Annotated in this window: 48 protein-coding genes, 2 tRNA genes and 2 pseudogenes (1 of these 52 cut by a window edge); 31 read left to right on the forward strand and 21 right to left on the reverse strand. The window is 35.2% G+C overall.

Annotated features, from left to right (window positions below):
- Positions 1-1,052: DNA replication/repair protein RecF (gene recF / locus DEF52_RS01535; protein ID WP_151807708.1), on the forward strand; the 1,052-nt coding region annotated here is incomplete at its 5' end.
- Between the two features lie 669 nt (positions 1,053-1,721).
- On the opposite strand, the gene DEF52_RS01545 is transcribed toward recF, so the two are convergent.
- Entirely contained in the window at positions 1,722-2,045 is a 324-nt protein-coding gene (locus DEF52_RS01545) for a TrbC/VirB2 family protein (RefSeq protein ID WP_151807662.1), read from the reverse strand.
- 136 nt (positions 2,046-2,181) lie between these two features.
- Here DEF52_RS01545 and DEF52_RS01550 point away from each other — a divergent pair, with 136 nt between their 5' ends.
- Positions 2,182-2,997 (forward strand): YihY/virulence factor BrkB family protein, encoded by an 816-nt coding sequence (locus tag DEF52_RS01550; protein WP_151807663.1) that lies wholly within the window; start codon positions 2,182-2,184, stop codon positions 2,995-2,997.
- Complete coding sequence (locus DEF52_RS01555; protein WP_151807664.1) at positions 2,984-3,739, forward strand: SDR family oxidoreductase; 756 nt, start codon at positions 2,984-2,986, stop codon at positions 3,737-3,739. The genes DEF52_RS01550 and DEF52_RS01555 overlap by 14 nt, the downstream gene beginning before the upstream one ends.
- 470 nt (positions 3,740-4,209) lie before the next feature.
- On the opposite strand, the gene DEF52_RS01560 is transcribed toward DEF52_RS01555, so the two are convergent.
- The gene (locus DEF52_RS01560; protein WP_237357319.1) at positions 4,210-4,380 is read right to left on the reverse strand and encodes a hypothetical protein; all 171 of its coding nucleotides are present in this window, start codon (positions 4,378-4,380) and stop codon (positions 4,210-4,212) included.
- A 138-nt stretch (positions 4,381-4,518) separates the two neighbouring features.
- Between DEF52_RS01560 and carB the strand changes: the two genes are divergently transcribed.
- From carB to DEF52_RS06970, 3 genes and pseudogenes are all read left to right on the forward strand, one after another.
- Positions 4,519-7,893, forward strand: a complete 3,375-nt coding sequence (gene carB / locus DEF52_RS01565) for a carbamoyl-phosphate synthase large subunit (RefSeq protein ID WP_151807666.1) — start codon at positions 4,519-4,521, stop codon at positions 7,891-7,893.
- A gap of 164 nt (positions 7,894-8,057) precedes the next feature.
- Positions 8,058-8,273, forward strand: coding sequence for a hypothetical protein (locus tag DEF52_RS01570; protein ID WP_080717592.1), 216 nt, complete (start codon positions 8,058-8,060; stop codon positions 8,271-8,273).
- A pseudogene (locus DEF52_RS06970) lies at positions 8,270-8,858 on the forward strand (IS110 family transposase); the annotation flags it as partial. The gene DEF52_RS01570 and the pseudogene DEF52_RS06970, both read left to right, overlap by 4 nt.
- A gap of 181 nt (positions 8,859-9,039) precedes the next feature.
- Here the strand turns inward: DEF52_RS06970 and DEF52_RS01580 are convergent.
- The 9 genes from DEF52_RS01580 to DEF52_RS01620 form a co-directional block, all read right to left on the reverse strand.
- On the reverse strand, positions 9,040-10,020 hold the full coding sequence (locus DEF52_RS01580; protein ID WP_010082050.1) for an SGNH/GDSL hydrolase family protein: 981 nt from the start codon (positions 10,018-10,020) through the stop codon (positions 9,040-9,042).
- A 140-nt stretch (positions 10,021-10,160) separates the two neighbouring features.
- Positions 10,161-12,113, reverse strand: a complete 1,953-nt coding sequence (gene rpoD, locus DEF52_RS01585; RefSeq protein WP_151807667.1) for an RNA polymerase sigma factor RpoD — start codon at positions 12,111-12,113, stop codon at positions 10,161-10,163.
- A 138-nt stretch (positions 12,114-12,251) separates the two neighbouring features.
- Positions 12,252-12,563: a cation:proton antiporter subunit C gene (locus tag DEF52_RS01590; RefSeq protein ID WP_006279706.1), complete on the reverse strand. Its 312-nt coding sequence runs from the start codon at positions 12,561-12,563 to the stop codon at positions 12,252-12,254.
- Positions 12,560-12,979 (reverse strand): Na(+)/H(+) antiporter subunit B, encoded by a 420-nt coding sequence (locus DEF52_RS01595; RefSeq protein WP_006279705.1) that lies wholly within the window; start codon positions 12,977-12,979, stop codon positions 12,560-12,562. The genes DEF52_RS01590 and DEF52_RS01595 overlap by 4 nt, the downstream gene beginning before the upstream one ends.
- Positions 12,972-13,499: a DUF4040 domain-containing protein gene (locus DEF52_RS01600; RefSeq protein ID WP_151807668.1), complete on the reverse strand. Its 528-nt coding sequence runs from the start codon at positions 13,497-13,499 to the stop codon at positions 12,972-12,974. Before DEF52_RS01600 ends, DEF52_RS01595 begins: the two co-directional genes overlap by 8 nt.
- A gap of 1 nt (position 13,500) precedes the next feature.
- A complete protein-coding gene (gene mnhG / locus DEF52_RS01605; protein ID WP_006279703.1) occupies positions 13,501-13,788 on the reverse strand; it encodes a monovalent cation/H(+) antiporter subunit G in 288 nt (95 codons plus the stop codon).
- Between the two features lie 6 nt (positions 13,789-13,794).
- Complete coding sequence (locus DEF52_RS01610) at positions 13,795-14,040, reverse strand: monovalent cation/H+ antiporter complex subunit F (RefSeq protein WP_007548527.1); 246 nt, start codon at positions 14,038-14,040, stop codon at positions 13,795-13,797.
- A gap of 28 nt (positions 14,041-14,068) precedes the next feature.
- Positions 14,069-14,464 carry a DNA-directed RNA polymerase subunit omega gene (gene rpoZ / locus DEF52_RS01615; RefSeq protein ID WP_151807669.1) on the reverse strand — a complete coding sequence of 132 codons (396 nt, stop codon included), beginning with the start codon at positions 14,462-14,464 and terminating at the stop codon, positions 14,069-14,071.
- A gap of 60 nt (positions 14,465-14,524) precedes the next feature.
- Positions 14,525-14,821: a helix-turn-helix domain-containing protein gene (locus DEF52_RS01620; RefSeq protein WP_010081926.1), complete on the reverse strand. Its 297-nt coding sequence runs from the start codon at positions 14,819-14,821 to the stop codon at positions 14,525-14,527.
- Positions 14,822-15,257: 436 nt separating this feature from the next.
- Between DEF52_RS01620 and purE the strand changes: the two genes are divergently transcribed.
- The 4 genes from purE (at position 15,258) to DEF52_RS01640 (ending at position 22,144) form a co-directional block, all read left to right on the forward strand.
- Positions 15,258-15,749, forward strand: coding sequence for a 5-(carboxyamino)imidazole ribonucleotide mutase (purE, locus tag DEF52_RS01625; protein ID WP_006280351.1), 492 nt, complete (start codon positions 15,258-15,260; stop codon positions 15,747-15,749).
- 7 nt (positions 15,750-15,756) lie between these two features.
- Complete coding sequence (gene mutL, locus DEF52_RS01630; protein WP_151807670.1) at positions 15,757-17,574, forward strand: DNA mismatch repair endonuclease MutL; 1,818 nt, start codon at positions 15,757-15,759, stop codon at positions 17,572-17,574.
- Between the two features lie 881 nt (positions 17,575-18,455).
- Positions 18,456-21,110 carry a 2-oxoglutarate dehydrogenase E1 component gene (locus tag DEF52_RS01635; protein ID WP_151807671.1) on the forward strand — a complete coding sequence of 885 codons (2,655 nt, stop codon included), beginning with the start codon at positions 18,456-18,458 and terminating at the stop codon, positions 21,108-21,110.
- A 245-nt stretch (positions 21,111-21,355) separates the two neighbouring features.
- Positions 21,356-22,144 (forward strand): GTPase Era family protein, encoded by a 789-nt coding sequence (locus DEF52_RS01640; protein ID WP_151807672.1) that lies wholly within the window; start codon positions 21,356-21,358, stop codon positions 22,142-22,144.
- Between the two features lie 130 nt (positions 22,145-22,274).
- Here DEF52_RS01640 and DEF52_RS01645 read toward each other — a convergent pair whose 3' ends face one another.
- Both DEF52_RS01645 and DEF52_RS01650 read right to left on the reverse strand, forming a co-directional pair.
- Positions 22,275-22,871 (reverse strand): TIGR02217 family protein, encoded by a 597-nt coding sequence (locus DEF52_RS01645; protein ID WP_151807673.1) that lies wholly within the window; start codon positions 22,869-22,871, stop codon positions 22,275-22,277.
- A gap of 191 nt (positions 22,872-23,062) precedes the next feature.
- Positions 23,063-23,821 (reverse strand): DsbA family protein, encoded by a 759-nt coding sequence (locus DEF52_RS01650; RefSeq protein WP_151807674.1) that lies wholly within the window; start codon positions 23,819-23,821, stop codon positions 23,063-23,065.
- Positions 23,822-24,245: 424 nt separating this feature from the next.
- Between DEF52_RS01650 and DEF52_RS01655 the strand changes: the two genes are divergently transcribed.
- Entirely contained in the window at positions 24,246-26,126 is a 1,881-nt protein-coding gene (locus tag DEF52_RS01655) for a DUF3857 domain-containing protein (RefSeq protein WP_151807675.1), read from the forward strand.
- A gap of 47 nt (positions 26,127-26,173) precedes the next feature.
- A complete protein-coding gene (locus DEF52_RS01660) occupies positions 26,174-27,652 on the forward strand; it encodes a UbiD family decarboxylase (RefSeq protein ID WP_151807676.1) in 1,479 nt (492 codons plus the stop codon).
- A gap of 1,001 nt (positions 27,653-28,653) precedes the next feature.
- On the opposite strand, the gene ubiA is transcribed toward DEF52_RS01660, so the two are convergent.
- The 5 genes and pseudogenes from ubiA to DEF52_RS06800 all read right to left on the reverse strand — a co-directional run bounded on the left by ubiA (position 28,654) and on the right by DEF52_RS06800 (position 36,981).
- Positions 28,654-29,511 carry a 4-hydroxybenzoate octaprenyltransferase gene (ubiA, locus tag DEF52_RS01670; RefSeq protein WP_151807677.1) on the reverse strand — a complete coding sequence of 286 codons (858 nt, stop codon included), beginning with the start codon at positions 29,509-29,511 and terminating at the stop codon, positions 28,654-28,656.
- Between the two features lie 3 nt (positions 29,512-29,514).
- Positions 29,515-29,913 carry a ribosome-binding factor A gene (locus DEF52_RS01675; RefSeq protein WP_015589509.1) on the reverse strand — a complete coding sequence of 133 codons (399 nt, stop codon included), beginning with the start codon at positions 29,911-29,913 and terminating at the stop codon, positions 29,515-29,517.
- 9 nt (positions 29,914-29,922) lie between these two features.
- Complete coding sequence (gene infB, locus DEF52_RS01680) at positions 29,923-32,247, reverse strand: translation initiation factor IF-2 (RefSeq protein ID WP_151807678.1); 2,325 nt, start codon at positions 32,245-32,247, stop codon at positions 29,923-29,925.
- A 9-nt stretch (positions 32,248-32,256) separates the two neighbouring features.
- A complete protein-coding gene (gene nusA / locus DEF52_RS01685; RefSeq protein ID WP_151807679.1) occupies positions 32,257-33,819 on the reverse strand; it encodes a transcription termination factor NusA in 1,563 nt (520 codons plus the stop codon).
- Positions 33,820-33,907: 88 nt separating this feature from the next.
- Positions 33,908-36,981: pseudogene (locus DEF52_RS06800) on the reverse strand (efflux RND transporter permease subunit).
- Positions 36,982-37,156: 175 nt separating this feature from the next.
- Between DEF52_RS06800 and DEF52_RS01695 the strand changes: the two are divergent.
- Entirely contained in the window at positions 37,157-37,897 is a 741-nt protein-coding gene (locus tag DEF52_RS01695; protein ID WP_151807680.1) for a hypothetical protein, read from the forward strand.
- Positions 37,898-37,900: 3 nt separating this feature from the next.
- Here the strand turns inward: DEF52_RS01695 and DEF52_RS01700 are convergent, their stop codons facing one another.
- Positions 37,901-38,638, reverse strand: a complete 738-nt coding sequence (locus tag DEF52_RS01700) for a type I glutamate--ammonia ligase (protein WP_151807681.1) — start codon at positions 38,636-38,638, stop codon at positions 37,901-37,903.
- A 326-nt stretch (positions 38,639-38,964) separates the two neighbouring features.
- Between DEF52_RS01700 and dnaA the strand changes: the two genes are divergently transcribed.
- A complete protein-coding gene (gene dnaA / locus DEF52_RS01705; RefSeq protein ID WP_010962298.1) occupies positions 38,965-40,347 on the forward strand; it encodes a chromosomal replication initiator protein DnaA in 1,383 nt (460 codons plus the stop codon).
- A gap of 27 nt (positions 40,348-40,374) precedes the next feature.
- On the opposite strand, the gene DEF52_RS01710 is transcribed toward dnaA, so the two are convergent.
- Complete coding sequence (locus DEF52_RS01710) at positions 40,375-41,649, reverse strand: metallophosphoesterase (RefSeq protein WP_151807682.1); 1,275 nt, start codon at positions 41,647-41,649, stop codon at positions 40,375-40,377.
- A 190-nt stretch (positions 41,650-41,839) separates the two neighbouring features.
- On the opposite strand from DEF52_RS01710, the gene DEF52_RS01715 reads away from it, so the two are divergent.
- The 8 genes from DEF52_RS01715 (at position 41,840) to DEF52_RS01750 (ending at position 50,045) form a co-directional block, all read left to right on the forward strand.
- Positions 41,840-41,927 (forward strand) — tRNA-Leu (locus DEF52_RS01715).
- Between the two features lie 29 nt (positions 41,928-41,956).
- Positions 41,957-43,039, forward strand: coding sequence for a GTP cyclohydrolase II (locus DEF52_RS01720; RefSeq protein ID WP_010082649.1), 1,083 nt, complete (start codon positions 41,957-41,959; stop codon positions 43,037-43,039).
- A gap of 72 nt (positions 43,040-43,111) precedes the next feature.
- Positions 43,112-43,792 (forward strand): VirB8 family type IV secretion system protein, encoded by a 681-nt coding sequence (locus DEF52_RS01725; RefSeq protein ID WP_151807683.1) that lies wholly within the window; start codon positions 43,112-43,114, stop codon positions 43,790-43,792.
- Entirely contained in the window at positions 43,779-44,579 is an 801-nt protein-coding gene (gene virB9 / locus DEF52_RS01730; RefSeq protein WP_179951357.1) for a P-type conjugative transfer protein VirB9, read from the forward strand. Before DEF52_RS01725 ends, virB9 begins: the two co-directional genes overlap by 14 nt.
- A gap of 16 nt (positions 44,580-44,595) precedes the next feature.
- Entirely contained in the window at positions 44,596-46,056 is a 1,461-nt protein-coding gene (locus tag DEF52_RS01735) for a TraB/TrbI/VirB10 family type IV secretion system protein (RefSeq protein WP_151807685.1), read from the forward strand.
- Position 46,057: 1 nt separating this feature from the next.
- Positions 46,058-47,050, forward strand: a complete 993-nt coding sequence (gene virB11, locus DEF52_RS01740; RefSeq protein WP_065094644.1) for a P-type DNA transfer ATPase VirB11 — start codon at positions 46,058-46,060, stop codon at positions 47,048-47,050.
- A 30-nt stretch (positions 47,051-47,080) separates the two neighbouring features.
- The gene (locus DEF52_RS01745) at positions 47,081-49,084 is read left to right on the forward strand and encodes a type IV secretory system conjugative DNA transfer family protein (RefSeq protein ID WP_151807686.1); all 2,004 of its coding nucleotides are present in this window, start codon (positions 47,081-47,083) and stop codon (positions 49,082-49,084) included.
- A 121-nt stretch (positions 49,085-49,205) separates the two neighbouring features.
- Positions 49,206-50,045 (forward strand): P44/Msp2 family outer membrane protein, encoded by an 840-nt coding sequence (locus DEF52_RS01750; RefSeq protein WP_151807687.1) that lies wholly within the window; start codon positions 49,206-49,208, stop codon positions 50,043-50,045.
- Between the two features lie 164 nt (positions 50,046-50,209).
- On the opposite strand, the gene prmC is transcribed toward DEF52_RS01750, so the two are convergent.
- A complete protein-coding gene (gene prmC / locus DEF52_RS01755; protein WP_151807688.1) occupies positions 50,210-51,049 on the reverse strand; it encodes a peptide chain release factor N(5)-glutamine methyltransferase in 840 nt (279 codons plus the stop codon).
- 434 nt (positions 51,050-51,483) lie between these two features.
- Here prmC and DEF52_RS06230 point away from each other — a divergent pair, with 434 nt between their 5' ends.
- The 9 genes from DEF52_RS06230 to DEF52_RS01795 form a co-directional block, all read left to right on the forward strand.
- Complete coding sequence (locus tag DEF52_RS06230) at positions 51,484-51,636, forward strand: hypothetical protein (protein WP_007549315.1); 153 nt, start codon at positions 51,484-51,486, stop codon at positions 51,634-51,636.
- Between the two features lie 526 nt (positions 51,637-52,162).
- A complete protein-coding gene (gene rpsL / locus DEF52_RS01760; protein ID WP_007549314.1) occupies positions 52,163-52,537 on the forward strand; it encodes a 30S ribosomal protein S12 in 375 nt (124 codons plus the stop codon).
- A gap of 5 nt (positions 52,538-52,542) precedes the next feature.
- On the forward strand, positions 52,543-53,022 hold the full coding sequence (rpsG, locus tag DEF52_RS01765; RefSeq protein ID WP_007549313.1) for a 30S ribosomal protein S7: 480 nt from the start codon (positions 52,543-52,545) through the stop codon (positions 53,020-53,022).
- A gap of 21 nt (positions 53,023-53,043) precedes the next feature.
- Positions 53,044-55,119: an elongation factor G gene (fusA, locus tag DEF52_RS01770; RefSeq protein WP_151807689.1), complete on the forward strand. Its 2,076-nt coding sequence runs from the start codon at positions 53,044-53,046 to the stop codon at positions 55,117-55,119.
- Positions 55,120-55,130: 11 nt separating this feature from the next.
- Positions 55,131-56,303, forward strand: coding sequence for an elongation factor Tu (tuf, locus tag DEF52_RS01775; RefSeq protein WP_151807690.1), 1,173 nt, complete (start codon positions 55,131-55,133; stop codon positions 56,301-56,303).
- 13 nt (positions 56,304-56,316) lie between these two features.
- Positions 56,317-56,389: transfer RNA gene (locus DEF52_RS01780), tRNA-Trp, on the forward strand.
- 19 nt (positions 56,390-56,408) lie between these two features.
- Positions 56,409-56,609 (forward strand): preprotein translocase subunit SecE, encoded by a 201-nt coding sequence (secE, locus tag DEF52_RS01785; RefSeq protein ID WP_237357322.1) that lies wholly within the window; start codon positions 56,409-56,411, stop codon positions 56,607-56,609.
- A complete protein-coding gene (gene nusG / locus DEF52_RS01790; RefSeq protein ID WP_015588764.1) occupies positions 56,599-57,435 on the forward strand; it encodes a transcription termination/antitermination protein NusG in 837 nt (278 codons plus the stop codon). Before secE ends, nusG begins: the two co-directional genes overlap by 11 nt.
- A gap of 2 nt (positions 57,436-57,437) precedes the next feature.
- Positions 57,438-57,671 carry the 5' portion of a 50S ribosomal protein L11 gene (locus DEF52_RS01795; protein ID WP_015588765.1) on the forward strand. It continues 207 nt past the right edge of the window, so 234 of the gene's 441 nt are visible here — the first part of the coding sequence; the start codon lies at positions 57,438-57,440; its stop codon lies off the right edge, out of view.

A 57,671-nucleotide genomic window follows, 5' to 3' on the forward strand; every position in this document is an offset into this window, starting at 1 on the left:
GTAGCCACTCAAACTTTGAACTGGATTCAGATGATAGCTCAGTTGTAATAACTGGCAAAAACGGTATTGGTAAAACTAATATACTTGAAGCAATCTCGTTGCTTGCTAAAAGCAATGGAATGAAAAAAGCAAAAGCCAGTGAGATACAAAATAGATTCAGTAATGAAGATTGGGTAGTGCACTATGATTTTTTTAATGGAATGGATTTTAATTCAATTGGTATCGCAAAGAGTTTTGATAAGAAACTAATACAAATTGATGGAAAAACGCAATCGAGTTATTCATCTTTGTATAAGATATCCAATGTAATATGGCTGATTCCACAAATGGACTATGTTCTTCTTAATTCTCCAAGTGACAGATTAAAATTTTTAGACCGTATAGTTTCACTGTTTGAGGAAAATTACACTTGCTGCTACATGAAACACAGAAAAGCTAAACGTGAGCGAAGTAAACTGTTGAGAGAGAACACCTTGGACGAAAATTGGCTCTCTAGTCTTGAAAACATAATGGCCGTTAATGCAGTTAGTATTTTACGTATGCGATCGTCTGTTTTAAAGACACTACAAGACACAATTGATAACCATTCCAGTGAGTTTTTTCCGAAGGCAAGTTTGAAATTCAGCAGCCAGCTAACTTTGGACGATACTGCAGAATATTTTCAGAATCGTCTAAAGGAAAACAGAGAAAAAGATTCATTGACTGGTAGAGTAACCTTTGGTGTGCATAACGATAATTTTCGGGTTTTTTGTCAAAAAAGAAACGTACCAATAAATCTGTGCTCCACTGGAGAACAAAAGTTATTACTGCTTTCTATTATTTTATCCAGTGTAAAAGCAAGGTGTATTCATTACAATAAGGCACCACTTCTTCTACTTGATGATATAATGTCTCATCTGGATAAACATTACAGAAAGGCGTTAATGGAGGAAGTGTTAAGTATTCAATGTCAAACTTGGATAACTGATGTAAATCAAGATAATTTCAATAGCTATCTTTATTCTTTCAAGTTTTTTGAATTATCAAATGAATTAAATGCAAAACTTCCTTGACAAACCTCGCCAGCCCCCTTATCATGATACTGAAGGTATTCAGTTATCTTCATCTGTGCAGATTAAACAGCAAGAAAACAACGTAGTTGGCGTCTTATTTTTAATTTTTTACACTATGTGCACCTTATGTCTTCACAACATTTCTGGGTTTTTACCTATATAAGCTGAAACGCGCTTATAAGTCGTTTAAGACAGTATAGTACGCCAATTTTGCAGGATTAGAGAGTGACAACTAGCTAACACGGGGTTTCTTTTGCCTTTTTTTCTGCTTAGTAAATTTCTTAAACATTCAAACTAAGGTGAGTTGCATTCAAAAGCAGCTAAATTGCAGTGTTTAAGACTTAAAAAACGCCAATACTGAAAATAGACAATGACCAGGGCTTCTTTTGCCTTTTTTTTCATTTGGTAAATTTCTTAATATTCATAGCTAAACGACAACCGTTATTCCGCTGCTTGTTAGCGGCTGAGATACCGCGAATGAATCGCGGTATGACGGTATGCGGCGGCATGACGATAAGCCTTGTCATTCCAGCGCGTGACGCTGGAATCTAAACTTTAACTGATATGATTACAGAAAGAGAATTTATTAGGTATTCATAGACACTGAAAGTGGTCAGCTTGACCACTTTCAAGTAAAGAAAACTACGTTTGTGCCTCCAATAATTTCTATTACTTATCCGCTACTGCACCGTCTTTACAAATCACACCTCCTGGTGTTATTTTTGAAACGACTACAGGAGCGCCAAAAAACACAGCAGTGAATGCACCGAGTGCAAAAAGCGCTGGCCACGGCATTCTACCGAATATTGCAAGCAACGCTGCACCAATGATCACTATTGTGATCATTGGTCCACCTATGCCATGAGTATAGCCTATTATCTTGCATATCACCGATGATGTTGTATCATTTGTATCAACAAAAGTAGTAGGAGGAGCATTTGCATCAAATGCAAAGGAGAGAATTAATGCCACAAGTAGAAGAAAATTTTTCATTATGCCTCCGATAATTTCTATTTAATGCTGGATTATCTACCATTTTGATTAAATTTAAGTAAATGGTGAGGATTTTTTTGCTTAAAAGTATCCTTTATTTCATTTAGAATACTTTTCTTGGTTCGTTTATATTACAGTGCTACAGAAATTTTACAGCATCGTTTATTGTCTTTATCGTGCTTTGATTGACACAATTTATAATGATGGAGTGGAGCATGCAGGGTATTTATCATTTTTAATTCTGTTATCAATATTTCCTTTTCTCATCGTTTTAATGGCTGTGGCGTCAACATTCGCAAATTTTTTAGACCAGTACAACATTGGCTGGGTATTTATCATTGATAACATGCCACAGGATATTTTATCATCTTTGATGCCGCGTATTAGGGAGATAATATCAGGCCCGCCGCAAAGCTTACTAACTTTAGCAATTGTAGGTGCTGTTTGGACCGCTTCATCGACAATTGAAGGGCTTAGAACAATACTCAATAAGGCCTATAAAGTTCCGGTTTCGCCGCCTTATATATTAAGAAGAGTACTAAGTATATTACAATTTTTAGTAATCACGCTTATTATAACTCTAACTATAGTGTTTTCTACACTAGTACCAATGCTAATTGATTTTTCCTATCAGGGGCTAAATTATACTAGGTATTTACTTATTGAATTTGTACTTTTCACAGTAGTCTCTTGGCTATATTTTATGTTACCAAACATAAAACAAAATTTATCAGACGTATTTCCTGGATCTTGTGTAGCTGTTATTCTTTGGACGATTTCTGCTTCAGCTTTTAAGCAATACTTAAAAGCTTCCTTTGACCAACTGGATTTGATATATGGAAGTTTAGGTGGTGTGGTAGTGTCATTACTATTTTTTTATATGCTAAGTTTGATTTTTATATATGGAGCAAAATTCAATTTTCAGCTAAAATATTTCAATGGATCTCGCTAAGGAGAAAGAAATGGGTAAGTTAGAAGGTAAAGTAGCTTTAATCACCGGAGCTTCAGGTGGAGTAGGCTCTGCTGTTGCAAAAAGGTTTATAAGAGAAGGTGCATGTGTGATTCTGATTTCAAGATCTCTTGATAATCTCAAGCCACTATATAATGAAATTGAAGAGCTTGAAGAATTTAAAGAAGGCTCTGTGAAACTAATTCAGCTTGATCTTTTAGACTTTGAGAATGTAAAGATACTGACAAACATGATAGAAAGCCTGAAATTATCAGAATCTGGAGCACTTGATATATTAGTTGCGTGTGCTGGAATTTTAGGCAAACTGAACCCCATTCATGACTGTGAGATTGAAGAGCTACAGAACGTAATGAATACAAATTTTACTGCCAATTGGTGCTTACTAAAAAACTTAGATCCAATGCTAAAAAAGTCTAATGCTGGAAGAGCGATATTCATGACCTCAGAAGTGACACTTTCTCCTTCCTCTTATCCATATTGGATGCCGTATGCTGCAAGTAAAGTTGCACTAGAAATAATGGTGCAGATATATGCATCTGAGACAAAACATACAAAATTATGTGTAAATGCTGTATACACGGAAGGACCTGTGGGTAGTGAGCAGGCATTTCCTGGATCTGAATTGGTGTCACCTGATAAACTAACAGATAAATTTGTGGAATTAGCTTCTGAAGACTGCAGCATATCAGGAAAAATCTTACCGCTCAGCAAATCTCCCGAATAAATTACCATAGTATCTGCAAAGATACCGTTAAGCCCACAACTGTATGAACATTGTGATTTGAGAGTAATCTCCACTAGGAAGGATGTCATCCCAGTGCCTCTATGGTGTCATTCCAGTGCTTGACACTGGAATCTAGTCTTTATTATGCAGCCACTTATTTAAAGTTAAGTTTTCTGGATCCCAGATGGCTTTGTTGCATCGCTAGCTATGATGGATTAAAGATAAAAAAGGTGGAGAATATCAGTAGCTTATTATTCTGGTATTTATAACAAGAACGGTCAGTGAATACCTAAATTTGAGTAAAAGAAATTTCACTACCACTCACTAATCCGGCTAAAATTCAAGAATTTCAATGCTTTAGCTATTTTCAATAGAATTAAATTTATTAATATAAATAACAAGTTACTATTCTTAAATTTGATCAGATTGATTGCAAAAAAAACAAGATTTTCAATAAGTTGCTTATAATCCTAATTATAGTTAGCTTTCATAAGTAGCGATGCAACAAAGCCATCCCAGACTGGGATGACACCTCTGGGCACTGCCGTCATAAAGGAACCAGTGTCAGCTACTTGAATGACATCATTTGCTGTGCAATTTACCTTCAAAAATGAATGTTTGTACAGCTGTGTGTCAAGCACTGGAATCTGCCACGCAAATTGCAATGTTCGTACAGTTATGCGTCAAGCCTAAAAGTAATTAGCTAATAGGTTTAATAAAAATTCACATATACAGGAAAGATTGGTAACATTACTTGAATAGAGACCGTTATTGTAATTATGCCGAAACGCACAGATATAGAATCTATATTAGTAATAGGAGCAGGCCCAATAGTTATAGGTCAGGCATGCGAGTTTGATTATTCCGGAACGCAAAGCTGTAAAGTATTAAAAAGCGAAGGTTATAAAGTCATTTTGGTTAACTCCAACCCCGCAACTATAATGACAGATCCTGAGTTTTCTGATGCGACGTATATTGAGCCGGTACTGCCTGAAATCATAGAGAAAATTATAATTAAGGAGAGGCCAGACGCAATATTGCCAACAATGGGCGGGCAAACAGCGCTCAATTGTGCAATAAAACTTGCAGATGATGGAGTGTTAGACAAATACAACGTAGAATTAATAGGGGTAAATAGAGAAGCAATAAAAAAAGCAGAGGATAGAGAGTTATTCCGCCAATCCATGGATAAAATAGGACTGAAATACCCCAAAAGTATCATTATAAAAAATCAAGAACGAATAAAAGAGGCTTTGGATTACGTTGGATTACCAGCAATTATCCGCTCGTCATTCACTCTTGGTGGCGCAGGTAGTGGCATAGCATATAATAAAGAGGAGTTTTTCAATATCGCAGAAAGTGCTCTCAAAATTTCGCCAATAAATGAAGTTCAGATAGATGAATCAATTATCGGCTGGAAAGAATATGAAATGGAAGTTATCCGCGATTGTAAAGATAACTGCATAATAGTCTGTTCGATAGAAAATGTTGATCCGATGGGAGTGCACACTGGGGATAGCATAACTGTTGCTCCTGCTTTGACTCTGCGTGACGTAGAATACCAACAGATGAGAAATGCATCTATAGCAGTGCTGAGAGAAATTGATGTTAGTGCCGGCGGTGCAAATGTTCAGTTTGCAGTGAATCCTAAAGAAGATGGAAGCCTCGTTGTAATTGAAATGAATCCAAGGGTTTCTCGCTCTTCTGCACTTGCTTCGAAAGCAACAGGCTATCCTATTGCAAAAGTTGTAACTAAACTTGCTATTGGCTATTCGCTCGATGAAATACGTAACGACTGCGCTCCAATAATACCAGCAGCATTCGAACCAGTGATTGATTATATCGTCACTAAAATTCCTCGATTTGAGTTTGAGAAATTTAAGGGGACGAATTGTGAATTATCAACCTCCATGAAATCAGTGGGAGAAGTGATGTCTATAGGCCGCACTTTTAATGAGTCACTGCAGAAAGCTTTTCGTTCACTTGAAACTGATCTTACAGGACTTGATGAAGTATTTCCTGAGAACATTGATATTGATCACATAAAATCTCAATTAGCAAAATTGCTACCAAACAGATTACTGATTGCTGCTGACGCAATGCGCCACGGAATTAGCATAGAAGAAATAAATTCGATTACAGGATATGACTTATGGTTTCTGCAAAATATACAGCAAATCATCTTGGCTGAACAAAAAATCAAGGAAAATGGCCTTCCTGGAACTGCATATGAAATGTTAGAGATGAAAAAAATGGGATTTTCAGATGCAAGATTGGCAAAATTAAGCAATAAGAAAGTAGAGCAAATCGAAGAAATAAGGAAAAAATTTGGCATTCATCCAGTTTATAAACGTGTAGACACCTGTGCGGCTGAATTTGAATCGAGCACTGCTTATATGTATGGCTGCTATGAGGGAGACATTACAAATAGGACAGAATGCGAAGCGGACATTTCTGACCGAGAAAAGGTTATCATCTTAGGAAGTGGTCCAAACCGCATTGGTCAAGGTATTGAGTTTGATTATGCATGCGTACATGCAGCTTCTGCCGCCAAAGAAATGGGGTATGAAACAATAATGATCAACTGTAATCCAGAAACTGTTTCAACTGACTACGATACCGCTGATCGTTTATATTTTGCCCCACTGATTGCAGAGGATGTGCTTGAAATACTAAGTAAAGAGCAAGAAAATGGCACACTGGTTGGTGTAATAGTTCAAATAGGTGGTCAAACGCCCTTAAAGTTAGCCAAAGTGCTTAACGAGAGAGGTTTCAAAATTCTGGGAACTTCGTTTGATTCTATTGACCTTGCAGAAGATCGCATGAGATTTAAAAATCTTGCTTTGCAACTTAATTTAAAACAACCTGAAAATTCTATCTGCCATTCAGTAGAAGAAGCGTTAACCAACGCAGAAAAGGTGGGGTTTCCACTAGTAGTCAGGCCATCATATGTCCTCGGCGGTCAGTCTATGTCGATTAGACACGATACTCAGAGCTTTAAAGAGTACGTCTTGGATCAAACTAAAATCTTTGAGCATGGCTCGCTGCTTCTTGATAAATTTTTAGTCAATGCAGTTGAGGTTGACGTTGATGCTGTATGTGATGGGGAAAAAGTTTTCATTGCAGCGGTCATGGAGCACATTGAAGAAGCTGGTATCCACTCTGGCGATTCAACATGCTCAATACCGACAAATACATTGAGCGACGAAGTAATAAAAGAGATCAAGCTCCAAACTGAGAGAATAGCATTAGCATTAAAAGTGAAAGGTCTGATAAACATTCAGTTTGCTGTTCAAGAGAATAGACCTCTTGCAGAACCTGTTTGTGATGAGAAATTTTTAGGAAAAGTGCAGATGAGCACCACAGAATACTCGAATGTATTTGAGGAGCGCAGACAAGCTTTGACGACAAAATTGCCTTCAGAAATCGAGTTATGCAAGAGGTCTAGTGATGTATACATACTTGAAGTGAATTTAAGGGCTAGTCGAACCGTTCCTTTTATTTCCAAGGTAATCAATATTCCTATTGCAAAGCTTGCCACTCAAGTTATTTTGGGTAAAAAATTGAATCAGGAAAACAAGCCTTTCAATCATTTTGCAGTTAAAGCTGCTGTTTTTCCATTTACCCGCTTTGCAGGAGTGGATACTTTACTTGGTCCTGAAATGAAATCAACAGGAGAAGTGATGGGAATCGACTCATCTTTCGAAGCTGCACTTGCAAAAGTGCACATGGCTGCAGGATACAAGTTACCAACAGAAGGAGCAGCTCTGGTTTCAGTAAAAGATGATGATAAAGAGTATATATTGCCTGTTGTACGAATGTTGAAAGAACTGAGTTTTGAAATATATGCAACCAAAGGTACGGCTTTGTATCTGAACAATAACGGCATTGCTGCAAAAGCTGTAAATAAAGTGAGAGAAGGCAGACCCCACATAGTTGATATGCTCAAAGATGGAAAAATAAATCTAGTGATCAATACCTCAAAAGGTGTGAAATCAGTCTCAGACAGCAAAGATATTCGCAGAACTGCTATTTTGCAAAATATAGCTTACAGCACCACAGCTTCTGGGAGTAAAGCGTTAGTGCTTGCAATTCAATATGTAAAGAATAGCAAATTGGAAGTGAAATCATTACAGCAGATACAAAACGTTTAAATATCAAAACTAGAATAATTCACTCTCAAAATGCTAAAGAGAACATAATAAAAAGATGGAAATTTTGAAGGAAATAGTATACCTAAAGAATCAACTAGCGTAATTGAACAGCCAAATGCTGCAACGAATGCTCCACAATCTCACCTAGAGGACACTTCCCTTATATGTTAAGAACAAGTCTTTATAAATATCAAAGTAGTGAGATTAAAGACACACAGAGAAGAGGAATCGTCACGCCCCTTGATTATAAGAATCGTTGTTCAGCAAGGTTCTCTTCTCTGGTTTATTATACTGAAAGTTCCGAACAACTGATTGAGCTTTTAGGCTCGTATATAAGGCTGGAAAATGCAGTATATGTTATTATTACGGAGGAATTATGAATTCATCAAACATTATTGCTGGCATTGATGTTAGCAAAAGTAAATTAGATCTCCACATTCACCCACTTGAGCATTATAAAATATTTGAAAACAATGTACAATCCATTGATGAAATGCTGGACTTTTTACGTTTGCATAATGTAACCAAAATTGGTCTTGAGGCAACTGGTGGATACGAAAAATTATGTGCCTATACTTTACTAAGCAATGGTTTTGAGGTGTACGTCATTCAACCAAGGTGGGAGAGACTATGCTAAAAGCCTTGGTATTACTACAAAAACTGATAAAATAGACTGCAGTATCATCTCACGTTATATTAATAATACAGATATGCGTGTTACTCCTTTAACAGTTAGTAATGGTAATATTGATTGCTTGAAACAAAAATTATCTCGTAGAAACCAACTTGTAGAAATAGCAAAAATACAAAAAACCCAAATCCAACAGGTAACTGATACATCTATAATCAAACAAATAGAGGAACTTCTTGCAATTTTACGTAATCAAATTAAAACTTTAGAAGATGAAATGATTACATTTATCGATCAAAACCAAGAGCTTAAAAGAAAATATATATCAATAACTATATAGTAGCGGGATGACGGTTTTTCAAATTGTCGGTAAATCTAAGTTAGTTTAGCTATAGGCAGCAATTTTCTGTATTTATTTTAAATTGAAGAAAGCTCAAATGAAAGATCGTGTTTTGCTAAAAATCACAGAATGCAGTCTGGTTACTATTTAAAAGGATATGTTCAAAAAAACTGTGTCAAATCAACTCATACACTTCATTACCAACTTCATGATGAAGTTCCGCAGTTGGATGGAAATAATCAAAAAAGAAATAATCCTTTAGTGTTTCTTTGCTACACCCAGGGTTATAGTGAACGTCAAGTTCCCCTTTAAATATCAACTTTAAGAGTATTTTTATATTTTCTTTAAATCTCCCAACTTGGTCTGCAATGTTCGATGTGCATGCATCTTGACAATTTAAACCTTTGCTCTTGTATTCGCTAAACATACTTCTCATTTTAGAGTTAAGATCAAATGCTTTTATTTCAAGATTTGTACTTTTCTTCATATAATCTAAGCCTTTAGCCAGTTTTGCATTGAAACTCTCCGTGAGCTTTGTAGCTAGTTCCCTTGCTTCTTCATCTCTATTAAAAGCTGGTATTGAGCCAACTTCAGGTGCATTTGCAACAACTACATGCTTAACACCATGTTCATTTAGAACCTTAAGTGCATTACATATTTCACTCACTGCTTGTTCCAACACTTCTTCCGCTTTAGTATCGTCATAAGCAGTGGCAACCATAACATCATTTCCGCCGATTATGATGCAAAATAAATCTTCTTTACCTATATCTGGATGATGTTTAATTACCGCATCTAGCTGGTTAGCTAAACGAAATTTATTGAAGAAATAAGAAAAAATAGGGTCAAAAATTTCAGATGCTGTTGCATATGAAACTGCGTAATTCTGACCTTGCTGTTCGTGGCATCTCCCAAAAAATGAATAACTCCACCCAGGTTTAAATTCATCTAAATCTAAATATTTTGCTATATATTCAACAGCAGTAGGGCCATTGCTAAAAGATCTTCCTTGATAAAAAGGATCATCAAATTTTACGCTTTTTGCAAAGGATAAATTATTTAAAATTCCAATGATTGCGCCATTATCGGATAAGCTATCACCCAGAACATAAAAATTTCTATACTTTGAATTAGAATTGTCATTTTTGTTTGTCATAATATTTACTGTAGATTAGCATGTTGTTTCATTAGATTCATAGAAAAAGAAAAATAGCGGTGAAATTATACAACTTTGGCCTAACTTGCTCTCCACTTTTTCCGGGCAAAATCAGCTTCTTCTTAACTTGACACGTATACTTAAAAGAACCCTCTAAGTTTTCTAGCACGGCTTGGATGTTTCAACTTGCGCAGTGCTTTTGCCTCTATTTGCCTAATTCTCTCACGTGTTACATTAAAAATTTTTCCTACTTCTTCTAAGGTATGTTCCTTCCCATCTTTACCAAGGCCAAAACGCATTCTTAAAATTCTTTCTTCCTTTGGTGTTAAAGTTGCAAGAACATTGGTTGTAATGCCACGCAAGTCAGCAAGTATTGCAGCATCCTCTGGCCTGGAGACTCGCTTGTCTTCTATACAATCACCAAAGGTACTACTATCATCTTTTCCTGTTGGAGCTTCAAGACTTACTGGATCCCTTGCTATTTTCATAACTTTGCGTATTCTTTCCAGTGGCATTGTCAGTTCTACACTCAATTCCTCTAACGTCGGCTCTCTTCCCATCTCATGAGTCATCTTTCTTAATGCTCTGTTGATTTTACTGATAATTTCCACCATATGAACTGGTATTCTAACTACTTTAGACTGCTCAGGTATTGCTCTAGTGATTGATTGTCTTACCCACCAAGTGCCATAAGTTGAAAATTTATATCCACGTTTGTAATCAAACTTATCCACGGCCTTCATAAGACCAATATTGCCTTCTTGTATCAAATCAAGCAGATCAAGGCCTCTTTTTGAATACTTCTTAGCAATGGAAACTACTAGCCTTAAGTTAGCCTTAATCATTTCTTGCTTTGCTTCAGAGACTTCTCGTTCGTGTTTTTGTATTCTCTTGATTAGCTCCTTAAATTCTTGTACGTTATCTTCCTGTATATGCTGCTTAACACCGTTCAAGGTACTAGCTATATGTTCAGAGTTATCGTCTATAAACCTTAAAAATTTGTTTTTTAATTCACCTGTAAAAGAGGACTGATTTTCATTGATCTTTAAAAGACTTATCTTTTTCAATTCGTGCTTTAAAAGCACGTCATCATAAACTTTATAGAAACTTTCTCTATCGATATCGTGTTTTCTAGCCTCAGCAATAAGATTAGCCTCTTCAAGCGTAATGGATCTATTTATCTTATAAAGTTCTTGTGTAATTCTGGCAACAGCAGCATCACTTAACTTAATTTGTAATGCTATAGACCATATTTGATTATACAAATTTTCTAGCTCATTAGAGAAATTTTTAGAATTTTTTCTTAATATCAACGCTTCATTTGTTAAAGTAATTATCTCATCCAATGCAACTATGACCTTTGGCAATAAGTCACTTTCCATTTCAAGAATAGAAACATTTAAATTGACTGAATTTATATCTTCATTATTACCGTCTTTCTCATCATCACTTTTTTTACTATCTTTCTCATCATCACTACAGTACTCAGCATCTTCAGAAACATCCTCAGAATCCTCAACATCTTCAGCACTTTCTTCACTCTCTTCACTTTCTTCTTTGGGTACCACATTAAAATCAGAGTTATAAATTGCATCCAGATCTATAATTTCTCTCAGTAAGAGAGCTCCATTACTTAAATCATCACGCCATACTTTTATCACCTTTAATGTTACTGATGTTTCAATTATTGCACGTAACATGTTATGCTTTTCAGATTCAATTTTTTTTGCTATCTCGATTTCATCTGCCCTTGATAAAAGCTTTACGGAGCTCATGTCTTGTAAATAAATCCTCACTGGATCATCATTTTGTACTAAAGTTGCAGTAACATTTGGCGATGTGTCATCATCATCAAGTTTACTATCATCACTGTTGGAAGGAATATCTTCTTCATCTTCGCTACTTTCAAGCACATTAATTCCGGAATCCTGCAATAAAGATATAGCATCATCTATAAAGTCAGACGAAAAATTTTCATCTGATAATTTATCATTTATATCATCAAAGGTGATAAAACCACCCTTTTTTATACTCTTAGTTACCAGATCTTTGATAATTTTTTTCTTATCTTCTGCATCATTAATAGTTGACATCATTACCTTTATAGTTTATAATTTTATTTCTTATTAACAAACAAACTTACAACGAGCAAGTCTATAATTTTACTTTTAACTTGTGGCTATTTGTTACTTCATATAGTTTAAGATACTGTTAATTTATGTACACTTGTCTTAATCAATTGTTCCATACTTTTCTTCCATTTTTACTGCTATGGATAATCCAACTGAAAATGTTGCAATTCCAACCACTATAGCAGTAAGCATTAAAACATGGGGTATAGGATTGCTATATGAATAAAAATTTGAAACCAATATAGGAGGCAAGGAACTTTTTATATATCCTAGAGATATGTAAAATAACAAAACAGATGCTTGGAAGACGCTTACCCCTATCATTTTCTTGATTAAATTTTTATCGTTTATAATAATATATAAACCTAGCACCATTAATACAATAATAATCGTATAATTATATAAAGTCATTGTTTTTTCCTACGAGCAAAATTTATATATATAATTAACATAGAGGAGCAGACAGTAAATGCTACACCTAATTCCACCAAAAAAATACCTAATTTTTGACCGGTTCTATTATTGGTTAACAAGATATCATAAGATAAAAAATTTTGGCCAAGTAAAGTTGTTGCAACGCCCGTTCCTCCATAAATTAAAATACCTAACACGTTAGTCAATCTAATCACAGAATAAGGTATTGCTTTTAGAGTTGTAGATACACCAAATAGCATTGAATATAATATTATCCCGGAGGCAATAATTATTCCTGCTTGAAAACCTCCACCCGGAGTGTAATCACCGTGAAATTGTATGTATAAACCAAATAAAATGATAAAAGGTATCATCAAAAATGTTACTGCATTTAATATCGGATCTTTAATCATTTTCTTTTTCTTCTTTTAATATCAACGTTATACAAAGCGCAGCAGTAAAAACTACTATAGTTTCTCCAAACGTGTCATAACCACGAAAGCTTGCCAAAATAGCTGTCACTATATTAGGAATACCGGTAGCTTTTTCGGTATTTTCCATATAATAAGGAGCAACATGCAAGTGGATCGGAGCATTGTGGCTGCCAAAATCTGGCAATTGAATCATAAAATATGACAAACATACAGCCAGAAATAACATAAAAAAAAGCGTTATAGGGTTATGAGATAGATTTACTTTATGATTCTTTATCAAGGAGAGTGCTGCAAACGTAAAAACTGTACTGAGCCCCGCACCAACAGAAGCTTCAGTAATTGCAACATCAGGTGCATTCATAATTAAGTATATAAGCGCAATAAGTGAACTAAATACACACATTAGAACAGCACTTACGACTAAATGTCGCGAGAAAACTATAAAAACCGTAACTGTTAGTAACAACAAAAGTAACACTACATTTAATATTTCTAACACCTTAGCCTTCTTTAACAGTTTTTTTCTTAACTTTATAATGAGTGCGCGCTAAAATATAGCTATTAGTTGAGTTAGCTACCCATATTATAAAAATTAATAATACTATTTTAACAGTATTGATTGAAAATCCATTCTGCAAAGCAAAACCAATTAACAATAACGTTGCACCGCTAGAATCTGTAATACCTGCTGCATGTAACCTAGTATAGAAATCAGGAAATCTGATCACCCCTATATTTGAAATAATTATCAAACAAATACCTAAAAATATGAAAATGGATCCTATCATAAATTATCAAAACAACATTAATCTCATTAGTGCTATAGTTGATATAAAGCTAACGCTAGCATACAACAATGCTATATCAATTAAAAAAAAATTATTCAGAATGATTGATATTGCTGTTATAAGTACAACTACTTGCGTTGAGAAATTATTGAACGCTAAAACCTTATTGTACACATCATTTGACTTAGACACTATGCAACACAACATTACACTCATACAGAACAACAGTGTATAGATAGCAATGCAAATCATTTAAAGACTATGTGACTTCAGTAGATTTCTAAACGGATACTTCTTCATCGCCATCTTGATCATTTATTTCATCATCCACTTCATAATCTTGGCTTTCTTGACTTGCATCAAGATCTGTGTTATCAGAAAAATTTAATAAATTCGCTAGCTTACTTGTATTACTGCTGTAAACATTATTCATATTTCCTTTCATGTATTCCTTGCATCTACCTACCAAAAGGCTAAACAGCTCATGAGTATCCACCTGTTTTCCTGCTATTTCATGTAAGGAAACTATGGTATTTTTATGACCTTTAAACTTAGCTGCTTGAATTGGATTACTTGCCCCTGTATTTAAATCATGTGTTCTTTGACTTGCCAACAGAACCAATTTGAAACGGTTACTTACCCGTTCTATACACTTTTCTACAATAGACTCAGCCATAAGATACTACCTTAATAAGTTTTATACTATATCACAAAAAACAAGTTGTCAACTTTGTATCTATTGCGATTCAACTTCATGTTTTACTTTTTCTGCCTCAGATTTTATTTCTTGGCTTTCTGTCATCGTGATTGTTATCTCATGATCAAGTTTTTTTAGAAATCCTAACAATCGCTCTAAAGAAAAACCATCTATTTTACCATTTTTAATTTGCGATACCTTTGGCTGATCAATACCAAGTTTCTCAGCTGCAAAAGCCTGAGTCCAAGCATTTTTTTCTATAATTTTATTTATTATATAAAGCAACTTTGTTTTTATTCCTGCACTGTCTAAGTTATTTAACGATATTATTTCCATAATTCTTACACTCACATATCAATTAACTTTATTAAATATTATAACATAATATTTAATATACCAAGATATTAATATCATGTAACTTGTCAATCATTATATGATATCAATATTTAAAACTTTAAGTTGATTATATATTAATATTTTTATCAAATTTCTAGTAATTTTAAATTACCATTTTACCATCAGTCTATCTGAAAAAACCATTTATAGAAAGAACAAGCTAAGATTACAAAGCTTGAAATACAAAAATAATTATTTTATAAATTTATCTTACATAAGAAGTTTATATCTCTATATCTTAATATAAATATTTATTTAAATTTTTAAAATTTCTATTTTAACGAGAATTCTATATATTATATTTATAATATAATTTAAATATTTGTTGCTTTTTAGCTGGAACATTATTTAGTTAGTAAGTAAAATTGTGTTGAATATGACAAAAATAAAAAAAGATGTTGCTGTTATTATGGGAAGTGAGTCAGATTACACCACTATGGTCCATACTGTTGATATGTTAAAAGCATTAGAAGTTTCACATGATATATTCATAATATCTGCACATAGAACACCAGAAAGGCTCTTCAATTTTGCTAAATCTGCACAAGAAGAAGGTTTTAAGGTTATTATAGCTGGTGCAGGAGGTGCAGCTCATTTACCTGGTATGGTTGCGTCACTAACTTGTTTACCAGTTATCGGCGTTCCTGTGCATAGTAAACAATTAAATGGGCTGGACAGTCTACTCTCTATAGTTCAAATGCCAAAGGGTGTTCCAGTTGCAACCATGTCTATAGGAGAAAATGGAGCATATAATGCTGCCATTACCGCCGTATCTATATTGTCAATTTCTAACAGTGAAATTGCAGGTAGGTTAAAAAAGTGGAGAGAGAAGCAGACCAAAGAAGTAAAAGAAAAACCAGTTTCATAATAAATCTATGGCAATAATTCTTTTAGACACAAAAACCATAAACCGTATAGCAGCGGGGGAGGTAATAGAAAGGCCAGCAAGTGTAGTAAAGGAATTAGTGGAAAATGCAATAGATGCTGGAAGTTTAGAAATAGAGATCAAAATAGAAAGTGGTGGGCGTAACCTTATTATTGTGACAGATGATGGTAACGGAGTAGAAAAAAACGATTTAGAACTTGCGTTTATGCGCCATGCTACTTCAAAATTGAGCGACAATGAGTTGATAGAAATCAAGCATCTTGGCTTTAGAGGAGAAGCTCTGCCTTCAATAGCAGCAGTAAGTAGGATAAAATTATCGTCTAAGGCAAGAGAAGCAAATGAAGCATGGTCTATAAGTTATGAGGGTGGAGAGAAAATAGGGGAGCAAACTCCTTACTCTTTATCACAAGGGACACATATTGAAGTACGAGATTTATTTTTTGCCACTCCAAATAGACTAAAATTTCTAAAAACCGAAAGAGCAGAAACTCAAAGCATTGTTGATATTGTAAATAACCTAGCAATGATTAACTATCATATAGGGTTTACTCTCACTTCAGGTAATAAAAAGCTCTTAAAATACGCTAAGCAGACTTCGTTATTTCATAGATTGTGTGAAGTAGAAGAAGAATTTCAGGGCAATTCTTTGGAGATCAATGAAGAAGAAGACGACATTAAACTTACGGGACACATCTGTAAGCCGACCGTCAATCGTGGTAAGTCCACTCAGATCTATACGTTTGTTAATGGAAGGCCAATTAAAGATAATTTACTTATTGGCGCAGTTAGGTATGCATATCATGATTTTATTCCAAGCGATAGGTATCCTTTTGCAGCGTTACATTTAGAGATACCTTATGATCAAGTAGATGTAAATGTGCATCCAAATAAGTCAGAAGTAAGGTTTCAGAATAAGAAGCTCATATATGAGATAATGACAAGAGGATTAATTAAAGCATTGTCAAGAAGGATAGGCACCTTTCCAGCGCATGACCAGAAAATGGATTCAACATTGCCAGATCCTTTTGATAAACCTGATGTTCAAAATGAAAGAAGGCCAAGTCCTTTTGAAAATCAACTAATAAAAGAATTTGCTTCTCCAAATGAAAAAGCAAAAGGCTTATCAGAACAGTCAAAATCGTTTGATTATACCGGCATACAGAAATTTCCATCACAAGCGGAGACTATGGTTCTGGAAAAAAAGGTGTTAGAGCAAGTTGATTTGATAGAGAGCCACCCGCTCGGGTTTGCACGCTGTCAGGTCTATAATACTTATATTATTGCAGAGGTAAGGGACAAATTGATTATAGTCGATCAGCATGCAGCCCACGAGAGATTAGTATATGAATGCCTAAAACAAAAATCAAGTATAAAAAGACAAAAACTACTTCTTCCTGAAACGGTTGAAATCAAAAATCAAGCCGGAATGGAGATGATTGAAATCTATAAAGATAAGTTATTTGAAATGGGTTTTGATATTGAAATCAAATCAGAGAATAAAGTGATAGTAAAAGAAATCCCTGCAATTTTGGGAGCAATAGATGTGAAAGAGATGCTAATTAACATAATTGATAGATTAACGGAAATAGAAGATACATTGCCAGTAGAAGATAAAGTGAACAAAATATTGGCCACTATCGCTTGTCATGGATCAATTAGAGCGGGTAGAAAAATGAGGTTAGATGAAATGAATGAGCTGCTGAGACAAATGGAAAAAACCCCATATTCCGGGCAATGCAACCACGGAAGACCAACTTATATAGAAATGAAACTCAGTGATATTGAAAAACTTTTTGAGCGTAGGTAATGAGGTTGCCATAAATATGTAAGTGCTCCTTTCTCGTCATCCAAGTAGCTCATAGAAACGAAAAAACTTCCTTGACAAACTCCGTCAGCCCCCTTATCATGAAAGTGAAGCTATTTATTTATCTTCTCTGTACAGATTAAATGACAAAAAAACTCACGAATCTGGCGTCTCATGTTTAATTTTTTGCACTATGTGCACCTTATGTCTTTATAAAATTCTAGGTTTTTACCTAATATAAGCTAAAATGCGCTTATAAAGCATTTAAAACATAAAAAAACGCCAACTTAAAAAATGGATAGTGAATAATTAGCTACCCTAGGGTTTCTTTTGTCTTTTTTTCTGTTTAGTAAATTTCTTAAACATTTATGACTAAAGGTTAGTTGCATTAAAAAGCAGCTAAATCGCGGTTATTAAGCGTTTAGAATAAAAAAACGCCATACTTGAAAGTATAATGTAAGTAATTAGCCAACCACGGGGCTTCTTTTGCCTTTTTTTTCGCTTAGTAAATTTCTTAATGTTTATAGCTAAACGACAACCGTCATCCCGCTACGTGTTAGCGGGATCTCTTGTTAGCGCCGCGGCGGTATGACGTCTCGCTTGCAACCTATAGCTTTGTCATTCCAGTGCTCCTTTTTTTGTCATCCCAGTGCCTTGACTATTTGGATCCAGAAAACTTAGCTTCGAGTCAAGTAGGCTGCAAATAAAAACTGGATTCCAGCGTCACGCGCTGGAATGACACCCTGACAATCGTCATCCCGCTACGTGTTAGCGGGATCTATGTTAAGAGATACCGCGGCGGTATGACGTATAGAAACTAAAAAAGTTCTTTTTTAAAAAACTTAAGTTATACTTATAAGTATTTGATACTTTTTATAGTGATTATGTCGAGTTTAAGCTGCCTTTATGGTGATAATGCAGAATTTGTGGAAGAAATGTATAGCCGTTATCTGCAGGGCGATAAATCGATCGGGGAAGATTGGTATAGAATTTTTTCAAGCAATTTAGAAGTTAATAAAACGGAGCCCTGCGGTGCACAGCGTGCAACTAAGGCGGATGATTCGGCTTTCGATTTGGCAAATTTCTTTAGGTCCTACGGTCATTTTTTTGCAGACCTTAACCCGCTATCACCAAATGAAAATCAAGAAATAGATTATCAAAAATATTCAAATTTATCCCCAGCACGTGACGCTGAAATCTATAGAGATATTTACTGCAAGAATATCGGCTTTGAATTTATGCATATCTCCTCTTATGAAGAGAGAATGTGGCTGCAAGAAAAAATTGAAAATCAAACCTATACGCTGAGTTCACAAGATAAAAAGGAAATACTGAGGCACTTAATTGAATCTGAAATGTTCGAACAATTTCTCCATATGAAATTTCCTGGATATAAACGCTTCTCTATTGAGGGTGGAGAATCAGCTATTGTTGCAATTGAAAAAATTATTAGTGATTCCGCTGGTTATGGTATTGAAGAAGTAGTTCTTGGTATGGCTCATCGCGGACGACTCAATGTTCTAACCAAAGTTATGGGCAAAGAATATGCAGCAATGCTGTCTGAATTTCAAGGCAACCTTGCATACCCAAGTGGTCTTGAGGTGTCCGGTGATGTTAAATATCACCTTGGTTACTCTTCTGATCGAGCACTTTCAGGTGGCAAAAAAATACATTTAAGTTTATGCCCTAATCCATCTCACCTTGAAGCGGTAAATCCGGTTTTGGCTGGAAGAATAAGAGCAAAACAGAATATAAGATCTGTGCTTGGCATATCAATTCATGGTGATGCGGCTTTCATCGGTCAAGGAGTGGTTGCTGAAACTCTAACCTTAAGCAATATTGAAGGCTATAGGGTGGATGGCATCGTGCACATTGTCATTAATAACCAAGTTGGTTTTACTGCAAGCCCAAGCTGCGCACGATCCTCTTTTTATTGCACTGACATAGCAAAATCAATAGAAGCCCCAGTGTTTCACGTTAATGGAGATAACCCTGAAGCTGTGAGTTTTGTTGCGAATTTGGCGATGGAATATAGGCAGAAATTTAAAAAGGACGTAGTAATTGACATAATGTGCTACCGCAAATATGGCCATAATGAAGGTGATGAACCGAATTTCACTCAGCCACTTATGTACAAGGTAATATCAAAGCATAAAACTCCTGGAACACTGTATGAAGAGAAGTTGATCGCAGAGAAAGTATTAGATGGCGATGAAGTAAATAAATTACGCAGTGAATTCAGGGCAAGATTGGATAAAAGTCTTGCTGAATCAGCGGCTTATACTCCAAAAAAAGCTGACTGGTTTTATGGAGTGTGGTCAAAATTAAGAAGAGCAAAGTTGAACGATTTGAGTGAATACTATACAGATTCTGGTGTTCCGCCAGATGAGTTGAAAAAATTAGGTGTGCATATAAATAGCAACATCCCAAGTAGCTTTAACATTAACAATAAGGTTAGAAAAATACTCGATGGCAGAATAGACAGCATAAATTCTGGTAGCAATATAGACTGGGCAACTGCCGAAAGTCTTGCATTTGCGTCACTGCTCACAGAAGGAATAGGAGTGCGCTTATCAGGCCAAGACTCTGGTCGTGGCACTTTTTCGCACCGTCATTCAAGGCTTGTTGATCAGGTAACAGAAGAAGCGTTTATTCCGCTAAACAATATAAATGAAAAGCAAGCTCACTTTGAGGTCATAGATAGCGCACTATCTGAGTATGCTGTAATGGGCTTTGAATATGGATATAGCCTTGATTCCCCGTATTCACTGGTGCTCTGGGAAGGACAATTTGGTGATTTTGCAAATGGTGCACAAATTATGATCGACCAGTTTATCGCATCTGCAGAAACAAAGTGGTTGCGATCAAGCGGTCTAGTTTTATTGCTGCCTCATGGTTATGAAGGACAGGGACCTGAGCATAGCTCCGCACGTATAGAGAGATTTTTGCAACTCTGCGCAGAGGATAATATGCAGGTAGTTAATTGTTCCACTCCGGCGAATTACTTCCATGTCTTACGCAGACAAATGCATAGAGACTTTCGTAAGCCTTTGGTAGTGTTTACACCTAAATCGCTACTGCGTCATAAAAGAGCAGTTTCTAACTTATCCGATTTTGAAGGAAAATTCCTCACGGTGATTCCAGAATGTAGAAAAGGTTTAGTTTCAAGTGATAAAGTACGAAAAGTTGTAATATGCAGCGGTAAAGTTTACTACGACATAATTGAAGTATGTGAAGCACAAAAAATAAACGATATAGCAGTGATACGTTTAGAACAATTCTATCCTTTTCCTGCAGATAAACTAAGTAATGAACTTGAAAAGTACAAAAACGCTGAAATTATATGGTGTCAAGAAGAACCAAAAAATATGGGAGGATGGTTTTTTGTCAACCCATTGATAGAAGAAGTGTTGTCCAATCTCGATATCCAAGCAAAAAGACCTAAGTGCATTGCAAGACTTGCTGCTGCATCTCCTGCATGTGGTTATGCTAGTGTACATGCTCAGCAACAAGAGGAGATTTTAAGACAGATCGCTTAGTATTTACAGTTATTGAAGCAGAAGTGGTGCTATAAAAGTAGCTGACACTTGAATCCGGTTGCATCACGCGCTGCGGCCAGGCGCAATAGAAAACGCATTACACCAATAAAGCCCTTTTGGTACTCAAGCAAATATAAAAGATTTTTATTCTATTAAAAAAAATATAATTTTTATTAAAATTTTCATTTATTTTTATTTAAAAAGTAAACATTATTAATATTTACTTTAACTAATATAGGATATATATGAATACAAAAATATTTGAGATGTTAATAAGGAGAACTGGTCTACGCAGAGATAGCAAAGCTGAGATCATACAGTTAAATAGAAATGAAAAAGCTTTTGTAGATGAGGATAAAGAATCTATCGAATTAGCTGAGGCCATTTTTGAAGAGAATAATATGTTTCATTTCCGCAAACCAGGTCCTGCTATGGATTACATTTTGCACAAATTAATAAATGATAGGAAGCTTTTCGAGGAAATGAAAGATAGAGGTACAAGTATAATACGTCTTTTTTCTTTGTTATCAATGTATCATGGTCGTCTCAATTGCTGTGTTATAAGAAAAGGAGGGTGTATTACTGAGTGTGGCATACTTGATTACGCTGGCACCTATCCAGAACTAGTGCCTTTAGAGGACTTTATACTTATTGAGCCTTCCTCGTACCTCGAGTACATTGTGTTTGACAATGAGAATATCAGAAATAGGTTAGCTGAAGACTTAACTGAAGACAAAACAAAATTAGATATCTTTTTGAATGGAATTTTAGCAACAAAGAATTCGGATTTAGTATTATCTTGTATTAACAAGATAGAGGTTCTTAATGAGGAAGATAGATATTTTGTTAATCGCTTACAGAAAAACAACATGCTAGACTACATCTTAAACAAAGATGATACAACACTTGCAAAATCAACTCTAAAGGAATTGTTGAAGCTTTCTATTTTGCAGGAAGAAAAAAGCACTGAGTTAGAATCTCCCCAAGCTTCAAGTGTAAATGTTAGCAAAGCTCAGCAACATTGTAGTATATAGCTGGTGATAAAGTTTAAAATAATTGCATATACTGAGGCTCATTTAGGTATAGAGCCTCAGTGGTGCTTAATTTTTTCAATTGATGGTGACTAGTAGCCCTACTATGATGTAGATCTATGCTCGCTTACAGCTAAAATTTCACCTCTATTAGTGGAATGTTATTCCAGCTATTGCTTCCATAGTCATCAATAGAAGCGTTTAAGTAATCTGTATCAAAGCGTACGGGCACATCAAATTCGAAGCTCGCAGTGATTATCGCATCTTTTACTGGCGGTTTCATGAATGTTATTTCTCCCGTTGAATAATTTACTGAATATTCACTCTCTTCTTTACCATTTAAATAAATCTTTACTGTCCCATGTACTGGCTTTTTGATCATACGTATATGCTTATCTTCCCCACTTACATAAGTTTTGATTAGCTGAAAAGTCGTTTTTTTGTTATCTCCTATACCAATCTCTTGGTTGATGGCTATAAAATCCGACCAATCCTTAAAACGAAACCCTATTGCTTTACCTTTTCGTGCATGAAAAAATGTTATTAGTTCTAGTAGCTGCTCGTTTGATCTGACCCCGTAAGCTATGTTGTATCTAGTGCGTGCATGAGACCAATTGATGTTGCGCTGTTCACAACCATTGTGAGTTGTTACAACGTCAGTAGAAAATTCCGGTCCTCCAGTGGAACCATAAGATATATTTTCTGGAAATCTAATTTCTGTGAATGACATATGTCTTCCTGTGAAAGTAAAATAGTTTAGTTGAAGAAAATGTTGTAATTTGAAAGCGTTTTACATAGCAAATGACGCTATGGAAAGTGGGTGAGACCACTGAGTTAAACTGCTGTCACACCCACAGTTACTATACTCAGGTTCATTTGAGTTGTCAAGCACAAAAAATAAAATTTTATGGCAAACTGTAACTAGCCTTGCTTGTGACTTAATTCATCTACTTTTTTGCGTAATACATTCAAATCAGTTGCTCCTACAAACAGGCTATCTCCAATTATTAAAAAAGGTGTACCACCTACTCCCAAATCTCTTACTAGAAGCCTACTGTTGTTTATCATTTGCTCAATTTTGTCCGCGTTATCTTTTATGGAATCATTAAAATCGTCCTCATCAATCCCTATGCTTTTCACTATATCCAATATGCTTTCGTCTGAAAATCCTCCTTTGTGACTTAAAGCAGAATAGTGAAAGTCGAAATATTTTTCTTTATCAATAAAGTAAACAGCTAAAGCGCTTTTTGCTGCCCTTAAAGAGTCATGACCAAGTATTGGAGCATCCCTAAAGATATACTTAATTTTACCGTCGTTAATTAACTGCTTTATATCATTCTTCATAGCTTTGCAATATCCACAAGAATAGTCAAGGAAGCCTGCAACTATAACACTACTATTTTCATTTCCGGAGTAAGGATAAGTAAGGTCAAATATTTGATCCTTGTATTGTGAAATTTTACTTTTGGTTACATTATCTCGAGCAGCGTAACTACTTTTAATCGACTCCTCTTTGAGAGTTTTTACGATCTTATCAAAATTTCTGCTTATATAATTATCTAATTTCTCACCTATATAATCATCGTTTAGCATTTGGCTGCGATTTGAAAGCCAATTGTTTATTATCGGCAAGCTTGCTATTGCTATTATTAAAATTAATAAAAATGATATTCTAGACATACAATTTATTTAAAAACCTACAACATAAAACTTTTAGTACACATTTATCTGTATATTAAAAGAAGCATCTAATGTTAATATATAAAAACATTTGTATCAAGTGTATTTTATAACCAGTTTTGCCTCAAATGCAAACTTTACACAATAAAACTCAAGCACATTACCACAAAGTTCATCAGAAAACTTGGTGATGAGGGTGGTGAAACATTTTGGTAGTTGATTATCTTATAACTGCCATGTATAATGCTAACAAACGCGGCGATAAATATTGGTAAAAAAAAGGAAATAGCCATTCTAGGAAGTAAGCTTCTCTTTTTCCCATTTGCTGAGTTTATTGCAGTGTATGGTCGCGTCGTGTGGGTGTAATAAAACAATTTTTCAGTCAATATGCCGATAATTTTAAATATTCTATATGAGTGTCATAATGAAATTTTTAAAAACTCTTTTTAACTTAACATTGTTAGTGTTTTTTATAACTCCTCCAGTTGAAGCAAGGTGGACTAAGTATGAAGATGCTCCCATTGAGATCAAAATTTCTAATAGTACCATTAATATTAATGGGGATGGTACTTATGAATTAGAATCAGAACTCCAAGCAAAAGTACTCAAGGAATCTGGGCGTAGTGCATTCTCCCCATACAGTCTTATTTATAATGGTGATAGTGCAGACCTCACTATTTTAGAAGCTAAAACAGCTTACAATGGGAGGGAATACGTAGTCGCTAAAAACATGATAGAGGACAAGGCGTTGGCTAGTCCTCAAGGTTTCGATCAGCTAAGGCAAGTAACCATATCATTTCCTAAAATGACAATTGGTGCAGAAGTATATCTAAAATATAAACAAATTCATAAAAAAGTTCCTATTGATAATTTTTATGGTTTGCACTTTTCTTATTATGGGCGGTATTTTCAAGCAGAGAATACTAAAATCAATTCTGAGGTGCCTCTAGAGATTAGAGTGAATGATCCAAGAAACGTATTAAAGATCGCTGAGGAGAAAAAGAATGGTGTACATTCTATAAGCATTACTTTAAAAAAGGCAATTTATGAAGGTTTGATAAATGAGCCACATAATGGAATATTGAATTTTAAGCACAATACTTGGGTATCACTGTCAAGCCTATCTAAATGGGAGGATTTAGCAAAAAAATTAGCTCCTGGATATTATAACGTCATTACTCAGCCACTTCCTACAATTTTTACGGCCATAGCAGAATCTGCTGCCAATGAGAGTACTGATGAAGAGAAAATTAACGTTGTTACTTCTTTGTTGAATGAGAAAATTCAATACACGGGAGATTGGCGTACAGTGTCAGGACGATTTTTTCCAAGAGATTTAGAGAAAATTGCTGATTATCAAACTGGAGATTGTAAGGATTTTTCTGTTAGTACGGCTGCTATTTTACAAAAACTTGGTTACAGAGTTCAACCTACTCTAGTTATGAGAGGAATTACTAGCATTCCTAATTCCGAAGCATTACCTAATCTGGGTAATTTTAATCATACGATGCTCAGAGTAACAAATAAAGGTGGAAAAATATATTGGATTGATCCGACTAATAAGGTTAGTATGGCACAAGGTATTTTTCCAGATGTTGCTGACAAAGTTGCTTTAGTATTGGATTCTAAAGAAGTTAGCTACACAAAAATTCCTGCTGTACAAGCTGAAAATTCAAAAATTATATCCCATAGTGAATTAACTATACAAGATAATGTTGTAAACGAACGTGGTCAGCTTACTATGCAAGGGGAGTCAGCTATGAGCTTAGCAAGTGCTGGATTATATTACTCAAACGAGCAGTTAAGAGATTCTGTTTTTTATATAATTAGTGGGGTATATCTTAATGAAAAAGAAAAGAAATTCTTAGAATTGCCTGATCTTACTTCGCGTAATGTAGAGGATCTTACAATTAAGTATGAATTACAACAAAAAAATAAAGTTTTTAGGACGAACCTAGGACTTGTTTTAACTTTAGAAAATAATTTGCTTAATGGTGTCGTAAATACAGTTTCTGACCAAGTGTCAGACATTTTTATAGGTACTCCTCATACTCGTGAAACGCATACGGTAATAAAAGACATTGCGATTAAAAACTGTGCAGAATTGAATTTTGAAATAAATTCTCCATGGTTATATGTAAATAGGTCATGTAAACATCAAAATGGCAGCACAGAATTAAATGATATAGTAGCTATACAGAAAAGCTTTATTACCAATGAAGAGTTAAACACTACTGAATATAAAAACTTAAAAAGCGAGCTGGAGAATAATTTTTCTAGAGCCTCTATAATAATAAGTGAATAGGTTGTGCTGGGAAAAACACTTCTTAAAAGACTTAAAATCTTTAAAATATGTACAACAACTTACGCGACTTCATCAAAGCCTTAGAAGAAAAAAAAGATCTGATTAGGATTAAGGAGGAAGTTTCAACAGTTCTTGAAATGACAGAAATTCACCGCAGAGTTTTGTCAAACAAAGGACCAGCTATCATCTTTGAAAATGTTGTCACAGAAAACGGCAAAAATTCGATTCCAGTTTTAGTGAATTTATTCGGTACTATTGAAAGAATTGCCTTGGGACTGAACATAAATCCTGGTGAGCTAAGAGATCTTGGTAAACTTTTAGCATTTTTGCAATCACCTGAGCCGCCAAAAAACTTTAAGGATGCTATAAAAATGTTTCCTTTGTTGAAAGTTGTGTTATCGATGCGAAGTAAAATAGTGAGCAAGGCTCCATGTCAAGAGGTAGTGCTAACCGGAGATGAAGTGGACCTAAGTCTACTGCCCATTCAAACATGCTGGCCAAATGAACCTGCACCACTTATCACCTGGCCAATTGTGGTAACGAAAGGACCCACGAAAGAAAAGCAAGATAATTTTAATCTTGGAATATATCGTATGCAGGTTATAGATAAAAAAACAACACTAATGCGTTGGCTTGCACACAGGGGTGGCGCAACTCACCATAAGCGTTGGAAGGAAGAAGGCAGAAATATGAAATTTCCTGCTGCTGCTGTGATCGGTAGTGATCCTGCAACGATTATTGCTGCGGTAACTCCAGTGCCAGAAACATTGTCAGAATACCAATTTGCTGGACTACTGCGAAAGAAGCCGCTTGAGCTGGTAAATTGTAAGACTATTCCACTTCAAGTGCCAGCTCACGCGGAAATCGTTCTGGAAGGCTATGTGAGTTTGGATAGATATCAAGACGAAGGGCCATACGGAGATCACACCGGCTACTATAATTCTGTTGAGCAATTTCCTGAATTTAATATTACTGCAATTACTATGCGTAAAAATCCAATTTATCTCAGCACTTTCACCGGCAAGCCACCTGATGAACCATCGATTCTTGGTGAAGCACTCAATGAAATTTTTGTGCCCATTCTTATTAATCAATTTCCAGAGATAGTGGACTTTTATCTGCCGCCGGAAGGTTGCTCATATAGAATAGCGGTAGTGTCGATAAAAAAATCCTATCCAGGGCAGGCAAAAAGAATTGTTATGGGCATACTTTCTTTTCTAAAGCAGTTTTTATACACGAAGTTTATTATCGTTGTTGATGATGATATAAATATACGTGATTGGAAGGAAGTGATGTGGGCAATGTCAACAAGGATGGACCCTGTGCGTGATACAATCATGATAGAAAATGCACCTATTGATTATTTAGACTTTGCTTCCCCTGAAAGTGGACTTGGAGGTAAAATGGGATTTGATGCGACAAATAAAATCCCGCCTGAAACCAAACGAGAGTGGGGAAAGAAAATTGAGATGAGTGAGGAAATAGTAAGAAAAGTCGCGGAGAAGTGGGAGGAATATATGGACTAGACTTCTTGCATAAAAGCAGAAAAAAGTTTGGCGTTTTTTATAATGCTGCGATTGGCATTAACTGATAATTGTGTGTCACAGTGCCCTTTTTTTGTCATCCTATAGCTATACCGCCGCGGTATCTCTTAGCCGCTAACAAGTAGTGGGATGACGAGCTTATCGTCATCCTGCCGCGAACCGTCATACCGCGATTCATTCGCGGTATCTCTAGATCCCGCTAACAAGCAGCGGGATGACGAATTACTTAACCATCATCTACACCGTTATACCGCGATTCATTCGCGGTATCTCAAAGCATAGATCCCGCTAACACGTAGCGGGATGACGAGGTCATGCCACCGCGCGAACCGTCATACCGTCACGGTATCTCTAGATCCTGCTAACACGTAGGGGAATGACGAGGTCATGCCGCCGCAAACCGTCATACCGCCGCGGTATCTCTTAGCCGCTAACACGTAGCGGGATGACGGTTGTTGTTTAGCTATAAATATTAAGAAATTTACCAAACGAAAAAAAAGGCAAAAGAAGCCCTGGGGTTATTATCCGCTTTAAAATATTGGCGTTTTTTATGTTTTAAACGCTTGACAAGCGAAATTCAGATGCTTTTAATTGCAACTAACTTACGCTGCAAATGTTTAAGAAATTTACCAAGCAGAAAAAAAGACAAAGAATCCCCGAATTAGCTAGTCCTTTACTATCTCTGTCGAGTATTGGCATTTTTTGATGTCTTGTAACGCTTTATAAGCGCGTTCAGCTTATTTAGATAAAAATCTAGATGTAGATGAAGTTTTGTAAAGACATACAGTATCTATATACTGCAAAAAATTGAACATAAGACGCCGATACATTAAGTAATCCTTACCTTTTAATCTGCAGATTGGCGAAAGCAAATACAATAGCTTCAGTTTCATGATAAGAGGGCTGGCGAAGGGTGTCAAGCAATTTTCGTTTCTGCGAGTACCTGAGTTTATTGATTTCATTAGAGCCGAAACTCTTGAGACCTAGGTGATAATTCTATCTAAAAGAATGCCGAAAAAGAGCAGCAACCCTACGTAGGAGTTATTTTTAAATATGGACATGCATTGACTGGGATCGTCAGGATTGAAATTTTTGTGTTGGCGGTGAAATATGAACCCTACGGCAAATAGAGCAATATAAAAGATGTTATTTAATGATGATAAGATACCAGCATATAGCCACGTCATAAGAGATATTAAATAAAATCTTTTCAACCAAGATTTTGTTGTATCACCAAAATATAATGCGGTAGATTTCATCCCGAGTTTTTCATCATCTTTTTTATCTTGATGGGCGTATATGGTGTCATAGCTAAGTGTCCAAAAGACGCATCCTATATAAAACAGCAAGGATTCTATACTGATCTGGTTTGTTATTGCTGCTGAGCCCATGAGCGATCCCATATTGAAGGTAAACCCTAAGAACAATTGTGGCCACCAAACATACCGCTTTAATAAAGGGTAAGTAGCTATCATACACATTGAGATTATTCCAAGTATGAGTGTAGTTTTATTAGTTAATAATAAGATTACCAGGGCAATAGACAGTAACAGTGAAAGTAAAGCTAAAGCCTGCTTTATGTTTAATGCACCACTTGCAAGTGGCCTATATTTTGTTCGTTCAACGTGCGCATCTATTTCTCTATCGAAAATGTCATTGATTATGCACCCTGCAGGTCTCATTAAAAATGCACCTATAGTAAACAAAACAAGGAGAAAAAGAACCTGATACGATAGAGAAGTTGAGGCTAAAAGAATACCGCTCAAACTGGGAAATAGCACAAGCCACAAACCTGTTAAACTGTGCAACCTCATTAATGAAAAGTAACGATTGAAATGCATTAATTAAGTGTGATTATGTAATATTTTGCTTACATTAACAAAATTATCGAACGCTAAATCAGGCTTGAAAACTAGTTCAGGTATAAATCGCAAATCAACATAACACAGTATAGATTTACGTATTGACCATGCAGATTGGTTCATTTCATTAACAACGGTGTTAAGATCACAATTATTCTCAGAAGGATCTCCAGTGCGTCTTTTTTCTGGATCTAAGTAGTCAGCTACTTGAATATTCAATGAAGATAACACAATATATACATCTGCTTTTTTCAAATCTTTACTTAATTTTACGTCAGATACCGCTACATTTTTATTGAACACCTTACCTTCCATTAGAATTCTTGATATTGCTCTATGCAATACCGATGCTATCTTTAGGTTTCTAATTTCCTTTTTCATATCCAGCTACTATAACACCCTTTCTTCTTGCACTAATTGATAAGCTTCCAAAATATCTCCAACTTTAATATCGACATTACCCTCTAGTGATACTCCGCATTCAAAGTTTACACCTACTTCTTTAACATCATCTTTAAATCTACGTAGTGCTTTTAACTTTCCTTCATGCACCAATTTACTATTGCGCACTACCTTAATTAAAGAATCTTTTTTTATGACTCCATCACTTACATAACATCCAATGATATTACCAGCTTTAGATACATTAAATATTTGCCTTACAGATGCAGAACCAACACGAACCTCTCGTGTAACAGGCTTTAACATTTTAGTTAAATACATTCTCATGTCGTCAATGAGCTCGTATATTATGTTATAAGTATGTATTTCTATACCTTTTTGTTTTGCCAAGTCCCTTATTTTTGAGTCCACTTTTACATTAAAAGCTAAAATTACTGCACTTGATGCTTCTGCAAGCAGCACATCTGAATCTGTTATCCCTCCTACTGCTTTGTGTAGGATATTTAATTTCACTTGATCTTTACCGAGTTTATCAATTGAACTTGATATTGCTTCAATAGAACCAGTTACATCGCACTTTAAAACTACAGATAGTTCTTCTATTTCACTGTTATTACGGCTGAATATATCTAAATCATCCTCATCTAAATTTTCTTCTTTTTTCTTGATTAACTCTAACCTATGTTCAATAATTTCACGTGCCTGCTTTTCAGAATTTACAACAACAAATTTATCTCCAGCATTTGGTACACCATTTAGACCAGTAATTTCAATTGGAGCAGAGGGTAGTGCTGCTTTTTCTCTTTGACCAAGGTGATTAACCATACTACGTACTTTACTGTATGTTGTACCAACTACCAATATGTCACCAACCTTTAACGTTCCTTCCTCAACTATCAATGTAGCTGATATTCCTTTCGCTTTATCTATTTTGGATTCTATTACCCATCCAAGTGCTCGACAATCTTCTATTGCTTCTAGCTTCATTAATTCAGCGATTAACAAAATCGTCTCTTCTAGTTTATCTAAATTAGTTTTCTTTTTTGCTGATACTGGCACAATCATAACATCACCACCAAGCTCTTCAGGAATGAGATCATATTGAGGTAAGCTACTCATTACTTTCTCCACATCACCAGGCTCAGATTTATCAATTTTATTAATAGCAACTATAATAGAAACATTTGCTGCTTTTGCATGATTTATTGCTTCAACTGTTTGTTTCATGATTCCATCGTCAGCTGCAACCACTATTACAACTATATTAGTAATATTGGCACCACATGCACGCATCGCAGTGAACGCTTCATGTCCTGGTGTATCAATGAAAGTAATTTTTTGCTTATCTTTTGTTGTTATTTGATAAGCACCTATGTGTTGAGTTATGCCACCTGACTCTCTTTCTGCAACATTAGATTCACGAAATGCATCGAGCAATGAGGTTTTACCATGATCCACGTGGCCCATAAAAGTGACGATTGGTGGTTTAGGTTTTTTAGGCAGGCTTTCTCTGCCTTCTATAAAAAATAAATCCTTTTCTTTGTTGGCATCGCTCACTCGTTTGGCCGTATGATTAAATTTTTTCACTATTTCACATGCTATATCTGGATCCACCAGATCATCTACTCTATAACTCTCACCAACTTCTTCTTTGAACATTTTTAGCACACTCTTGCTATCTTCTGCCATACGAATAGATAACTCCCTGATAGTTATTTTGTCTGGTATAATAACTTCTCTTGATATATTTTTACCCTTAGTAAACTTTGACTTTCTACCTCTTATACCAAACCTTTGCTTAAATACAGGGGGTTGTTCAGTTTTTTCATCTATTGCCTGTGCAATTACCAGTTTAGAATGCTTAGAATATATATCTTTGTTGACTTTAAAAGACTTTTTATCGTTGTCCTCATGGTCAATACTATCTTCTTTTGGTTCAACTAAGTGGGTATTACTTAAAACTTGCTTATTTATTTCCTTAGATAAAGCGTCCGCTTCATTTTTCTCGTCAGTCTCTTTATTGCTGTCTTCTTTTGCTGTTTTCTCTTTTTCTTCTCTCTGATTTCTTTCTTTCAGCAAAGCAGCATTCTGCACAGCATTAATGCGAAAAATTTGTTCTTTCTCTGTTAAAGAACCTAATTTACTCTCGTCAAATAAATTATGTTCTTCTGCATCATGAGATTTTTTTCTTCTTTTTTTTACTACTGTAGCTCCAGTACTTGGGCTAGCTGAAGAGTTTAAATTGAGGTCTAATTTAAGCTTGCTTAAACCTTGGAGCGTTAATTTTTTATCACTGATATCTTCATTATTCATATTATTTTATTATATTAATCCAAGCTTTTTACGTGCTTCTATGATTATTGAATCTACTGTATCTTTTAGATCTTCTTTGCTATCGGATGAGGAAGAGAGTATGCTGCAAAACTCATAACTTGATAAATCTGCTATGTCCTCTAAAGTCTTAATATCATGCTTACTAAGAGCAATTTTATTGTCTATTGATAAAGTTAAATTGATTACATCATCCTCCATACCTAAACTTTTTAGCTCTTCTATTTTTCTATCATTTTCTGCTTTCAGGTACTTATTTGCTCTATTGTGAAGTTCGTTTGCAATATCTTCATTAAAGCCCTCTATTGAAGCAAGCTCTTTAATTGAAGCGCTAGATATGTCTTCTACACTTGAAAAACCTTCTGTTACCAATAGCTGACCCATAATCTCTTCTAAGTTTAAAGCTTCAGCAAATAAAGCTGAACATTGACTAAGTTCTTTACTTCGCCTTTCTGATTCTTGCTGAGTGCTTAATATCTCAATTTTCCATCCAACAAGCTCTGAAGCTAATCTTACATTCTGGCCCTTTTTTCCTATAGCTAAACTCAATTGATCTTCAGCAACTATTAACTCTATGCAATTTTCATTTTCATCAATAATAACCTTCGATACTTCTGCAGGAGTAATGGCTTTGATAACAAATTGACCCAAATCTGAGGAGTAATTTATAACGTCAATTTTTTCACCATTTAATTCGTGTATAATAGTTTTTATTCTATCTCCCTTAACTCCAACACAAGCACCTACTGGATCAATGTTCTTGTCGGGAGAGAAAACGGCAACCTTAGACCTTGAACCAGCATCTCTAGCTATACCTTTAATTGTCACTAATCCGTCAGCAATTTCTGGTATTTCTTGATTTAATAATGCCTCCAAAAAGCCTTCATGAGTCCTAGAAAGAATAATTTGACGTCCATCATCAGAACGCTTAACAGTCTGTATGTAAGCTTTAACCTTATCACCTTCACGAAATGATTCACCACCAGTTAAATTTCGCAATGGAAGATATGCCCTAGTGCCATTTATGTCTATAATAAGATCTGAATATTCTACTTGTTTAACAATACCATACCTTATTTCTCCCACTTTATCTTTAAATTCCTCATATTGCTTTTTTGACTCTTCATCTTTAATTATTTGAGCAATCGTTTGCTGGGCAATTCTTGCTGAAGCAAGATCAGTGTTAAGAGAGAGCAATTCACTAACAGTATCTCCAACTTTTGCATCTCCTTTTATTAATTTAGCTTGTGTAAGCGTAATTGATTCACACTCAGTATTCTCTTTTTCATTTGATTCATCATCAATAACTTTTAGTTTTCTATATGAAGTAACTTTGCCTGTGTTTCTATCTATATCAACTACAATTTTACTTTTGCTACCATATTTTTGATGAGCCACTGCTTCTATAGCACTTTCCAGTGCCTTTATTACAACATCAAAATCTAAACCTTTTTGAAGTGAAAGCTCTCCTGCTGTTTTTATTACATCAAGGCTTCCAACTATGTTATTCTTGTTACTTTTCTGCTTAACACTGCTTTTACGATTAGCAATCATAATAAATAAATCCAATGTAATTAGTTATAATTATAGCTCCAACGGGCAAAGAACACTATCTTAAATGTTAAATGATTGCTAATTTAAGTCAAGTTTTTTCATGTCTTTGTATAACAAGCAACGCAGGAGTAAAGAATAAAGTTAAAACCGTTGCAGCCAATATTCCACTTGCTATGGTTGTTGAAATGTCAACCCACCACTGGCTTGATGGAGCATCATATGTGATTTGTAGCGTAAAAAAATTGATATTTAACCTGGTAATCATCGGTATTAAACCAAGAACTGTGGTTGCAACGGTAAGCAATATTGGCCTAACGCGAGAAATTGCAGCGTTTATTACACATCGCTTGATGTCATTTTTGTGTACCTTAATTTGGTGATGAAAGGCATCAAGTAATAGTATGTTATTATTCACTATAATTCCCGCCAAAGCAATTATCCCCACTCCACACATAACAACTACGAAAACTTGTTGGATAAGAAAGAAAACAAAAAACACACATGTTGTGGATAAAAACACTGCTGTCATTACGATAAATGTATGGTATACATTATTAAACTGTGTCACTAATACCAATATCATTAGTGTAATCGCTAATATAAAAGCCTTTAACAAAAATGCTCCTGATTTTTGTTGATCTTCTTTGTCGCCTTTAAAATCAATTTTTACTCCCTTGTCCCAATCCTGGGCAATAGAATTCTGAATGAACTTTACTCTTTCATCAACAAGATAGCCAGTATCAACGTCAGCAGAGATTGTCACTATGCGTAATCCATCAATCCTGTTTAGTTTGTTTACCTTTTTTTCGGGAGCATATTTTACTATATTGCTCATAGGATACGGGCCATTAACTGTATTGATAAAAAGATTGTCTATAGTCTTCATGTTGCGATCCTTTCCAGGGAAACGGAGTACAATATCGATTTCTTCATCCGTGTTATTTGGTCTATATTTTCCAATCAACACTCCATTTGTAACCATCTTTATAAAATCGCCAATGGTTGCAACACTTACTTCAGAGCTTGTAGCCTTATTCTTATCAACACTCATATTCCACTCTATTTCAGGTGCTGATCTGCTATCTTGAATATTTATAAACCCGGATGAAGGTTGGTTCATAATTTCTAGAATTTTCTCTGCTGCTAAATTCAAACTGGATACACTCCCGCTGAGGTTAATTTGTATTGGCTTGTCAGCCGACGGTCCTGGCTTTTCCTCTTGAACATTAATTATTATTCCTTTCATGTCTTGCACACTGCTCCTTATATCATTTAGTATGTGCTTAGCTTTGCGCCTGAAGCGCCAATCCATAAGTTCTAGTTGTATTCTGGCGATAACGTTGTCTGAAAATGCTCCTGATCTAGCATAAGAAACATGAATTTCTTTTTCAATGCTCAAAATGCGTTCTTCCACTTCTTTGAGTATCAGATCTCGTTCTTTGGCTGATAAGCTTTCTTTTGCTTTAACACTGATTAAAATATTATCTGAATCCACTTTCGGAAAAAACTTTACTCCAGGAGCAAAAGTAAAGTACAGCACACTAAATGAAAACAAAACGAATACAGTAGCACATACGAATTTTTAGGATGATCCAAAACCTTCTCTAGCATGCGTACGTAAGCTCTTATTATAGGCCCAGCATTTTTTATTTCACCACTTTCTATAGCACTCATTTTTTTTATTTCTTTTTTTGAAGTTATCGAAGGCTTACCAAATATTGCACCAAGTGTTGGTATAAAAACCAAAGCCATAATGAGCGATCCAGTCAAAGTTAGAATTATTGTAATTGGTATGTACTGCATGAATTTACCAACAGTATCAGGCCAGAATAATAGAGGAAAAAACACTGCTAATTTAGTTAACGTTGATGATAGAACCGGATAAAACATATCACGAACTGAAGTGTAAAAAGCTTCTACTTTGTCCATTCCGCAGATCATCTTTCTATCGGCATATTCGCTGATCACAATTGCATCATCAACCAGCATGCCAACAGCCATAATTAAACTGAAGAGCACAACGATATTTAAGGTTATACCCATAAAGTAAAGAGCTATTATCCCAATGAGAAAGGAACCGGGTATCGAGAGTGCCACAAGAATAGCAATCCTTGTTCCCATAGAAAGCATCATTATGATCAATATTAACAACACAGCAAATATTATGCCGTTTTCCAAGTCATCAAGCACATCGCGGACGTTTTTTGACTGGTCGTTTAAGTACACCACTTTTAAATTTTCAGGTAATTGATCTTTTGCCTTATCCATTAAGTATTTTACTTGATTTACTGTGTCTATTATGTTTTTTCCGTTACGTTTTGAAATTTCTAGCACGACACTAGGTAATCCATTAATGCGAGCAAATCCTTGGTGATCCTCAAACCTAGGGTATACTTTTGCTATATCTTTGATTCTCAAAACTGCATCGCCTTGAGATCTAATAGGAATATTCATAATATCTTCTATATCTTTTAATAACCCTGATATTTTAATCGAATATTTACCGGTATCATTTTCCAGTGACCCAGCTCCCACTAGTCTGTTATTGCTTGATATAGCTTGGAATATTTCGTTTGATTGAATGTTATATTTTGTTAGAACTGTGGGCTCAACTATCACTTCCACTGTTTCTTTACGCATACCTGCCACTTCAACTTTGAGAACATTTGGCAGAGATTCTATTTCTTTCTTTAGCTTGCGTGCTATTTCAGTTAAGGCTCTTTCTGGCAAATTACCAATTAAGCCGACATTGAGTATCGGAAATAAGCTCAAGTTTATTTCATTGATTATCGGAGATTCCGCTTCAACAGGTAACTTCGATTTTATGTTTGAAAGCTTTGAACGAACATTATCGAGCACTTCTTTATTATCATACTCTGTTCCAAATTCGAGTATCATGTGAGCACCATCATTAGTTGCAAAAGCTCTCAATTCTCTTACACCTTCGATGGATCTTAGTTCATTTTCTATAGGAAGCACTAATAGCTTTTCACTATCTTGAGCAGAAATCCCAGGAAGTCCAACAAACACGCTGATTATAGGAATCTGTATATCAGGATTGCTTTCCCTTGGCATTTTTACATAAACGTATGAACCGAAGATAAAAATTACTATAAGTAATAATACCACCGCCCTGTTTCGCTCTATGAGTAAGCTCTGCATGTTGAATGTTAGCTGAATATGTGTGTTTGTACAATATTATAGTCGAGATACATTGCATATTAATTAATCCTTGTGTAGCTTTAAAACTTTATGCAAATAATTAAAATTTTCGCAAAATTGCAAGTATAAGAAAATTCCTGTATAATAATTCTAGAACAGTATTTGAGAGGTTATTATGGTGGCAATTCTAAATATAACAAAAGGCAAAAATAAAGTTATTGTGTCTGGATTAGCTGGAGCTTTATCAGCTTTAATATTTTTAACAGCAATCCACATTGCCGCAAAGATAGCCATTATCGTTTCTGCTGCTGCAGTTACTTACTTATTACTTTCGCTGATTCATAAAATAAGAACTAAAAAAGAACAGCCTGAAATTACTGGTGTTTCAGGAGAGAAAGTTTCAGAAGATGAAGGGTATAGCAGTGTTGATGAAGGTGAAGAAAAAGATACCGCAAAAGAACCAGAAAGAACTGAAACTGAGTTAGAAGAAGAAATAATAAGGAAAAGAGCACAAGAACGCATGGAGAAAGGATCACTTGGTGGTCCTATAAATGCGTTTGGCGAACCAATTCATGTGACTATAGATGCTGAAAATAGTAATCCTGTTGATTATACAAAAACTATGGTAGTGCCTGAGGAAATTATTCTTAGCATGCTAAATGATAAAACTCTTACACAAAATAACTCTAGCTCTATAAAGAATCAGATGAAACCTCTTCCTGAGCACATGGATGTGCCTGGTAATCCACTTCCTGGGCAAGTGTTAAGCAATCTAGAGCTTGAATCTAAAAGCACGCAGAAACTATCTGCTTTAGACTTGCTATTACAGTGCAAAAATGTAGATAATGATGTAAAAAAAATGCTAAAACAGCCAATTACCCAAAAGGGGTTTAACGGATTAGGATTTGATAGATAGTTGTTATATTAACCTCTCCATCTCATATTGAGGATCAGATGCAATGCCGTAGACCCTATTTGGCGGAGCAATTTTGTTCTCTATACCAAAAACCATACCTTCAATTATTGCTGTGAGTACTTTTTCAAGGTCACAATCTGCTCCGGGAACGCGGTGCTCTAGGCGGCATCTTTTGAAATCGTTGCCAAAATAGGGAATTCTTATCGCAACAGTTCTGTTATTTACTCCCCAACTAATCGTAGTTGGAGTGTGAATATCCGGATACTGAAATCTTAAATATGAATCATCATTTGGAGCAAAAAACAACATATGTTTTTTCATCATTGCACATAATCCACCAATACTATGAATCAGATAGTCACTGTACTTTTGCTCATTGATATAAAATAAGTTACCGTTATTTGAATTCACGAGATTAACATGCACATTTAATGCACTGCCTGCTCTATCCAAATAAGGCTTTGCTTTAAAAGAAACATTCCCACCTAGTTTTTGTGCTGTTTCAGTAAGTGATTGTTTTGCTAACTCAAAATGCTTAATTAAATTGTAGGAGTTCGTATAACAACCACTTTTTATCTCATACTGATGTGTAGAATTCTCCTTCTCGCAAGAAAATTCAAGAGATGCTATTTTATTTTTGATGCTATTCAGAAATAAGTATTCTTTTTCTATTCCTTCAATGTAAAACTCTAGTTCAATACCGAATACAGCATAACAACTCAAATTACTTAATATAATCATAAATTTGCTTCAGTAAATCTATATTAGGTTAGCTATATTTATATGAATACTTTACTTATTTGCCAGTAAATTTAACATCTTATTTATACATAATGTATTACTGTTTTTAATAGCATGCTTCTAATCCTCGATACAAGCGACATTTACAAATTTTTCATTTTTTTGAAATAAAAATGATCAATTTTAATGTTTTTATACCCTTTACAACCCATCAAAAAATCACCATAATTTTTAGTATGTATTAAGTAGTATTAGCTTTTCATTTTGCAGTAAGCTATTGATTATCTTATATTTTTCTAATTATTGCTTTTTTCTTGGTGTGGTATATGAACTTAACTAGCCCTAAGGTTTCTACTATGTTTTTTGATCAGATTATTACAGTAACGGATCACAATGTTACTTGGGAAAAAATCCAAAATTGTCTTTATAATCTTTATGGAGAAGCAACATATAATAGCTGGCTGAGTTCACTAAAATTTGTCAGTAGCAGAAATGGGGAAGTTCTTTTATCCGTGTCAACAAGGTTTATAAAAGAGTGGATTACAGTTCATTACATGAAAAAAATATTATCATTATGGCAAAGCGAAGATAAAAGTATACGTTCTATTGATATTCAAGTAATTGAGGAGAGGAATTCAAATTTTAATGTTATACTAAAAAACAGAGAGGAAAGTAATCATAATCTTGGTTCGCCGCTGGATCCAAGGTTCACCTTTGATAATTTTGTAGTGGGAAAGCCAAATGAATTAGCATTTACGGCGGCAAAGCGTGTGGCGGAATCTATAGATCCAATATTAGGCAGCAATCCTTTGTTTCTATATGGTGGAGTGGGACTTGGTAAAACACATCTAATGCATGCTATAGCTTGGCACATAGTCAATTCCCCATCAGCAAAAAGAAAAGTGGTGTATTTATCAGCAGAGAAATTCATGTACCAATATATTACAGCGCTGCGAAGCAAAGATATTATGTTATTTAAAGAGCAATTTAGATCAGTAGATGTATTGATGGTAGATGATGTGCAATTTATCAGTGGTAAAGATAGTACACAAGAAGAATTTTTTCACACTTTCAATGCATTGATAGACCAAAATAAACAATTGGTTATATCAGCTGATAGGTCTCCTAGTGATCTTGATGGAGTGGAAGAAAGAATAAAATCACGACTCGGTTGGGGGTTGGTGGCAGATATTAATGAAACAACTTTTGAATTAAGGCTTGGTATATTGCAGGCAAAAGTGGAGCAGATGAATATGTATGTTCCGAAAGATGTCCTAGAGTTTTTAGCAAGGAACATAAAATCTAATATAAGAGAATTAGAAGGAGCATTAAATAAGGTTACCCATACCTCATTAATTGGAAGAAGTATGACGGTAGAATCAGCTAGTGAAACCCTAATCGATCTTCTTAGGTCAAATCATAGGTCAGTCACAATAGAAGAAATACAAAAGAAAGTAGCTGAATTTTTCAATATAAAGGTTGCAGATATGCAATCCAATAGAAGGCTTCGCAGTCTTGCAAGGCCAAGACAAATAGCTATGTATTTTGCCAAAAAATTTACGCAAAAAAGCCTACCAGATATTGGGAGAAACTTTGGTGGCAGAGACCATGCTACTGTTATACATGCAGTAAAACAAGTAGAAAATTTTATAAAGACCGACTCAAAATTTGCTGATGAAATCAATCGATTAAAAAAAATGTTTAAGTAGCGTTTTTAAAATAGCTAATAACAAATCCTAAAATGAATCGACTATAGTTTTAATCCGTTTAAGTTTAAAATCTTCTGTTAGCTTCGCAGAATACATTTCCTTATTGTGTTGATTATAGAAGGTAAATTCGTGATCATCTAAATTTAGTATTGCAAAGCCAAAGCCAAAAAAGTTTCTAACCTCGTGTGCTAAGTAGTTTTTACCATTTAAATAGTCAAATTCTACATTTTGATAAACAGATTCTTGATCTTGAGCGTGTAATGATGCACCACCGTTTCCAACTATAATTTGGTCTGGAACATTATCCATTAATAAAATCTGGGCTATATGAATGTGGCCAGAAACTATGGTAGTAACATTGCTTGGAAATTTATCTCCAAAAGCTTCGATTTGTGTAAGATTACCATGGCTTTTTAATGTCAAAAATTCTTTTTTTGGAGATCTCCAAAGCGGTTTATGAGTTAAAAACCACATGGGCTTGTCAGAACTATTTTGTATCAATTTATCAAATTGCCTCTCAAAAGCATCAATTGTGCTTTGGGTTGTAAAAATATCCTCACCGGATGAAGAGTCGAAGATAAAAAATTTCATCGGTCCAGCATCTAAGGACCAACTAGAAACGAAGTTTCCACATTTTTCAGACGAAAAGGGGTATGAATCTAGATACCTGAACCATCCTTCATAAGCTCTATCACAACTCTCATGGTTTCCACGAACAAAAAGGAAAGGGGATTGTGATAAAATATCCTTTGCAGGCTCAAACCAATCAGCGTACCAAACTTCTTTATTATATCCATAAATATCGCCACACTTTTTTGTATTTCTACATTTTGTTTGTCTATAATGATAATCACCAACATGGATAATTAAATCTGGTTTATGAAGGGCGATTGAATCTAAATTTTTTTTTAAAGGCCAGCTATCTACCGAATTACATTCCTGCTGAAATAACATATTTATTCTACAGCCCGTGTCACCAATGAAAGCAATTTTATTAACCTTTTTTGGTAATATAGGAACCCGTAGATCCTCAATACTAATGTTTTTGGCACTTGTTTGTACTGTCAGTTCACAAACTGTTTCGTTATGACCACCATTGTTAATTGAGCTGCGATTCAGCATTTCTGTTTCCTCGCCATCAACATAAACAATGGGACACATGTCATTGTCCGTAATTGCGCGTATGCTTAGTTTATTTTCTGGGATAACTTGAGACCATGTGTATAATATTTGTGCATGGACGAAATGAAAGCTAGTTATAAGAGAGAGAGCTAAAAAAATAAAGATATTAGCTATATTCATTTGTATAAAAACCTAAGTTAAAAATTAGTAGTAAGGTTATCTTAAATGATTAAAATTTATAATCACAAAATTCATAATCAAATTATACAAACAATTTCTAAATTATTCTAGTATCAGATTGACACTCTAGATGAAAAATTCTAAAATGATTAAGTAATTTAAAATAATTATATAAAAACTAGAATATAGTGCGGCCGTGGTGGAATTGGTAGACACGCAGCGTTGAGGTCGCTGTGGCTCATAAGGCCTTGGAAGTTCAAGTCTTCTCGGCCGCACCAGTTTTTATCGCTGTTTAATATGGGTAAAAATGTTTATAGGAAATCAGAGTAGCAATAAGGTAGAAAGAGCTATCAGCGAAATCAGGCGCGGTCGGCCAATTGTAATATATGATGAAAGTAATTACCTATTGTTTGCTGCTGCTGAGGCTTTAGAAAGAGATTTATTTAATCAATACAAGCTTACATCAAGTAATGTATATGTTACTTTAACTTCAAGTAAGGTAAAATACATATCTCAGAATAAAGAACATAACAGCAAACGTCTGTTGGTGAATAATTTTGATGAACTGCTCTATTTAATAAACTGTTCAAAGGAAGATTGCATAAAAGAGTTGCAATGCTCAAAGACAATAGATGAATGTGCTATTGCCTTGCTTAAGTTCTCAGAATTATTGCCATACGCGTTAGTGGCTGATATGACTTTTGAGAATAACCATGAAATGCGAAATTGGTGCGAGAAAAATGACGTTATTGCACTGGACACGTCATTCATAAATAATTTTCAAGAAAATCAGGATGTATATGAAGTGTGCAAAACATCATTATTTTTAAAACAGACTCAAGAAGTAAATATCATATCTTATAGAACCGAAAGTGGTGGAAGAGAACATCATGCAATTATCATTGGCAATCCAGATAAAGATGACGAACCATTAGTGAGAATTCATTCTTCGTGCTATACGGGTGACTTGTTAGATAGCTTGTCATGCGATTGCAGAAGTCAGTTACATCAAGCAATTCAAATGATAGCTGACTCTGGAAGTGGTATTATATTGTATTTGATGCAAGATGGAAGAGGCATTGGTTTAACTAATAAGTTAAGAGCGTACAGTATGCAAAGAGGACATAATCTTGATACTGTTGATGCAAATAGAATATTGGGTTTTGAAGATGATGAAAGGAGTTTTGCTGTTGCAGCTAAAATGCTTAAGAAATTGAACATTAACAAAATCCAATTACTTACAAACAATGATAGGAAATTGTCAGAATTGGAAAGTAGTGGTATAGGAGTTACAAAGTGTCTACCACTTATTGTGGAACGTAATAAATATAACGATTCATATATGGAGACAAAGTTTGGTAAATTAGGCCATAGATTAAGAGTTTTTTAGCTTTTTTGCTGTAACTACTTTGTTAATTTGCTATGTTTATTAACATAAGTTAAGATTTTTAGGAATACTAAAATGCTAAGATTTTTTAAGCGAGAAAAAAATACTGAATCCTTAGATAAGGATATAAATTGGAATTCAAACCGCTACAGCACAGTTATTGCTCAAAGGAATATTCTACTTTTATTTGCATTAATATTATTAGCAACGATCTCTATCAGCATATTAGTCATATTTAAAATTAGCACAAGTAGCACTATTGAGCCATTTGTTATAGAAATTGACAAGAAATCAGGAATAGTGCAATTGGTTGATCCTGTCACAGTAAAACAGTATTCTGCAGATGAAGCGCTAAACGATTATTTTATTTCAGAGTATATAAAAGCAAGGGAGGTTTTTGATCCATATCATTATAATTATAACTATTATACAAAGGTGAGGTTGTTTTCCTCACCTAATGTGTATAATGAATTTAGAAATTATGTAGGATCGCAGAATATGGATGATCTTTTTAATTTATATTCAGATACCAAAAGTGAATTTAAAATTCGCTCAATTCAAAAGTTGGGTAACGATGCTCTTCAGGTGAGATTTTTTGTGGAATTTACACGGAAAGATGGAAGTTCTACGAGAAAAAATAAGATAGTTATTATGTCATATAGATATGCATCGCTTGAAATGGATGATCAGCAAAGATATATTAACCCATTAGGATTTCAAGTTATTTCATATAGAGTAGATGATGAATATGTATAGGATATTATTAGTTTTAGCTTTACTTGTAAGTGGCAATTTAAACGCATCCATTAATTATAATGAGCCTATTTCTATAGATAGTAGAATAAAGACTTTTGTGTATAGCCCTAATGAAGTATTTACGGTGGTTTTTAGTCAGGGTTACTATTCTTATATTGAATTTGCGGAAGGAGAAAAAGTTAAAAATATCGCTGTTGGTGATGCATCAAGTTGGAAAATTAATCCTTATGACAATAAATTGCTTATCATGCCATTTGAAGTTAGTAGTCGCACTAACATGATTATTACGACAACTAAAAAAAGAAATTACATTTTTGATTTAATCTCAAGGCCAAACTACGATAAATACCCGGATACTGATGCTAAGAAAGTGGATCACGATTATTCTGCTGAAAAGGATATATCTTACGTAGTACGTTTTTATTATCCTAAAGAAGAAGGTGAATTTGATGTTGATTTAGATGAGGTTTCTTTACCTACTCAAATGCAATATACTACAGACAAGCTAGAAAACATAATACAAGAAAATGATACGAAGTACAATTATACATATATTGATGAAGGTGGTAATGCGGATATAGTTCCGATTGAGTTATTTGATGATGGTTATTTAACCTATTTAAAATTTAGAAATAATAATAAAATACCTCAGATTTTTGTAGAAGGGGAGGATAAACCTTGTAAAAGGCTGTTATTTGATGATTATGTTATAATAAAAGGAGTACATAAAAAGCTATTTATGCGTTATGAAGATGGTGAAGTTGAAATTATAAATAGGTCACTTTAGCTGTGGTACATGCAATATGAATAAAGAAAGGCGTAACAATTCAGAAGATGAATCAGAAATAGAGAATAAGGTAGTAACAGTTGGCTCTAATCAAGGTCATAGGGCATTGATGGTCATTATTTTAGTGCTTCTGGCTGGTGGAGTGTATTATCTCTATTTTAGTCCTTCTCCTAAAGAGGGTTCAGAAGTTATTAAAAAAGAGGAAACAAAACAAAACGTTCAAGAATTGAAAGGAAAGTTGGAACAAGTTCCAGATAATGTAATGGTTCCTGAAAGAATAATAACTGATCCCTTACCACCCTTACCTCCTCTTCCTACACCACTAATCATACCAGAAATAAAACAAATTAGAAAAGAAGAAGTGATGAAAAAAGAAGAAGAGAAACCAAAAGAAACTCCTGTGTCAAATATACCTATTTTGCCAAAGCAAAATTTTCCTTCTAGTAATGTTATGGGTAATTTACCTACCTCATTTCCTACAATAGGGGGTGGCGGTTATCCTAGAGACAGACGTAGTGCACAAATGTTAACAATTTCAGGTGGTAGTGGAGAGAACAAGGCTGCTGATGCTATTTTATCCGACACTTCAGCACAATCGAGCAAAGCTACCAGGGTAGGAAAGCTTGGTTTAATGATTACTCAAGGTAAAATTATTGATGCTGTCCTTGAAACTGCAATAAACTCTGATCTGCAAGGAATGCTGCGTGCTATGGTAAGTAGAGATGTTTATGCAGAAACTGGTGATACAGTTTTAATACCTAAAGGCTCAAGATTGATAGGCAGTTATTCATTTGACTCGAATGTTGCTAAATCTCGTGTAAATATAAACTGGAATAGAGTGATTCTGCCACATGGAATAGATATTGCAATCTCATCACTTGGTACTGACGAGCTTGGTAGAGCAGGGATAGCAGGAATAGTTGATAACAAAATAGTAAGTGCGTTATTCTCTTCAGTGACACTTGCTGGTGTTTCGATTGGTTCTGCTGTTATAGGGCAAAAGGCTTCTAATCTTGTTGATACGCTAACTATCAGAGATGCAGTAAAGTCTATCACTGCAACCGAAATAGATTTTTCTTCTCTCCAACTCATTATTGACCCAGAAAAGAAGATATCTAGTGACAAATGGAAATTAGGCCTTGGGGCTATCGGAAGAATTCGGAGTGCCAAAAGCAGACAAGATTTACTAAAAATAATGAAAGAGGAAATAGCAAAAGCACTAGAAATTGAAGAAGACGAGGTAAATATAAGCCTGGAAATTGTAAATCAACTGTTAGAACAAATTCAAAGAAAAAGCAAGTCTGTTTATGATGAAGCAATCGGGAAATCAATCGAGGATTTTTCTAAAGATATGCGGGATGTAGTGGGCAGATATACAGATAAAAAACCAACTATTTATGTTGATCAAGGCACTGCATTGAAAGTATTTGTTAACCAAGATATAGTATTTCCTCCACAGGCAATATTAAATCAATGAAATGAACTATGCTGCACTTGATACATATTTGGAGCCATTACAAGGCATATTTCAAGAAGAAGGCGTAAATGAAATATCAATAAATAAGCCAAAGGAAGTATGGATTGAAAATCGCGGTGAAATAAGGTGTGAAAAATTAGAAGTATTCGATCTTAACCATTTGAAATCTCTTGGCAGACTGATTGCTCAAGCTACAGAACAAAAACTTAGCGAAGAAGCGCCGTTACTTTCGGCAACATTACCAAATGGTTATCGTATACAGATAGTATTTCCGCCAGCATGTGAACCTGATAAAGTAGTCATGTCGATTCGTAAGCCTTCTAGCATGCAGTTAGCACTCGATGATTACGAAAAAATGGGGGCTTTTTCTGAAACTGTTACAGAAGCAACTGATAATCCAGTTGACCGTCATTTGGATTTATTGTTAAGGCAAAAAAAAATAAAAGAGTTTTTAGAATACGCTGTAATAAGTAAGAAAAATATTATAATTAGTGGTGGAACTTCCACTGGTAAGACTACTTTTACTAATGCTACTTTGCGTGCTATTCCAGCTGAGGAAAGAATTATTACTGTTGAGGATGCAAGGGAAATCGTTTTGAACGATCATCCCAATAAAGTCCATCTAATTGCCTCTAAAGGAGGGCAGGGCAGAGCAAAAGTAACCACTCAAGATTTGATAGAAGCGTGCTTACGTTTAAGGCCAGACAGAATAATAGTTGGTGAGCTCCGTGGAGCGGAAGCTTTTAGTTTTCTCAGGGCGATAAATACTGGTCACCCTGGATCAATATCAACCCTTCATGCAGATAGTCCAACAATGGCCCTTGAGCAAATAAAATTGATGGTTATGCAGGCAAATCTTGGCATTCCTCCAGACCAAATTATACCATACATTAGAAATGTGATTGATATTGTTATTCAGCTAAAAAGAACCGGTGGGGGCAAAAGAAGCATTTCTGAGATATTATTTACTAGATCTGCGAGCGAAAATGCTTAAATTTATACATAAGTTAAGGAAGAGTAGTTTATGAGTAATGGAAATCACCTACGTAATATTCTCATAGGAGGTGTAGTAGCTTTTAGCGTACTTGAGTTTTGCTTCTATCTATCTGGTATATTGTTCTTTCTATTAGTTGACGGTCCGGATGCTGTGGATTTTAAGGCAATTAATCCTAGTTTGACGCCTTTCCCTCAAGCTCTTTGGCCAACAATCTTTGATCATATACAATATTGTTGGCATCATCCAGAGTTATATAGCCGTGAGCTCAAAATCAAATTAATTATATCTTCTGCACTGCCTATCGTTGTTTTAATGATTATTTTGTGGAATTTAAGAGAAAGGATAATTGAGTGGCGACCATTTAAAAAGAAGGAATCACTTCATGGAGATTCGCAGTGGGCATCAGAGAAAGACATACGAAAAGCAGGATTAAGAAGCAAAAAGGGATTATTGCTTGGTAAAGATAAAAGAGGATACTTCATTTCTGATGGGTTTCAGCATGCATTGTTATTTGCACCTACAGGTTCTGGTAAGGGTGTTGGCTTTGTAATTCCTAATTTATTATTTTGGACTGACTCGGTAATTGTACACGACATAAAATTAGAAAACTATGAAATAACAAGTGGTTGGCGAGAACGACAAGGACAAAAAGTATACGTATGGAATCCAGCGCAGCCAGATGGAATAAGTCACTGTTACAATCCATTACAATGGATTAGTGAAAAACCTGGGCAGATGGTTGACGATGTGCAGAAAATAGCTAACCTAATCATGCCTGAACAAGACTTTTGGCAGAATGAAGCAAGAAGCTTATTTGTTGGAGTGGTATTATACTTACTTGCTGCACCAGAGAAAGTTAAATCTTTTGGTGAAGTTGTGCGTACGATGCGTAGTGATGACGTGGTTTATAATCTTGCTGTTGCTCTTGATACAATGGGTAAAATACTACACCCTGTAGCATATATGAATATTGCAGCTTTTTTACAAAAAGCTGATAAAGAAAGGTCAGGTGTTGTATCAACCATGAACTCATCACTTGAATTGTGGGCAAACCCATTGATTGATACTGCAACTGCGTCAAGTGATTTTAATATTCTAGATTTTAAAAAGAAGAAAATTACAGTTTATGTTGGTTTAACTCCTGACAACTTGACTAGGCTCAGGCCTTTAATGCAGGTTTTTTACCAACAGGCAACTGAGTTTTTATGTAGAAAATTGCCATCGGATGACGAGCCTTATGGCGTATTGTTTTTAATGGATGAGTTTCCTACACTTGGAAAAATGGAGCAATTTCAAACAGGTATTGCATATTTTCGTGGTTATCGAGTTAGGTTATTCTTAATTGTTCAAGATACTGAGCAGCTCAAAGGAATATACGAAGAAGCAGGGATGAACTCCTTTTTGTCAAACTCGACTTACAGAATAACTTTTGCAGCCAATAATATTGAAACAGCTAATTTAATATCGCAACTTATAGGAAATAAAACTGTACAACAAGAATCGTTAAACAAACCTAAGTTTTTAGACTTGAATCCTGCTTCAAGGTCGTTACATATCTCTGAAATACAGAGAGCATTGCTATTGCCTCAAGAAGTTATTATGTTGCCACGCGACGATCAGATAATTTTAATAGAGTCGACTTACCCAATTAAATCAAAGAAAATTTTGTACTACAGTGATAGCACCTTCACAAAAAGACTGCTCAAGCAAACTCGTGTGCCTACACAAGAACCATATGACCCAAACAAAGTTCTTTCTGCCGCTGCGAGCAAAGAGAAGGTTAATAACGAGGGGAATAATGCTCTTGAGGGACCTAATTCAGTTGATTATCCTGCTGAAACTAAAACAGAAGATGCAGTATATGATGAATCAGATGAATTTGCAGACGAAGATATTGATGATGAAGATATCGACGATAAGTTTGAAGATGATGACGAGGAAGATGAGGATAGGAGCGATGATGGGTTTGATGACGAAGAAGAGGAGGATGAATTTGAAGATGAGGATAAATTAAAAAATGACGAGAAGTAAGGTTAACTTTGCCTATTTTTAGCTCAGAAAAGTGCAAGTTATGCAAATAATTAGGTTTTTCATATTAAGCCATTTTTAATTAATTAGTATTAGATTAGCTATTTTAACTAGGGGAGTAGTAATGATTAGTAAAAAAACATTAGCGGTTACAGCATTTGCTTTATTGTTGTCACAACAATCTTTTGCAAGTGAAACAGAAGGGTTTTACTTTGGTAGTGGGTATTACGGTCAATATTTAAATAACACAAGCGTACTAAAAACAAGCACTACAGGTATCAAAAATTTGTCTATAAATGACAGGGGTGCTCAGAACACAGAAGGTCAGTCACTAAGTGAGTATAAAGGAGATTATAATCCACCTTTTGCTGCAAATGTGGCATTTGGTTACACAGGAGAATTGGGTAACAACAGCTATAGGGCTGAATTGGAAGGAATGTATTCTTCTGTAAAAGTGGATAATATTGGTTTAACAAGTAGCCAAATAACTGTTTCATATCTAAAGGAGACTCCTAATAAAGAAATTTATCTCTATAGTGCTGCAGTTAGTCATGACCAAATTGAGAACATATCTGTAATGGCAAATGTTTATCATCATTGGAAAAGTGACCGTTTCTCTTTTTCTCCTTACGTTGGTATTGGGATCGGTGCAACAAGAATGACGATGTTTGAAAAACCGTCAATAAGACCCGCAGGTCAATTAAAAGCTGGCTTTGACTATCGCATAAACGAAGATGTAAATATGCATATCGGATATAGAGGTTTTGGTGCTATTGGTAGCGATATTAAGCTTACAGCAAAAAGGTTAGGACAAGTGGTAGACGACCCTAATAATGATAAAAAAAAGAAGCTTAATCCTAGCTCAGGTAGCAAAGTAACTGAGGAAATAAATATAGGTAATCAACTATTTCACACACACGGTATAGAGGCTGGTCTTACTTTCCATTTTGCCAGCAAAGCTTAAACATGTTGCCCTTTAAAAAATGCATAAAACCGTTCCTGTCATCCTATGGCTTGACCATAGGATCTAGTTAAATATAGATCCAAGTAGTCACGCTACTTGGATGACTAGGTAGAGGGTACTGGGATGATATAGGATAATATGGGATGAAGGCAAAAAAACATTAGCTATGTTTTTTGCATAACAATGCATCTCTTCATTCCCGCTAAGTCATATACATATTCCTGAAAAGCTAATTCGTATGAGGGGATTATTTTGTCAATATTGCTTTGATCTTCACCTATCTCCAATATCGCAAACCCATTTTTTTTAAGGCACCTCCTTAATATTGGAAAAATGCTCAAGTAACAGCTCAAACCATCAATACCACCATCAAGGGCAATTCTTGGTTCCTTTTGCACTTCAGCTTGCAAGTCTTTCAATTTGCTTCTTTTAATATATGGAGGATTACTGATTATAAGATCGAATGAACCTCTGCACTCTGTCCACGAACTTGGAAATATTTTGGCTCTGCTGAGAAGATCATGTTTTTTTGTGTTCTGATAGGCAACTTTATATGCTTCCAAGCTTTTTTCAAAACCGACGCCAACAGCATATTCATACTCACTAAGTACGGATATCAATAAACAACCTGTGCCTGTACCAAAATCTGCAATTTTTAGTTTCTGTTTTTTGTTTGGGTAATATTTTAACACTGCTAGGATTATTGTTTCACTATCTGGCCTTGGATCTAAAACATGCTGGTTAACTATAAAATTTTTACTCCAGAATTCACGATTACCTATTATTTGCGATATTGGATATCTTTCCGCTCTTTTTTTTGTTAATTTCCAAAATAAAAGTTCTTTCTCCATCGGCACTTGATCAGCATGGTTCACAATTATAAATGATCTTTCCACTCCAAGTACGTGCTGCATGATGATTTCACAATCTAAATGTGGTGATTCAACTTTATGTGACGATAATAACTCCGATCCTTCTTGAATTAAAGTGCTGATTGTTTTCATTATTCTAAAAATATGTTTCTTTCAGCCAAAAATAGCAAGATGAGCTTCCAGTTTAGGGTAGCTGCACTAAATCCCAGTGTCAAGCACGCAGCTGTACGAACATTGCAATTTGCAGATCCAAGTAGCTTGACTACTTGGATCCAGCTAAGTTGGTGAGCATAAAAGTATAGCTAATGCGAGCTTTACGTCATACCGTCACGGTATCTCTAGATTACGCTAACACGTAGCGGGACGACGAGGTCAGGGTGTCATCCTAGTACCTTCTCCTGTCATCCCAGTGCCCTGACTACTTGGATCCAGGAAAAAGAATGGTGTCATCCAAGTAGCCTTCCTCCCCTGTCATCCCAGTGCCCAGACACTGGGATCCAGAAAAGTTTGCTTGTAAGCAAGCAAACTAGTACAGAAAGTGGTTACAACATTTTCGATGAGATTATATGGAAAACTGGATTCCAGTGTCAAGCACTGGAATGACACCTTCCTGCCCAGTTCATGTTGCCATAAATATTAAGAAATTTACCAAGCAAAAAAAAGGCAAAAGAAGCCCTAGTCATTGTCTATTTTCAGTATTGGCGTTTTTTAAGTCTTAAACACTGCAATTTAGCTGCTTTTAAATGCAACTCACCTTAGTTTAAATGTTTAAGAAATTTACTAAGCAGAAAAAAAGGCAAAAGATATCCCGTATTAGCTAGTTGTCACTCTCTAATCCTGCAAATTGGCGTACTATACTGTCTTAAACGCTTTATAAGCGCGTTTCAGCTTATATAGGTAAAAACCCAGAAATGTTGTGAAGACGTAAAGTGTGCATAGTGCAAAAAATTAAAAATAAGACGCCAATTACGTAATACTGTTGTCATTTAATCTGCACAGATTGAAGATAAATGAATACCTTCAGTACCATGATAATGGGGCTGGCGAAGGGTGTCAAGTAAGTTTTTTCGTTTCTACTGAATGACAGTTGTGGCTTGGGAGGTAGTGCAAGAAGTCTACTGATGGCTTTCAAGGCAGTTGAGCTTAATTATTAGAGTAGTAATGTTTATTTTTATATTGACTATTGAGGTTTATTATTTTATAACTAAAAACTTAGTTATTTTAATGAGCTTGAGTTTATAACATATGCCTACGATAAATCAATTAATACGTAAGGGTAGATTAGGATTGACCCATAAGAAAAAGGTACCAGCTTTGGGAAAAAGCAACCCTCAAAGGAGAGGTGTTTGCACTAAGGTGTATACTACAACTCCTAGAAAGCCTAACTCAGCACTCCGTAAAGTAGCCAGAGTAAAAATTAGTGGGTATGGTGAAGTGACGGCTTATATACCTGGTGAAGGTCATAATTTACAAGAACACTCTGTTGTTTTGATACGTGGTGGGCGGGTTAAAGATTTGCCAGGTGTGCGTTATCACATAATAAGAGGTGCCCTTGATCTGCGTGGTGTGCAAAATCGAAAGAAAGCTCGTTCAAAATATGGTGTAAAGAAATCTGGTTAAAGTTTATGGCTCGTCGGAATAAAGCAAAAAAAAGAGAAATAAGTCCTGATTCGCGTTACGGCAGTGTTTTGCTGATGCGTTTCATTAATACAATCATGAAATGTGGTAAAAAATCTACTGCAGAAAAGATTATCTATGACGCTTTGTCTTTAGCTGAAAAGAAAATAGGCGAAGGTGGGTTATCAATTTTTGAGACAGCAGTAGGAAATGTTACTCCTTCTATAGAAGTGCGTTCTCGACGCATTGGTGGTGCAACTTATCAAGTACCTGTTGAAGTTCGACAAGATAGAGCGGTTTCTTTAGCGTTAAGGTGGATTGCTAAAGCAACTTCTGCTGCTCGAAAAAAGAGTGGAAAAACCACTGTTGATTGTTTGCAATCTGAAATACTGGATGCTTATAATAAACGCGGTGGTGCGTTTAAGATGTGCGAAGAAAAATATAAAATGGCTGAAGCTAATAAGGCATTTTCTCATCTTCGTTTTTAATGTTAGCTAATTAATTGTGATATGGAAATTGGAATATCTAAATACAGAAATATAGGGATAATGGCTCACATAGATGCTGGTAAGACTACCACAACAGAGCGTATTTTATTTTATACTGGTAAGCAAAATAGAATTGGTGAAGTGCACGATGGTGCAGCTTCTATGGATTGGATGGAGCAGGAAAAAGAGCGTGGTATTACAATCACATCTGCTGCAACAACATGTTTTTGGAATGATCATAGGGTCAATATAATAGACACTCCTGGTCACGTTGATTTCACTATTGAAGTTGAGAGATCTTTAAGGGTTTTGGATGGTGCAGTTGCTGTATTTGATGGAGTTGCTGGAGTTGAACCTCAATCTGAGACAGTGTGGCGTCAAGCTGATAAATATAGCGTTCCTCGTATCTGCTTTGTTAATAAGATGGATAGAATAGGGGCAAATTTTTATCGATGTGTCGATATGATAAAGACGAAGCTTGGTGCAGCACCTTTAGTCATTCAGTTGCCAATAGGAAGTGAGAAAGATTTCAAAGGTATAATTGACCTTATTTCTATGAAAGCCATTATATGGCAAGAAGAAACGTTGGGTGCTAAATTTTCTTATGAAGATATTCCTTCTGATTTGCTTGATAAGGCTCAAGAATATCGAAATCTTTTATTAGATGCTGCAGCTGAGATGGATGATGAAGCGATGAATACTTACTTTGAGTCTAATGATCTGCCAGTGGATTTACTGAAAAAATGTGTGAGAAATGGGACCATTAAAGGAAAATTTGTCCCTGTATTATGTGGATCAGCTTTTAAAAATAAAGGCGTACAACCACTTTTAGATGGTGTGGTTGACTTTTTACCTTCTCCTATTGATGTTGATGTAATTGTTGGAACTGATCCTAAAGATTCAGAAAAGAAAATTGAGGTCAAACCTTCAGAAAAAGAGAAATTTGTTGCTCTTGCGTTTAAAGTGATGACGGATAAATTTGTAGGCAGCTTGACGTTTATCCGTATTTATTCTGGTAAATTAAAGTCTAAATCTACCGTTTCAAATGCGTTAAAAAACGAAACTGAAGGGATTGGCAGAATGTTACTTATGCATGCAAATAACCGAGAAGATATAACTGAGGCTAGGGCTGGAGATATAGTTGCTTTAGTTGGGCTAAAGAAAACAACCACCGGAGATACTTTATGTTCTGTTGATTTTCCTATATTATTGGAGCGTATGGAATTTCCTGAGCCTGTTATTGAAATTGCTGTGGAACCTAAAACCACTTCAGATCAGGAAAAATTAGGTATTGCTCTAAATAGGTTGGTTGCGGAAGATCCTTCTTTAAGAATGTCAGTAAATGCGGAAAGCGGCCAGACTATATTGAAAGGCATGGGTGAGCTCCATCTTGAGATTATTGTTGATAGAATGAAGCGCGAGTTTAACGTTGAGGCTAATGTCGGTGCTCCTCAGGTTGCATATCGTGAAACTATCACTAAATCTGTTGAAATTGATTACACTCATAAAAAACAATCTGGTGGGGCTGGTCAGTTTGCTAAGGTTAAAATAAAATTTGAACCTCTTGAGCCTGGTTCTGGGTTTCAATTTGAAAGTAAAATTGTAGGTGGTGCTATTCCAAAGGAGTATATTCCTGGAGTAGAAAATGGCTTGGAGTTGATAAAAGAAGGTGGTATAATTTCGGGATTTCCGTTGATTGATTTTAAGGCTACTCTTCTTGATGGTGCTTTTCATGAGGTTGATTCTAGTCCTTTAGCTTTTGAACTTGCTGCTAAGGGTGCTTTTAAGGAAATGGCGAATAAAGCTGGTCCAAAAATGTTAGAACCTATAATGAAAGTTGAAATCATTACTCCTGAAGAATATATGGGTGATGTTATGGGTGATATAAATAGTAGAAGAGGAAATGTTGCTGATATGCTGGATTTAGGTAATAATAGCAAAATAATTACTGCTTCGGTGCCTCTTGCAAATATGTTTGGTTATATCAACGTTTTGCGTTCTATGTCTCAGGGAAGAGCTCAGTATAGTATGCATTTTTCTTGTTATGAACAAGTACCACAATATGTGGTTGATGAGTTAAAGTTAAAGTATAATTAAGGGTAATAATTATGACAGCAGTAGTGGAAGCATTTGGAAAGCCGCATGTAAATGTGGGAACAATAGGACATGTGGATCATGGGAAGACAACGTTAACAGCGGCAATAACAAAGCATTATGGAAATTTTGTAGCGTACGATCAGATAGATAAAGCGCCAGAAGAAAGGAAGAGGGGGATAACGATAGCAACAGCGCATGTTGAGTATCAGACAGAGAAAAGGCATTATGCACACGTTGATTGTCCTGGGCACGCTGACTATGTAAAGAACATGATAGTAGGTGCAGCACAGATGGATGCGGCGATATTGGTAGTGTCAGGGGTTGATGGGCCAATGCCACAAACGAGAGAGCATATATTGCTGGCGAAGCAGGTAGGTGTTGGATATATCGTGGTGTATATAAATAAAGCTGATGTTGCTGATGCTGATATGATGGATTTAGTAGAAATGGAAGTGAGGGAATTGCTGAATAAATACGGATTTCCAGGGGATGAAGTTCCTGTGGTAGTGGGATCTGCATTGAAAGCGCTGGAGGATGACAGCAGCGAATATGGAAAGAAATCAATAGATAAATTGATGGAAAAGTTAGATGAATATGTGGCGGTTCCACCAAGGCCTGTGGATTTACCATTTTTACTGCCAATCGAAGATGTATTTTCGATATCGGGGCGAGGAACAGTGGTAACAGGAAGAATAGAGAAGGGAGAGATAAAGACGGGAGAAGAGATAGAGATAATAGGTTTAAAAGCAACACAAAAGACAATATGTACAGGTGTTGAGATGTTTAAGAAATTGCTAGAGAAGGGGAGTGCAGGGCTCAATGTAGGAATATTGCTGAGAGGAACAAAAAGAGAAGAAGTGGAGAAAGGGCAAGTATTAGCAAAACCGGGGACGATAACGCCGCATAGAAAGTTTAAGGCGGAGGTTTATATATTAAAGAAAGAGGAAGGAGGAAGGCATACACCATTTTTTGCGAATTACCAGCCACAGTTTTATTTAAGGACAACGGATGTAACTGGGAGCATAAAATTGCTAGATGGGAAGGAGATGGTAATGCCAGGAGATAATGTGAGTGTAGAAGTAGAATTGCAAGTACCGATAGCAATGGATAAGGGATTGCGTTTTGCGATAAGAGAAGGCGGTAGAACTGTTGGTTCTGGTGTTGTTTCTGAAATTTTGGAGTGAGAGTTTAAGTTATAGGAGTGTAGCTCAATTGGTAGAGCGCTGGTCTCCAAAACCAGAGGTTGTAGGTTCAATTCCTATCGCTCCTGCATTAATGTTGTGGTGGAAATGTTAAAAAGTTTGTGTGGTTTTTTCTGTGATATAAAGCAAGAAATACGAAGAATTGCTTGGGTAAAGAAACAGGAGGTGTTTTCATCTCTATTTGTTGTAATGATTGTTATATTATGCTTTTCGATTTTCTTCTGTTTTGTGGATTTTATGTCTCTTTACGTAATTAAGGCTTTATTTGGAATTATTTATGGAATGTGAATATAAATGGTATATCATTAAAGTTGATTATGGATATGAGCAAAACATACGCGAATTGGTAAGTAATGCTGTTTATTTTAAGGAAGTGTTTATTCCTTATCAAACGGTATGTAATTCAAAGTCTGATATAAAAGAGTTATGTGAAGTGTATGTATATATGCATCTGTGTGATGAAAGCAAAAATATTTTGAATCAAACGCCTGGATTCTGTAGTGGCGAATCTGGTGATTTTGAGATGATTTCAGATGATGAGATAAGTTTAAAGTGTAAAGAATTTAATAGATATAAATGGTATATCTTGAGAGTTGCTTCCAATTGTGAAGAGAAAGTGCGCCAACATATATTGGAAAATTCTATGAGATTGGGTGTTAATGATTACTTTAAGGAAGTTTTTATTCCATATGAAGAACTAAGTGAAATAGAGTTGAAATCTAAGAAAATTGCTACACGAAGGAAATGCTTTCCTGGTTATGTCTTTTTATACGTGAATTTATGCGATGAAGTATTGAATTTTATCAATAATATACCAAAATCTCTTAAGGTTTATGGATTTTTGAAAAATGGTAATATTCCAAAGGTAATTTTGGATGATGAGATTCATTCAATGTGTAATGCACTTTATAATGCTCAAGAGACAAAGAAGTTAGGTTATGGTTATGAAAAAGGTGAAAAAGTGAAAATTAATGATGGTCTTTTTCAAAATTTTACTGGTAAGGTAAATATGGTAAACGATGAGAAAAAAATTATTAATGTGGAAGTATCGATTTTAGGTAAGCCGACAATAATAGAGCTTGATCTGGCTCAAGTAGAGAAAATAGAGGATTAATTATGAGTGTTGTAGTTGCTAAGATTAACTTACTTATGGAAGCTGGAAAAGCAGTTCCAGGACCAAAAATTGCTTCAGTACTTGGTCCACGTGGTATACCTGTTCCTAAGTTTTGTGAAGCTTTTAATAAAGTTACTAGCGCTGCTAACGCTAATTATAAAGTAGGCGATTTAGTAACAGTGCGAATTTCCATAAAGGATGATCGCTCTCATGATTTTACTGTCAGCGGTCCGCCT

This window comes from Wolbachia endosymbiont of Nasonia oneida (genome assembly GCF_009012935.1).
GTDB classification, from domain to species: Bacteria; Pseudomonadota; Alphaproteobacteria; order Rickettsiales; family Anaplasmataceae; genus Wolbachia; species Wolbachia pipientis.

Bases quoted from the DNA above. Each gene is read 5' to 3' on its own strand.
- DEF52_RS01695 (WP_151807680.1), top strand. From the start codon at position 37,157: ATGGTGGCAATTCTAAATATAACAAAAGGCAAAAATAAAGTTATTGTG.
- DEF52_RS01750 (WP_151807687.1), top strand. From the start codon at position 49,206: ATGATTAGTAAAAAAACATTAGCGGTTACAGCATTTGCTTTATTGTTG.
- DEF52_RS01745 (WP_151807686.1), top strand. From the start codon at position 47,081: ATGAGTAATGGAAATCACCTACGTAATATTCTCATAGGAGGTGTAGTA.
- purE (WP_006280351.1), top strand. From the start codon at position 15,258: ATGACAAAAATAAAAAAAGATGTTGCTGTTATTATGGGAAGTGAGTCA.
- nusA (WP_151807679.1), bottom strand. From the start codon at position 33,819: ATGATTGCTAATCGTAAAAGCAGTGTTAAGCAGAAAAGTAACAAGAAT.
- DEF52_RS01620 (WP_010081926.1), bottom strand. From the start codon at position 14,821: ATGGAAATAATATCGTTAAATAACTTAGACAGTGCAGGAATAAAAACA.
- virB9 (WP_179951357.1), top strand. From the start codon at position 43,779: ATGAATATGTATAGGATATTATTAGTTTTAGCTTTACTTGTAAGTGGC.
- mnhG (WP_006279703.1), bottom strand. From the start codon at position 13,788: ATGATAGGATCCATTTTCATATTTTTAGGTATTTGTTTGATAATTATT.
- dnaA (WP_010962298.1), top strand. From the start codon at position 38,965: ATGAACTTAACTAGCCCTAAGGTTTCTACTATGTTTTTTGATCAGATT.
- DEF52_RS01655 (WP_151807675.1), top strand. From the start codon at position 24,246: ATGAAATTTTTAAAAACTCTTTTTAACTTAACATTGTTAGTGTTTTTT.
- DEF52_RS01700 (WP_151807681.1), bottom strand. From the start codon at position 38,638: ATGATTATATTAAGTAATTTGAGTTGTTATGCTGTATTCGGTATTGAA.
- prmC (WP_151807688.1), bottom strand. From the start codon at position 51,049: ATGAAAACAATCAGCACTTTAATTCAAGAAGGATCGGAGTTATTATCG.
- virB11 (WP_065094644.1), top strand. From the start codon at position 46,058: ATGAACTATGCTGCACTTGATACATATTTGGAGCCATTACAAGGCATA.
- DEF52_RS01545 (WP_151807662.1), bottom strand. From the start codon at position 2,045: ATGAAAAATTTTCTTCTACTTGTGGCATTAATTCTCTCCTTTGCATTT.
- rpoD (WP_151807667.1), bottom strand. From the start codon at position 12,113: ATGTCAACTATTAATGATGCAGAAGATAAGAAAAAAATTATCAAAGAT.
- DEF52_RS01580 (WP_010082050.1), bottom strand. From the start codon at position 10,020: ATGACAAACAAAAATGACAATTCTAATTCAAAGTATAGAAATTTTTAT.
- DEF52_RS01595 (WP_006279705.1), bottom strand. From the start codon at position 12,979: ATGATTAAAGATCCGATATTAAATGCAGTAACATTTTTGATGATACCT.
- rpoZ (WP_151807669.1), bottom strand. From the start codon at position 14,464: ATGGCTGAGTCTATTGTAGAAAAGTGTATAGAACGGGTAAGTAACCGT.
- rpsG (WP_007549313.1), top strand. From the start codon at position 52,543: ATGGCTCGTCGGAATAAAGCAAAAAAAAGAGAAATAAGTCCTGATTCG.
- DEF52_RS06230 (WP_007549315.1), top strand. From the start codon at position 51,484: ATGGAAAACTGGATTCCAGTGTCAAGCACTGGAATGACACCTTCCTGC.
- DEF52_RS01650 (WP_151807674.1), bottom strand. From the start codon at position 23,821: ATGTCTAGAATATCATTTTTATTAATTTTAATAATAGCAATAGCAAGC.
- rpsL (WP_007549314.1), top strand. From the start codon at position 52,163: ATGCCTACGATAAATCAATTAATACGTAAGGGTAGATTAGGATTGACC.
- fusA (WP_151807689.1), top strand. From the start codon at position 53,044: ATGGAAATTGGAATATCTAAATACAGAAATATAGGGATAATGGCTCAC.
- DEF52_RS01610 (WP_007548527.1), bottom strand. From the start codon at position 14,040: ATGATTTGCATTGCTATCTATACACTGTTGTTCTGTATGAGTGTAATG.
- mutL (WP_151807670.1), top strand. From the start codon at position 15,757: ATGGCAATAATTCTTTTAGACACAAAAACCATAAACCGTATAGCAGCG.
- DEF52_RS01725 (WP_151807683.1), top strand. From the start codon at position 43,112: ATGCTAAGATTTTTTAAGCGAGAAAAAAATACTGAATCCTTAGATAAG.
- tuf (WP_151807690.1), top strand. From the start codon at position 55,131: ATGACAGCAGTAGTGGAAGCATTTGGAAAGCCGCATGTAAATGTGGGA.
- DEF52_RS01590 (WP_006279706.1), bottom strand. From the start codon at position 12,563: ATGACTTTATATAATTATACGATTATTATTGTATTAATGGTGCTAGGT.
- DEF52_RS01675 (WP_015589509.1), bottom strand. From the start codon at position 29,913: ATGAAAAAGGAAATTAGAAACCTAAAGATAGCATCGGTATTGCATAGA.
- DEF52_RS01720 (WP_010082649.1), top strand. From the start codon at position 41,957: ATGTTTATAGGAAATCAGAGTAGCAATAAGGTAGAAAGAGCTATCAGC.
- DEF52_RS01640 (WP_151807672.1), top strand. From the start codon at position 21,356: ATGAATACAAAAATATTTGAGATGTTAATAAGGAGAACTGGTCTACGC.
- DEF52_RS01645 (WP_151807673.1), bottom strand. From the start codon at position 22,871: ATGTCATTCACAGAAATTAGATTTCCAGAAAATATATCTTATGGTTCC.
- DEF52_RS01735 (WP_151807685.1), top strand. From the start codon at position 44,596: ATGAATAAAGAAAGGCGTAACAATTCAGAAGATGAATCAGAAATAGAG.
- DEF52_RS01660 (WP_151807676.1), top strand. From the start codon at position 26,174: ATGTACAACAACTTACGCGACTTCATCAAAGCCTTAGAAGAAAAAAAA.
- DEF52_RS01635 (WP_151807671.1), top strand. From the start codon at position 18,456: ATGTCGAGTTTAAGCTGCCTTTATGGTGATAATGCAGAATTTGTGGAA.
- carB (WP_151807666.1), top strand. From the start codon at position 4,519: ATGCCGAAACGCACAGATATAGAATCTATATTAGTAATAGGAGCAGGC.
- DEF52_RS01570 (WP_080717592.1), top strand. From the start codon at position 8,058: ATGTTAAGAACAAGTCTTTATAAATATCAAAGTAGTGAGATTAAAGAC.
- DEF52_RS01555 (WP_151807664.1), top strand. From the start codon at position 2,984: ATGGATCTCGCTAAGGAGAAAGAAATGGGTAAGTTAGAAGGTAAAGTA.
- infB (WP_151807678.1), bottom strand. From the start codon at position 32,247: ATGAATAATGAAGATATCAGTGATAAAAAATTAACGCTCCAAGGTTTA.
- DEF52_RS01710 (WP_151807682.1), bottom strand. From the start codon at position 41,649: ATGAATATAGCTAATATCTTTATTTTTTTAGCTCTCTCTCTTATAACT.
- ubiA (WP_151807677.1), bottom strand. From the start codon at position 29,511: ATGCATTTCAATCGTTACTTTTCATTAATGAGGTTGCACAGTTTAACA.
- nusG (WP_015588764.1), top strand. From the start codon at position 56,599: ATGGAATGTGAATATAAATGGTATATCATTAAAGTTGATTATGGATAT.
- secE (WP_237357322.1), top strand. From the start codon at position 56,409: ATGTTAAAAAGTTTGTGTGGTTTTTTCTGTGATATAAAGCAAGAAATA.